General features: G+C 64.5%; 52 protein-coding genes (1 of these 52 running past the window's edge). 22 read left to right on the top strand and 30 right to left on the bottom strand.

Annotated elements, in window-relative coordinates:
• Nucleotides 1-104: 104 nt before the first annotated feature.
• The 3 genes from ACFFUC_RS16520 to ACFFUC_RS16510 form a co-directional block, all read right to left on the bottom strand.
• Entirely contained in the window at nt 105-1,274 is a 1,170-nt protein-coding gene (locus tag ACFFUC_RS16520; RefSeq protein ID WP_377687965.1) for an AI-2E family transporter, read from the bottom strand.
• Between the two features lie 276 nt (nt 1,275-1,550).
• Complete coding sequence (locus ACFFUC_RS16515; protein WP_377687964.1) at nt 1,551-3,464, bottom strand: FUSC family protein; 1,914 nt, start codon at nt 3,462-3,464, stop codon at nt 1,551-1,553.
• Between the two features lie 264 nt (nt 3,465-3,728).
• A complete protein-coding gene (locus ACFFUC_RS16510) occupies nt 3,729-4,775 on the bottom strand; it encodes a bile acid:sodium symporter family protein (RefSeq protein WP_377687963.1) in 1,047 nt (348 codons plus the stop codon).
• Nucleotides 4,776-4,835: 60 nt separating this feature from the next.
• Between ACFFUC_RS16510 and ACFFUC_RS16505 the strand changes: the two genes are divergently transcribed.
• The gene (locus ACFFUC_RS16505; RefSeq protein WP_377687962.1) at nt 4,836-5,612 is read left to right on the top strand and encodes a FadR/GntR family transcriptional regulator; all 777 of its coding nucleotides are present in this window, start codon (nt 4,836-4,838) and stop codon (nt 5,610-5,612) included.
• Nucleotides 5,613-6,032: 420 nt separating this feature from the next.
• Here the strand turns inward: ACFFUC_RS16505 and ACFFUC_RS16500 are convergent, their stop codons facing one another.
• The 5 genes from ACFFUC_RS16500 to ACFFUC_RS16480 form a co-directional block, all read right to left on the bottom strand.
• Complete coding sequence (locus ACFFUC_RS16500) at nt 6,033-6,593, bottom strand: GNAT family N-acetyltransferase (RefSeq protein WP_377687961.1); 561 nt, start codon at nt 6,591-6,593, stop codon at nt 6,033-6,035.
• Between the two features lie 171 nt (nt 6,594-6,764).
• Nucleotides 6,765-7,937, bottom strand: a complete 1,173-nt coding sequence (locus ACFFUC_RS16495) for a pyridoxal phosphate-dependent aminotransferase (RefSeq protein ID WP_377687960.1) — start codon at nt 7,935-7,937, stop codon at nt 6,765-6,767.
• A 48-nt stretch (nt 7,938-7,985) separates the two neighbouring features.
• A complete protein-coding gene (locus tag ACFFUC_RS16490) occupies nt 7,986-8,765 on the bottom strand; it encodes an amino acid ABC transporter ATP-binding protein (protein WP_377687959.1) in 780 nt (259 codons plus the stop codon).
• 29 nt (nt 8,766-8,794) lie between these two features.
• Complete coding sequence (locus tag ACFFUC_RS16485; protein ID WP_377687958.1) at nt 8,795-9,463, bottom strand: amino acid ABC transporter permease; 669 nt, start codon at nt 9,461-9,463, stop codon at nt 8,795-8,797.
• Between the two features lie 70 nt (nt 9,464-9,533).
• Entirely contained in the window at nt 9,534-10,313 is a 780-nt protein-coding gene (locus ACFFUC_RS16480; protein WP_377687957.1) for a transporter substrate-binding domain-containing protein, read from the bottom strand.
• A 254-nt stretch (nt 10,314-10,567) separates the two neighbouring features.
• On the opposite strand from ACFFUC_RS16480, the gene ACFFUC_RS16475 reads away from it, so the two are divergent.
• Together ACFFUC_RS16475 and ACFFUC_RS16470 are read left to right on the top strand one after the other, a co-directional pair.
• Entirely contained in the window at nt 10,568-11,665 is a 1,098-nt protein-coding gene (locus ACFFUC_RS16475) for a helix-turn-helix transcriptional regulator (protein ID WP_377687956.1), read from the top strand.
• Between the two features lie 454 nt (nt 11,666-12,119).
• The gene (locus ACFFUC_RS16470; RefSeq protein WP_377687954.1) at nt 12,120-12,821 is read left to right on the top strand and encodes a hypothetical protein; all 702 of its coding nucleotides are present in this window, start codon (nt 12,120-12,122) and stop codon (nt 12,819-12,821) included.
• Nucleotides 12,822-13,077: 256 nt separating this feature from the next.
• Here ACFFUC_RS16470 and ACFFUC_RS16465 read toward each other — a convergent pair whose 3' ends face one another.
• Nucleotides 13,078-14,250, bottom strand: coding sequence for an aminotransferase class V-fold PLP-dependent enzyme (locus ACFFUC_RS16465; RefSeq protein WP_377687953.1), 1,173 nt, complete (start codon nt 14,248-14,250; stop codon nt 13,078-13,080).
• Between the two features lie 47 nt (nt 14,251-14,297).
• Between ACFFUC_RS16465 and ACFFUC_RS16460 the strand changes: the two genes are divergently transcribed.
• On the top strand, nt 14,298-15,062 hold the full coding sequence (locus ACFFUC_RS16460) for an IclR family transcriptional regulator (RefSeq protein WP_377687952.1): 765 nt from the start codon (nt 14,298-14,300) through the stop codon (nt 15,060-15,062).
• A 5-nt stretch (nt 15,063-15,067) separates the two neighbouring features.
• Here the strand turns inward: ACFFUC_RS16460 and ACFFUC_RS16455 are convergent, their stop codons facing one another.
• The 9 genes from ACFFUC_RS16455 to ACFFUC_RS16415 form a co-directional block, all read right to left on the bottom strand.
• On the bottom strand, nt 15,068-15,589 hold the full coding sequence (locus tag ACFFUC_RS16455; protein ID WP_377687951.1) for a RidA family protein: 522 nt from the start codon (nt 15,587-15,589) through the stop codon (nt 15,068-15,070).
• Nucleotides 15,586-16,557 carry an ABC transporter ATP-binding protein gene (locus tag ACFFUC_RS16450; RefSeq protein WP_377687949.1) on the bottom strand — a complete coding sequence of 324 codons (972 nt, stop codon included), beginning with the start codon at nt 16,555-16,557 and terminating at the stop codon, nt 15,586-15,588. The genes ACFFUC_RS16455 and ACFFUC_RS16450 overlap by 4 nt, the downstream gene beginning before the upstream one ends.
• On the bottom strand, nt 16,550-17,569 hold the full coding sequence (locus ACFFUC_RS16445) for an ABC transporter ATP-binding protein (RefSeq protein ID WP_377687948.1): 1,020 nt from the start codon (nt 17,567-17,569) through the stop codon (nt 16,550-16,552). The genes ACFFUC_RS16450 and ACFFUC_RS16445 overlap by 8 nt, the downstream gene beginning before the upstream one ends.
• Entirely contained in the window at nt 17,566-18,690 is a 1,125-nt protein-coding gene (locus tag ACFFUC_RS16440; protein WP_377687947.1) for an amidohydrolase family protein, read from the bottom strand. Before ACFFUC_RS16440 ends, ACFFUC_RS16445 begins: the two co-directional genes overlap by 4 nt.
• 1 nt (nt 18,691) lies before the next feature.
• Entirely contained in the window at nt 18,692-19,555 is an 864-nt protein-coding gene (locus ACFFUC_RS16435) for an ABC transporter permease (RefSeq protein ID WP_377687945.1), read from the bottom strand.
• Between the two features lie 3 nt (nt 19,556-19,558).
• Nucleotides 19,559-20,500, bottom strand: coding sequence for an ABC transporter permease (locus ACFFUC_RS16430; protein ID WP_377687944.1), 942 nt, complete (start codon nt 20,498-20,500; stop codon nt 19,559-19,561).
• A 25-nt stretch (nt 20,501-20,525) separates the two neighbouring features.
• Nucleotides 20,526-21,998 carry an ABC transporter substrate-binding protein gene (locus ACFFUC_RS16425; RefSeq protein ID WP_377687943.1) on the bottom strand — a complete coding sequence of 491 codons (1,473 nt, stop codon included), beginning with the start codon at nt 21,996-21,998 and terminating at the stop codon, nt 20,526-20,528.
• Between the two features lie 578 nt (nt 21,999-22,576).
• On the bottom strand, nt 22,577-23,878 hold the full coding sequence (locus ACFFUC_RS16420; RefSeq protein ID WP_377687942.1) for a replication-associated recombination protein A: 1,302 nt from the start codon (nt 23,876-23,878) through the stop codon (nt 22,577-22,579).
• 174 nt (nt 23,879-24,052) lie between these two features.
• A complete protein-coding gene (locus ACFFUC_RS16415) occupies nt 24,053-25,720 on the bottom strand; it encodes a Na/Pi cotransporter family protein (RefSeq protein WP_377687940.1) in 1,668 nt (555 codons plus the stop codon).
• Nucleotides 25,721-25,969: 249 nt separating this feature from the next.
• Here ACFFUC_RS16415 and ACFFUC_RS16410 point away from each other — a divergent pair, with 249 nt between their 5' ends.
• Nucleotides 25,970-26,986: a LacI family DNA-binding transcriptional regulator gene (locus ACFFUC_RS16410; RefSeq protein ID WP_377687939.1), complete on the top strand. Its 1,017-nt coding sequence runs from the start codon at nt 25,970-25,972 to the stop codon at nt 26,984-26,986.
• On the opposite strand, the gene ACFFUC_RS16405 is transcribed toward ACFFUC_RS16410, so the two are convergent.
• From ACFFUC_RS16405 to ACFFUC_RS16370, 8 genes are all read right to left on the bottom strand, one after another.
• Nucleotides 26,983-28,569 carry a metallophosphoesterase family protein gene (locus ACFFUC_RS16405; RefSeq protein ID WP_377687938.1) on the bottom strand — a complete coding sequence of 529 codons (1,587 nt, stop codon included), beginning with the start codon at nt 28,567-28,569 and terminating at the stop codon, nt 26,983-26,985. The two genes, ACFFUC_RS16410 and ACFFUC_RS16405, sit on opposite strands and share 4 nt — an antisense overlap.
• Nucleotides 28,566-29,186: a dual specificity protein phosphatase family protein gene (locus ACFFUC_RS16400; RefSeq protein WP_377687937.1), complete on the bottom strand. Its 621-nt coding sequence runs from the start codon at nt 29,184-29,186 to the stop codon at nt 28,566-28,568. The genes ACFFUC_RS16405 and ACFFUC_RS16400 overlap by 4 nt, the downstream gene beginning before the upstream one ends.
• The gene (locus ACFFUC_RS16395) at nt 29,183-30,034 is read right to left on the bottom strand and encodes an inositol monophosphatase family protein (RefSeq protein WP_377687936.1); all 852 of its coding nucleotides are present in this window, start codon (nt 30,032-30,034) and stop codon (nt 29,183-29,185) included. Before ACFFUC_RS16395 ends, ACFFUC_RS16400 begins: the two co-directional genes overlap by 4 nt.
• A 113-nt stretch (nt 30,035-30,147) precedes the next feature.
• Nucleotides 30,148-31,254: an ABC transporter substrate-binding protein gene (locus ACFFUC_RS16390; protein ID WP_377687935.1), complete on the bottom strand. Its 1,107-nt coding sequence runs from the start codon at nt 31,252-31,254 to the stop codon at nt 30,148-30,150.
• A 42-nt stretch (nt 31,255-31,296) separates the two neighbouring features.
• Nucleotides 31,297-32,391 carry an ABC transporter substrate-binding protein gene (locus ACFFUC_RS16385; RefSeq protein ID WP_377687934.1) on the bottom strand — a complete coding sequence of 365 codons (1,095 nt, stop codon included), beginning with the start codon at nt 32,389-32,391 and terminating at the stop codon, nt 31,297-31,299.
• A gap of 16 nt (nt 32,392-32,407) precedes the next feature.
• Nucleotides 32,408-33,556 carry an ABC transporter ATP-binding protein gene (locus tag ACFFUC_RS16380; RefSeq protein ID WP_377687933.1) on the bottom strand — a complete coding sequence of 383 codons (1,149 nt, stop codon included), beginning with the start codon at nt 33,554-33,556 and terminating at the stop codon, nt 32,408-32,410.
• Complete coding sequence (locus tag ACFFUC_RS16375) at nt 33,556-35,391, bottom strand: ABC transporter permease (RefSeq protein WP_377687931.1); 1,836 nt, start codon at nt 35,389-35,391, stop codon at nt 33,556-33,558. The genes ACFFUC_RS16380 and ACFFUC_RS16375 overlap by 1 nt, the downstream gene beginning before the upstream one ends.
• Nucleotides 35,392-35,781: 390 nt before the next feature.
• Nucleotides 35,782-36,159 carry a hypothetical protein gene (locus tag ACFFUC_RS16370; RefSeq protein ID WP_377687930.1) on the bottom strand — a complete coding sequence of 126 codons (378 nt, stop codon included), beginning with the start codon at nt 36,157-36,159 and terminating at the stop codon, nt 35,782-35,784.
• Between the two features lie 491 nt (nt 36,160-36,650).
• On the opposite strand from ACFFUC_RS16370, the gene ACFFUC_RS16365 reads away from it, so the two are divergent.
• From ACFFUC_RS16365 to ACFFUC_RS16340, 6 genes are all read left to right on the top strand, one after another.
• Nucleotides 36,651-37,751 (top strand): acyltransferase family protein, encoded by a 1,101-nt coding sequence (locus tag ACFFUC_RS16365; protein ID WP_377687929.1) that lies wholly within the window; start codon nt 36,651-36,653, stop codon nt 37,749-37,751.
• 361 nt (nt 37,752-38,112) lie between these two features.
• Nucleotides 38,113-38,853, top strand: coding sequence for a glutamine ABC transporter substrate-binding protein GlnH (gene glnH, locus ACFFUC_RS16360; RefSeq protein ID WP_377687928.1), 741 nt, complete (start codon nt 38,113-38,115; stop codon nt 38,851-38,853).
• A gap of 69 nt (nt 38,854-38,922) precedes the next feature.
• On the top strand, nt 38,923-39,618 hold the full coding sequence (gene glnP / locus ACFFUC_RS16355; RefSeq protein ID WP_377687927.1) for a glutamine ABC transporter permease GlnP: 696 nt from the start codon (nt 38,923-38,925) through the stop codon (nt 39,616-39,618).
• Complete coding sequence (glnQ, locus tag ACFFUC_RS16350) at nt 39,615-40,340, top strand: glutamine ABC transporter ATP-binding protein GlnQ (protein ID WP_446686708.1); 726 nt, start codon at nt 39,615-39,617, stop codon at nt 40,338-40,340. Before glnP ends, glnQ begins: the two co-directional genes overlap by 4 nt.
• On the top strand, nt 40,333-41,379 hold the full coding sequence (locus tag ACFFUC_RS16345) for a C45 family autoproteolytic acyltransferase/hydrolase (protein ID WP_377687926.1): 1,047 nt from the start codon (nt 40,333-40,335) through the stop codon (nt 41,377-41,379). The genes glnQ and ACFFUC_RS16345 overlap by 8 nt, the downstream gene beginning before the upstream one ends.
• Complete coding sequence (locus ACFFUC_RS16340) at nt 41,327-42,340, top strand: MurR/RpiR family transcriptional regulator (RefSeq protein ID WP_377687925.1); 1,014 nt, start codon at nt 41,327-41,329, stop codon at nt 42,338-42,340. Before ACFFUC_RS16345 ends, ACFFUC_RS16340 begins: the two co-directional genes overlap by 53 nt.
• Nucleotides 42,341-42,415: 75 nt before the next feature.
• Here ACFFUC_RS16340 and ACFFUC_RS16335 read toward each other — a convergent pair whose 3' ends face one another.
• Entirely contained in the window at nt 42,416-43,171 is a 756-nt protein-coding gene (locus ACFFUC_RS16335; protein ID WP_377687924.1) for a beta-keto acid cleavage family enzyme, read from the bottom strand.
• Complete coding sequence (locus ACFFUC_RS16330; protein ID WP_377687923.1) at nt 43,171-44,493, bottom strand: aspartate aminotransferase family protein; 1,323 nt, start codon at nt 44,491-44,493, stop codon at nt 43,171-43,173. The genes ACFFUC_RS16335 and ACFFUC_RS16330 overlap by 1 nt, the downstream gene beginning before the upstream one ends.
• Nucleotides 44,494-44,700: 207 nt before the next feature.
• Between ACFFUC_RS16330 and ACFFUC_RS16325 the strand changes: the two genes are divergently transcribed.
• From ACFFUC_RS16325 to ACFFUC_RS16310, 4 genes are all read left to right on the top strand, one after another.
• Nucleotides 44,701-45,594: a MurR/RpiR family transcriptional regulator gene (locus tag ACFFUC_RS16325; protein ID WP_377687922.1), complete on the top strand. Its 894-nt coding sequence runs from the start codon at nt 44,701-44,703 to the stop codon at nt 45,592-45,594.
• Nucleotides 45,595-45,663: 69 nt separating this feature from the next.
• On the top strand, nt 45,664-47,196 hold the full coding sequence (locus tag ACFFUC_RS16320; protein WP_377687921.1) for a sensor histidine kinase: 1,533 nt from the start codon (nt 45,664-45,666) through the stop codon (nt 47,194-47,196).
• On the top strand, nt 47,193-47,774 hold the full coding sequence (locus ACFFUC_RS16315) for a response regulator transcription factor (RefSeq protein WP_377687920.1): 582 nt from the start codon (nt 47,193-47,195) through the stop codon (nt 47,772-47,774). The genes ACFFUC_RS16320 and ACFFUC_RS16315 overlap by 4 nt, the downstream gene beginning before the upstream one ends.
• Nucleotides 47,775-47,919: 145 nt before the next feature.
• Nucleotides 47,920-48,405 carry a GlcG/HbpS family heme-binding protein gene (locus ACFFUC_RS16310; RefSeq protein ID WP_377687919.1) on the top strand — a complete coding sequence of 162 codons (486 nt, stop codon included), beginning with the start codon at nt 47,920-47,922 and terminating at the stop codon, nt 48,403-48,405.
• Between the two features lie 101 nt (nt 48,406-48,506).
• On the opposite strand, the gene ACFFUC_RS16305 is transcribed toward ACFFUC_RS16310, so the two are convergent.
• Complete coding sequence (locus ACFFUC_RS16305; protein WP_377687918.1) at nt 48,507-49,364, bottom strand: LysR family transcriptional regulator; 858 nt, start codon at nt 49,362-49,364, stop codon at nt 48,507-48,509.
• A gap of 181 nt (nt 49,365-49,545) precedes the next feature.
• Here ACFFUC_RS16305 and ACFFUC_RS16300 point away from each other — a divergent pair, with 181 nt between their 5' ends.
• Genes ACFFUC_RS16300 through ACFFUC_RS16290 form a run of 3 tightly spaced genes read left to right on the top strand, consistent with a single transcriptional unit; the run spans nt 49,546 to nt 52,232 of the window.
• On the top strand, nt 49,546-50,346 hold the full coding sequence (locus tag ACFFUC_RS16300; protein ID WP_377687917.1) for an ankyrin repeat domain-containing protein: 801 nt from the start codon (nt 49,546-49,548) through the stop codon (nt 50,344-50,346).
• Nucleotides 50,343-50,885 (top strand): nucleoside deaminase, encoded by a 543-nt coding sequence (locus ACFFUC_RS16295; RefSeq protein WP_377687916.1) that lies wholly within the window; start codon nt 50,343-50,345, stop codon nt 50,883-50,885. The genes ACFFUC_RS16300 and ACFFUC_RS16295 overlap by 4 nt, the downstream gene beginning before the upstream one ends.
• A 39-nt stretch (nt 50,886-50,924) precedes the next feature.
• The gene (locus ACFFUC_RS16290) at nt 50,925-52,232 is read left to right on the top strand and encodes a cyanate transporter (RefSeq protein WP_377687915.1); all 1,308 of its coding nucleotides are present in this window, start codon (nt 50,925-50,927) and stop codon (nt 52,230-52,232) included.
• 3 nt (nt 52,233-52,235) lie between these two features.
• Here ACFFUC_RS16290 and ACFFUC_RS16285 read toward each other — a convergent pair whose 3' ends face one another.
• Nucleotides 52,236-52,823 carry a peroxidase-related enzyme gene (locus ACFFUC_RS16285; protein ID WP_377687914.1) on the bottom strand — a complete coding sequence of 196 codons (588 nt, stop codon included), beginning with the start codon at nt 52,821-52,823 and terminating at the stop codon, nt 52,236-52,238.
• Nucleotides 52,824-53,500: 677 nt separating this feature from the next.
• Between ACFFUC_RS16285 and ACFFUC_RS16280 the strand changes: the two genes are divergently transcribed.
• The 4 genes from ACFFUC_RS16280 to ACFFUC_RS16265 all read left to right on the top strand — a co-directional run.
• Nucleotides 53,501-54,310 (top strand): ABC transporter substrate-binding protein, encoded by an 810-nt coding sequence (locus tag ACFFUC_RS16280; protein WP_377687913.1) that lies wholly within the window; start codon nt 53,501-53,503, stop codon nt 54,308-54,310.
• A 74-nt stretch (nt 54,311-54,384) separates the two neighbouring features.
• Nucleotides 54,385-55,050, top strand: coding sequence for an amino acid ABC transporter permease (locus tag ACFFUC_RS16275; protein ID WP_377687912.1), 666 nt, complete (start codon nt 54,385-54,387; stop codon nt 55,048-55,050).
• A gap of 12 nt (nt 55,051-55,062) precedes the next feature.
• A complete protein-coding gene (locus ACFFUC_RS16270; protein ID WP_377687911.1) occupies nt 55,063-55,716 on the top strand; it encodes an amino acid ABC transporter permease in 654 nt (217 codons plus the stop codon).
• A protein-coding gene (locus ACFFUC_RS16265; protein WP_377687910.1) for an amino acid ABC transporter ATP-binding protein crosses the window boundary here: on the top strand, nt 55,709-56,331 show its 5' portion. It continues 103 nt past the right edge of the window; 623 of the gene's 726 nt are visible here — the first part of the coding sequence; its start codon is at nt 55,709-55,711; its stop codon lies off the right edge, out of view. Before ACFFUC_RS16270 ends, ACFFUC_RS16265 begins: the two co-directional genes overlap by 8 nt.

Raw genomic sequence — 56,331 nt, 5'->3', positions numbered from 1 at the left:
GAAAACGGCCATAAGCGGCAGCTGTCTCGGTGTGCCTTGTTGCGCCGGTGCGGCCGGTCCGCGAAACGGGGCCAGACCGCACGGGTTCTGGCGCGGAAGCGGGGTTAAAGCCCCGGCGGCCGGACCGCGACGTCCGCAGGAGGCGGCAGCGGTGGTTCAAGCTCTGTGGGGTCGGGCGGGATTTCGGTGTCGCGGGGATGGGTTTCGATCTCGCGCTGCCATTCGCGCCAGATCGAGACCAGAAGCGCCATCAGCACGGGGCCGACAAAAAGCCCCAGAATGCCCATGGTTTTCACGCCGCCGATCAGTCCGAAGAAGGTCGGCAGGAACGGCAGCTTCACCGGCCCGCCAACCAGCATCGGGCGGATGGTTTTGTCGACGACGAAAAGCTCGATCGCGCCCCAGAGGAACAGCCCGATCCCCGCAACCGTCGAGCCGCTCGCCACGAGATAGATCGAGATCAGCGTGAAGGACAAAGGCGCGCCGCCCGGCACCAGCGCCATGAAGCCGGTGATGACCCCGAAGGCGACCGGCGAGGGCACGCCCGCGATCCAATAGGCCATGCCCAGAATGACGCCTTCGCCAAGCGCGATCAGCGTCATCCCGGTCAGGGTCGAGCTGATGGTCGCGGGCACGACGCGCGAAAGCCGGTTCCAGCGCTCGGGCAGGATGCGCTGGCCGACGCGGTCGATCTGCTCGACGATTTTTTCGCCGTCGCGGTAGAGCACGAAAAGCGTGATCAGCGTGAACAGGGTCGTCAGCGCCATATGGGCGGTCATGGCGCCCGCCGTGACCACGCCGCGGTAGAAACTGGCGATGTTCGAGCCGCTGACGGCCTGTGTCAGATGTCCGATCGCGCCGGGCTGGCCGATGAAGGTCTGCCATTGCTCGTCGAGCCAATCGCCGATCTGGGGGATGCGCAGCATCCAGCCTGGGGTCGGCGCGCCGGTGACATTGACCTCGAGCGCCCAGTAAAGCCAGGCCCGCACCTCTTCGACGGCATAGAAAAGCGCGATGCTCATGGGCACGACGATCACGCAAAGGATCGTCAGGATCATTGCCGCCGCGCTGAGGGTTTTGCCGAGGCCCAGCCCGTGGACCAGACGCTGGCGGATCGACCAGCTGGCCACCGCCATCACGGTCGCGGCAAGCACGGGTACAAGGAAACTGTGGAAGAAATAGACCGAGGCGATCAGGATCAGCAGCAACAGCCAACGGGCTGCCGAAACATCGGTAATCAGCGGACTACGGTATCGCGTTTTTGTCGAGCTCATCAATTTCCGTCCAAGTGCTGACCCCACCCTAGTCCTGCGCGCGCGAAAGCCCAAGCACTGATCGGCAGGCCGCGGCGCTTATCTTTCGTCGCAAAGATGAAGATGGCGTGAATCTTCGGGTTTCCGGCGCGATTTCCGGCGATGATGATGAAAACGTGAACGGATTTTGCCGCATTCAGGACCCGATCCGGCGGGATCGGGTCCTGTGCGTCGCGATGCGCGCGCGGGTCAGGCGCAGGTCGGTGGTGGGGCAGGCGCGGGGCTTGCGTTGCTGCCTCAGGCTTTGCGGATGCGCCGCAGCTCGGTCAGTTCGGCGGCCATTGCGTCGATCAGCGCGGCCTCGGCGGTCAGACCGGCCTCGGCCAGACGATGCGCGAGCATGGTGAAGGTGCGCAGGAAACGGTCGGAATCCTTGCTGGTCGCGGCGATGCGGTTCAGGCAGGCATGGACCGCGCGCCGGATCGAGGGCGCGAGATCGGCGCGCTGGTCGAGCCGCTTGAGCAGGAAAACCACCTCGGCCAGATGCATCGTCACGAAGCCCTTGTGCATGGTCACGGCCGCTTTCTCATAGCGCCCGCCTTCGAGCGAGGCCCAATAGGCGATCTTGAGGAAACGCGCGCAGAAACTGAGCCGCCATTCTTCCTGCGCGAGGGTGAGACGGCGCATGCGGGCGATTTCCTGCAGGTCGCGCTTGATCATCGACCACAGGGATTTGCGCCGCGCGCGGGCGTCGGTCGGGAAGACGAAGACGAATGCGAGATAGCCCAAAGCGCCGCCCGAGGCGGCCATCAGGCCCTTCCAGACCGGGAAAATCCCCTCCTGATAGGTCGTGTAGCTGGGGCTGAGCAGCAAGAACAGCGTGATCGCATAATCGGGTGCAGAGAGCGACATGCGGCGGTGCGAGCGGATGAAGGCAAAGCTCGCCAGTGCCGGAAGCAGCGACAAAAGCTGGCCCTCGGGGCTGGAGAAGACGGGCCAGAGCAGCATCTCGGTCGCAATGGCGACGGCGGCGGCGGCAAACTGGCCTTTGACGACATCCAGCATCTTGCGCGTGGGCGTGACGCCGGTGGTCGCCAGCGCCATGCCGATCGCGGCGCTGACCAGCGGATATTGGAACACCGGATTGCCGGTCACGATCCAGCCGATCGACAAAAGGCCGAGAACGAGGAAGATCCGCAGACCGCCCTCGGTCGCGCCGCGCCAGTCGAGCGCATAGCGGCGGCGCTCCTTGCGGGTGATGCGCAGGCTGCCCTGCTCCTGCCCGAGATTGGTGATCGCCGCCTGAAGCGAGACCAGCGCCTCTTCGAGGACGGGATCTTCGGTCTGGGCGATCAGCTTGCGCAGCCCCGAGGCCATGCCCGCGAAGTCGTTCTGCCCGTGCAGACGCGCGGCCAGATCGCTCAGACCTTGGGCCAGGGCGGGCGAGGGCGGATGCTGCTCGGCGGCGAAAAGCAGGTTCACCAGCGCGGGCAGGAGCGGCTCGACATGGCCCGCGCGGATGCGGCGCCCATTGGCCGAGAGGGTTTCGAGCTCGTTTTGCAGGAGCGAGGCGGCGGTCACGAGGCGCGCGAAAGCGGCTTGGTCGCGCCGGTTGGTCCCGCCCTGCGCCATGCCTGCCTGTTGCAGGATATCGGCGCTCAGACGGCGCATCTTGAGCTGGATCTCGTTGTCGCCGCGGTTCATGCGCGACAGATAGGCCCAGATCACGCCGGTCATCGCCCCGATCAGCACGGTGAGGATGCGGTCCATTGCGACCGCGCGCACGGTGTCGGGGTTGAAGGGGCTGAGCACGATCACGATGATCGCCGAATAGCCCGCAAGCACCGTCCCGTAAGAGCGGTAGGAGCGTTGCAGCGAGCCGATGAAAACCATGAGGCTGGCCCAAAGCGCGAGGGCAAACAGCTCGAAGCCGATATGGCCGCCGCCGAACCAGGCGACCAGCGCGCCGAAGGTCGAGCCGATGATCGTGCCGATAAAGCGGTAGGAGGATTTCTCGATGATCTGGCCGCGCGTCGGTTGCAGCGTCACGAAAACCGTGATCGCGGCCCATTGCGGATGCTCGAAGCGCAGGGCCCAGGCGAGCAAAAGGGCGACAAAGGCTGCGCCCGAGACTTGCAGCCCCTGGATCAGTTTGGGGCGGTCGAAACCAAGCCGTTCAAGCAGTTTCGGAAATGAAGTGAGGGCGGGCATGATGGCCGGGGCAATCTCGCGGAAGGGGGTGGCGGATCGCAGGATGCGCCGGAACTGCCCGAAGGCGGGCGGCTTTGCGCATAGACCCCGACCAAAGCCGCAACAAGAGCGGCCTTGGTGGCGCTCTGCGGCAATTCGCCACGCTACGGGGCAGGGTCCGCCGCGGCTGCCGTTATGCCTGAATTTTGGGCAGGTTGTGCATAAAGCGGGCAGTGCGGGCGCGGGGATTCCGGCCCGCCGCGCCCGCGCTGTTGCCCTGTCGGATTAGGCCGCGCCCTCGGGTGCTTGCGCCGATTCCGTGCCGCTTTGCGGTCCGGTTTCGCGGTTCGGATCGCGACCCGCATCCCGAGCGGCATAGCGGCGCGCCAGAACCGCGCCGACCATGATCTGGATCTGGTTGTAAAGCATGATCGGCAGCACGATCATCCCGAAACCCGTGGCCCCCGCGAAAAGCACCTGCGCGAGCGGCAGCCCCGAAGCGAGGCTCTTCTTCGAGCCGCAAAAGACCGCCGCGATCTCATCCTCGCGCGAGAGGCCCAAGGCGCGCGAGCCGCGGGTGGTGAAGGCGATGACGACCAGCAGGATGACCAGACACAGCGCGCCCGCGAGGATCAGCCCGCTCAACGGCAGGACCTGCCACAGACCGGCCTCGACCGATTGCGAGAAGGCGGCATAGATGATCAGGACGATGACCCATTGGTCATAGTTCGACAGCCATTTGCCATGCGCCTGCAACCAGGGCCCGATCAGGCGATGCGCCAACTGGCCGAGGCCGAAGGGCAGCAGCAATTGCAGGCAGACATCGCGCAGCGTCTGGCCCAGATCCATCGCGCCGCTGACCGCGCCGCCGAACAAAAGGCTCATCAGAAGCGGGGTGAGCAGCAGGCCGAAGACGTTCGAGCCCGCCGAATTGCAGACCGCAGCCGGGACATTGCCCCGCGCCATCGCGGTAAAGGCGATGGAGGAGGAGACCGCCGAGGGCAGCACGCCGAGGTAGAGAAACCCCGTCGCGAGATCGGCGGGCAGGATGCTCTCGGGCACCAGCCGCAGTGGCATGACGATCAGCGGAAAGATCACGAAAGTCGTGCCGAGAATGAAAAGATGGAGCTGCCATTGCTTGAGCCCGTCCAGAATGGTGCGCGGCGAAAGCGCCGCCCCATGCAGGAAGAACAGCATGGCGACCGCCGCCGTCCCCAGACCCTGCGCGGCGTCGCCCGCCTTGCCGGTGGCCGGCATCAGCGTCGCCAGCACCACGGCACCGATCATCAGCGCCAGAAACGGGTCAATCCGGTTGGTCAGGGCCTTGATCATCGGCCGTCTCCTTTGCTCGAACATTGCTTGTGTTTTCGTTGCGATCCCTTACGAGATAGCATGATTGGTCTGCAAATTGGTCTGGAAATGTCGGTCCTTCCCCCAAGAGGCGCAGCGCCGGTGGTCACGGCGCGTCTGCGCGATCTGATCGCCGCCGGCCGCTGGTCGCCGCAAGAGGCGCTCCCGCCCGAGCGCCGGCTTGCCGCCGAGCTGGGCTGTAGCCGCGAGACGCTGCGCCGCGCTTTGTCGGCGCTGGCCTCCGAGGGGCTGATCTGGCGTCATCAGGGCAAGGGCACCTTTCTGGGATCCGCGCCCTCGGGCGGGACTTTGGCGGCGCCTGTGCCGCTGCAACAACTGCTCGAAATCGCCTCGCCCCATGATCTGATCGAGGCGCGTCTGATCTTCGAGCCCGCGCTTGCCGCCGCGGCCGCGTTGGCCGCCGACGGGGCCGCGATCAAGGCGATGCGCCAGCTTGCCCGCGCGACCGGTACCGCCGCCGATTGGCGCGACTACGAAAAGCACGACGACGCGTTCCACAAGGCAATCGCGCGCGCGAGCGGCAATGCGCTTTTGTCAGGCATTTACGCGCATCTGGTGACGATGCGCGGTCGCGCGCGCTGGCAAAGGCATCACGACGCGGTCTTCCGCAAGGCGCGGCGTCTGGAATATGCGACCGAGCAAAGCGCGCTGCATCTGGCCATCGTCGAGGCCATCGCCGCAGGCGATCCGCAAGCCGCCCGTCAGGCGATGCACGACCATCTCGCCGCGATCCGCGCACTTTTGCGCGCTGCCGACAATCCGGAGCGCGGGACACGGAATGAGTTTTTTATTACATAATTCGCATTATATTATGTTTCTGGGCCCGTCCGATGGCGATTGCCCGATTGGTGGGTGACTGCTCGATTTTCCGGACGGTATTTGCCGCAAAAGATTGATTTTGATCACCATAGATCCGTTCGGTCCCGGCAATTGCCGATGTCGTCGGGCTGATGGCGGCGATAGGGTTCGGCTTGATCCGTTCGGCGGAACGGCTTTCTTCGGGCGTGCAGATCACCCAGCTTTGCCCGAAGTCACTCCACCGCGTTGGGCAGCCGTCCCTTCTCGGCGAGCGCCATCATCTCGGCGGCGCAGATATCCCTGCATTGCCGGAAGGCCGCCGGCAATTCGCCTCAAAGCGCTGTGCTTTCGCCGCGTGTCGGGATGCTCCCGCAGAGCGGGCCGCTCGTGCTGCTGCCGCCTGAGAAGATGCGGCGGTGCTCAGCCCTGCCCGCCATCCGTCTCCTCAAGCGTCAACTGCAGGAAGGCCAGATCGAGCCAGCGGCCGAATTTCGTGCCGACTTCGGGCAGATATCCGACCTGCCGGAATCCCAGCTTTTCGTGAAGTCGGATCGAAGGTGCATTGCCCGCTTCGATCCCCGCTATCATGACATGTTTGCCGAGGTGGCGCGCCCGCGCGATCAGGGCCTCCATCAAGGCGCGGCCGATGCCGCCGCCGCGTTGATCGGCGCGGATATAGACCGAATGCTCGACGGTGTGGCGATAGCCGTCAAAGGCGCGCCAATCGCCGAAAGAGGCATAGCCGAGCACCGCGCCATCGCCGATCCCTGCCCCGTCCGGTCCTGTTCCGTCGCCCGCCGCCTCTCCCGCCACCGCAACCAGAACCGGATAGCCCGCGCGCAGACGCTCCGCCCGCCATGCCAGACGATTGGCCAGACTGGCTTCGGTCTCGTTCCAGATCGCGGTCGTATGGGCGACGGCATCGTTGTAGATCGCCGTGATCGCCGCCATATCGGCTTCTGTCGCTTCGCGGATCCGCATGCTCGCGCCCTTTGTCCCGAGTTCTGCCGCCTTGCTCTGCCCAAACCCGTGCCGCGTCAAAGAATCCGCGCGAAATTTGCCCCGCTTTTGCGCTGTGCCCGAAAAACAGGCAGTGCCGCGCCGAAGATTGGGGCAAAGAAACAGGGCCGGAGTTTCCTCCGGCCCTTGGCGTCATTTGCGCAGGAAATCCTGAAGTCGGGTCAGGCCGTCCGCGATCTTTTCTTCGGAGGTGGCATGGCACCAGCGCAGCCAGCCTTCGCCCTCGGGACCGAAAGCACGGCCCGGCGCCAGCCCGAGGCCGGTTTCGCGCACGAGGCGCTGCGCCAGATCGAGCGAGTCGTCATAGCCCTCGACCTTGAGGAAGGCATACATCGCCCCGCCCGCATCGGGGACGCTGACGCGGTTCATGGCCGAGAGCCCCTCGACCAGCAGTTTGCGGGTGCGGCCCAGTTTGGCGCGCATGGCGGCGACCTCGGCCTCGCCCTCGCGGATCGCTTTGGTTGCGGCGCGTTGGGTCGGCTCGAAAATGCAGGAAAAGTTGTATTCGACCAGCTTGGTCGCATCCTGCGCCAGCGCCTCGGGGATCACCATCCAGCCGATGCGCCAGCCGGTCATCGACCATGCTTTCGAGAAGCTGTTGACCGAAATCACGCGGTCGCCATCCTGATAATGGCGCATGAACGAGGGCGCCGAGGCCACCGCGGGATCATAGGCCAGACGCTCGTAAACCTCGTCGGCCAGCACCCAGATGCCGTATTTGCGGCAATGGGCGAGGATTTCCTTGATGCTTTCGTCGTCGATCATCCAGCCCGTCGGATTGTTGGGCGAATTGATGATGACCATGCGCGTATCGGGCGTGAGCGCCTCGAGCAGGCGCGCGACATCCAGCGTCCAGCGTCCGTCGACGATGGACAAGGATACGCGGTCGACTTTGGCGCCGAGGATCAGCGGAACCTCGGAGATGTTGGGCCAAAGCGGCGTCACCGCAACCACGCGGTCGCCCGGCGACAGGACCAGCTGGTTCGCGATCTGTAGCCCGCTCATGCCCGATCCGGTGGCGGCGATGCGTTCGGGGGCGATGGTGCGGCCGTGCAGCGCGCTCAGATAATCCGAGATCGCCTGACGCAGATAGGGGCGGCCGAGGTTTTGCGAATAGAAGGTCTCGCCCGCCATCATCGCATCGGAGGCGGCCTGACGGATGAATTCGGGGGTGGGCTGGTCGGATTCGCCGAACCAGAAGGGCAGCACATCGGCCTTGCCCATCGCGGCATTGGCGACCTCGCGGATCAGCGAGCTGGACAGCGCGCGCACCGCGGGGCGGGCTTGGACATCGGTATCAATCATCGGAAGACTTTCTGAAGGCGGAGCGGAGTTTGGCCTGACGCGCCGGCGTCAGGCGCCGTGTTGGATCGCGCTGAGGAAGGCTTGCGCGCGTTCGGTTTGCGGCGTGTCGAACAGGGCCTCGGGGGCGTTTTGTTCGATGATCCGGCCGGCCTCCATAAAGACGACGCGGTCGGCGACGCGGCGGGCAAAGCCCATCTCGTGGGTCACGACGAGCATGGTCACGCCACTGGCGGCCAGACTTTGCATGACGTCGAGCACCTCGCCCACCATTTCGGGATCAAGCGCCGAGGTCGGCTCGTCGAAAAGCAGGACCAGCGGCTCCATCGCCAGCGCGCGGGCAATCGCGACGCGCTGCTGCTGGCCGCCCGAAAGCTGGTCGGGATATTTGTCGACATGGGCCGACAGGCCGACGCGGTCGAGAAGCTGGCGGGCGCGGGTCTCGGCCTCGGCTTTGGAGATCCCGCGCACCCGCATCGGCGCGATCGCGACATTGCGCAGCACGCTCATATGCGGGAAGAGGTTGAACTGCTGGAAAACCATGCCGACTTCGGCCCGCACGAGGGCAAGGTTCTTGCCTTCTTTGACGGTGACGCCGTCGACGGTGATCGTGCCGGAGGAGATGGTTTCGAGGTGGTTGATGCAGCGGATCAGCGTCGATTTCCCCGAGCCGGAGGGCCCGATGATCGCGATGACCTCGCCCCGCGCTACATCGAGGTTGATGTCGCGAAGCGCGTGGAAATTGCCGTAATGTTTTTCGACATTGCGCATGGTGATGATCGGGTCCTGACCCGATGCGGCGGATGCGTCTTTGGCGGAAATCTGGCTCATGGGAACTCCGGTCTGGTCTGTCGCGGACATCAGCGTTTGCGCTTCTGGCGGGCTTCGAGAATGCTCACGAGGCGCACCATCGGCAGCAAAAGCGCCAGATACAGCAGGGCCGCGCCGACCAGCGGCGAGGGATTGGCGTAGAAGGCCTGCGTCTGGGTCGCCTGTTTCAGAAGATCGGGCATCGCGACGACCGAGGCGAGCGCGGTATCCTTGATCAGCCCGATCGAGACGCCGGTGGTCGGCGGCACCACAAGGCGCATCGCCTGCGGCAAAATGATGTCGGCCATCATGCGCGGCCAGCTGAAGCCGAGGGTTTGGGCGGCCTCGAACTGGCCCTTCGGCACGGCCTCGATACCGGCGCGGAAGGTCTCGGCCATATAGGCGGAGGCCACCAGCGAGAGCGCTGCGGTCGCGGCCCAGAAGGAGGACAGGCGGATGCCCACGAAAGGCAGCGCGTAATAGACGAGGATCAGCAGCACCAGCAAAGGCAGCGCGCGGAAAATGTCGATATAGGCCACAGCGAGCAGGCGCAGGGGCTTGGGCGCATAAAGCCGCATGAGGACGAGCAACAGCCCCAAAGCCAGCGAGATGACCAGAGAGGTCGCCCCGAGAAGGATGGTCAGCCAGAAGCCCTGCAGCAAAAGCGGCGCGGCCTGCCTCAGAACGTCGATGTTGAAGAATGTCGTGATCAGGTCCATGCAGCCCTCGGTAATCGGAGTCCGGCCCGGTCAAGCGGCGGGCCGGACGAAGTGGTTCAGGCGAAAAGGATCAGAGCGCCGGAACCGGCAGAACCTTGACGGTGCTCGAATCCGCGGCCGGCGCCATGCCGAACCATTTTTCGTGCAGCGCGGCCATCTCGCCGCTTTCCTTCAGCTTGGTGACGACGCCGTTGACCTCTTCGACCAGCGCGCTGTCCTTGGGCAGCATCAGGCCGAATTGCTCGTTCGTCGGAATGGTAGCGACGATTTTGAACTGCGGCTTGTCCTTGATGTAATAGGCGTCGATCGGGCAATCATGGACGAAACCGTCGATGCGGCCGGTCGCGATATCCATCATCGGATCCTGATTGCCGTCATAGCGGCTGATCGAGGCGAATTTCAGCGTGCTTTCCTGCTCGCTCGCCCAGATCTCGCCGGTGGTGCCGGTGATGACGGCCAGCGTCTTGCCTTCCAGCCCCTCGAGACCTTCGATCCCGCCGTTTGCGGCGACGGTCAGGCACTGGTCGGCGTCGAAGATCGGCTGGCTGAAGCTGACCGATTCCAGACGCGCGGGCGTGATGGTGATCGAGCCGATGGCGACATTCGAGCGCGTCGACTGCACGGCGGCAAAGAGGCTCTGGAAGGGCATTTCCTGAAACTCGACCGGACGGCCCAGCTCTTCGCCGATGCGGCGCATGATGTCGACCTCGAAGCCCATCAGCGTGCCGCTGCCGTCCTGGAATTCGAAGGGGACGTTGGCGATATTGGTGGCGACGTTGAGCGCCTCTTGGGCCTGTGCCGCAGTGCCCGCAACGAGCAGCGCCGAGGCGAGAAGGGTTTTGACTTGCATATCTTCCTCCCGGGGGAAAATCAGAGATCAAGCCGCTTACCAGATTCGTTTTGCGGCAAATATCCTCCCGCAGGGGGACGTGGCCTCATTTTCTTGCGGGTGCCGCGGGGAAATCGCGCGGATATGACCGCCGACACGCCCGAATTGAGCCCCTAAGCGCAAGGTCACGCCGCGATTGATATTGACGGACTGGCGCCAATTTGGTGTTTGTCCCGATGTTTCATCGTGACCATCGGGCGGCAAGGTAGCGCGCAATGTCCTCCTTTGACGAGACCGGCCGGCCCCATCGCCGCCCCCATCATCTCACCCCCGCCACCAAGGCGCCGCATATGGGGCCGAACAACGGGCCGGAGCTTGGAGCGAACCCGGGACCGGCGGGCCTGCCCCGATCCGCAGCCGCGCAGATCCTCGTGACTTCCGCGCCCGCCCCTGCCCTGCCTGCCACTTCTCCATCCGGCCCCACCGCATACGGCCCCGCCAGCCTGCTGCCGCGTGTGCCGCGCCGTCCGGACGAGGCGCTCTCGCGGTTGATCCTTGCCGCCGACCAGCCCGATTTCGACCGCCAGCTCACCGCGATCCTGCAGGAGCTGATCTCGTTCGATCTCGCGATGATCTCGCTTTATCACGACAATGCGCTGATCGAGGTCGCCTCGACCTCCCAGCCCGAGCAGCTCGCCTCCGAAGTGCTGGCCTCTTATGCCAAACACACCTACCGCCACAGCCCCTTCTTCCAGATGCACCGCCACAAGATCCAGAGCGGCTTCTATCTGATGGAGAACATGGCCCGCCATCCGGCGCTGGCGCGGCCCTCGGGCGGGGCCGAGATGCTCGAACTCGATCAGGGCGAAGAGGTGGGTTATGTGACCGCGGGCTGGCCGAAGCGCCTCAAGGAGCTCGACATCGCCTTGCGCGTATCGGATCGCGATACGGTTCAGGTCGCGCTTTACCGCACCGGCAACCGCGGCTTCAGCGCGGCGGATCTGGCGGCTGTGGCCCCGATCCAGAGCTCGCTTTTCGCGATCTGCGGCCGCTATTGGCAAAAACGCGCCCGCGCGCTCGAGACGCCGCAAACCCCGCTGCAACGCGCCCTCGGCCGGATCGGCGGCGCGGATCTGTCGCCGCGCGAAAGCGATGTCGTCATGCAGCTCATTGCGGGCGAGAGCGAAAAGGATATCGCCGAGAGCCTCCATATCGGGCTCGAGACCATCAAGACCCACCGCAAACGCGCCTATCACAAACTGGGCGTGACGACGCGGGTCGAGCTGTTGGTAAAACTTCTGGATGTGGCGACGGCCGTCGAGGGCACGGCGGATGGTGGGGCTGTCGCGGGACATCTGCGCCTGATGATGTAGCGGCCTTTGGCCGAACCGGCGCAGCTGTGCATTCCTTTGCGCAATTTGTGCAAATCCGTGCTAAACTGGCCTCGGACTGCTTAAGGCGGCACCCGCCCGAGCCATCCCCGGTCCTCCAGCGGCAGCACCGCGTACGGAGGGCCGGTTATCCCTTTCCCGCCCGATGCAGAGCCTTTTCCGGCGCCGATGGCGTCGATCGCGGGTGACGGGCGTCGGGGCGAGGGATCGCTTGGCCGTGACGGCCCGACAGAGCGGGCACGGGGACGGGGTTAACCTAGGGTGCCGTTTCTTTTTCGCGCACAAAGAGCGGCGCCGGAAAGCGGAGCGCATTGCCCTGCCCCGATGCCGAGACTAATGATGCATATTGCGGCGCGTTTTGGTCATGACAGGCGATTGTTCCATGGAAATTTTCTGCTTCGGCGATTCCCATTCCCGATATTTCAAGAAAAGCAACATGATGGGTTGGTCGGGGGTGCTGACGCCAAGCTCGCCGAAAATCACGGCTTTCGATTATGTCGCGGCCTCGGCCAAGGGCTTCGCGGCGGGCGAGAAATCCCGTTTCGCCTACAAGAAATTCATGCGCGATGTCACTGAAAAGGCACCGGATTTCATCTGCCTCGCCTATGGGCAGGTCGATGCCGAGGTCGGCTATTACTACCGCAAATATGTCGCCGGTTCGACCGCCTCGCCCGAGGCCGACCTCTCGGCCGTCTACGAGGCCTATGTCGCGATGGCCGGACAGGTGTTGCCGGGCCGCAAGCTGGTTTTCAAGGGGCTCAACCCCTCGACCCTGCGCAACGAGACCCAGCTGGTGACCTATGCCTATCGCCGCCTCACCGCGCGGATGACCGACGAAGGCGAGCGTCAGGCGCTGGCCGATGTGCTCGCGAATGCCGGTCTGACGGTTGCGGCCCATGCCGGCATCAACCGGATGGCCAACGAGATTCTGGCGCAAAAGGCGCGCGCGGCGGGACACGGCTTTTTCGATATCCGCGATACGGCGGGCGATCCCGCGCATCAGGGCCTTGCCGCGTGGTGCTATGTCCCCGCCGAAAGCGACGTCCATCTCACCGATTGTTTCGAGATCCGCGCAGCCTACCAGACCAAGCTTTTCGCGGCTTTCGATGCGCTCTATGGCCGCTCGAAGGCCGATTGAGCGCGGGGAGCTGGGGCTTTCACCCCGCGCGGTTTCGGAGTGGAGCGAAACGCCCGTGAACCTGCCATCGAGGGAGCAAGGGGAATGGCCGCAAACGCGGCCTTTCCCGGCGCCGGAGGTGGTTGGCGGGCCGATGCCTTCCCTTTGACTGCACCGGAACGGAGCGGTTTCGGGAAAGCATCGGGCGCGGGAATCCGGCCTTGATCAGGGATGGTGCGGGCCGGTCCCTCTGGATGGGAAGGGCCGCCCCGAGCCGTCACCCAGCCTGTCCGCGCAGCACGGCATTGAGCGCATTGGCGACGATCTCGGCCTCACCGTCATGGAGGTTGCAGGGGTCGAGATAGAAATGCCCGCGGCTCGCCTCATGCCCGCGAACGATAATCGGCGGATCGTTTGCCGCCAGAATCTTCGCGAGCCCTTCCGCCGTATGGCCGCTGCCGGTGCCGACGCGGATTTCCAGCCGGTCAAGGGGATTGTCCGTAGGGTCGGGAACGATCTGTGCCTGAATGCCGGGCAGACCGGCAAGAGCATCCGACCACAATTGCAAAGCTGCCCGCTCTCTCGCGCGGACCGCGTCGCCGTCGCGCCGCTCCCATGCTTCGAGCGCTGCGATCACGCCGGCAATGGTCTCTTTGCCGACCTTCATGGCGCGCCCGATGCCGCGGTTTTGCAGATAGGCCGCGCGAACGAGGTCCCTGCGGCCGGCGACGATGCCGCTCGTCGGGCCGGACAGGAATTTGTGGCCCGAATAAACCACGATGTCTGCCCCCTCGCTCAGGAAGCGGCGGAGGTCGTATTCCGATGCGGCATCCACAATCACCGGAATGTCGTGCGCGTGGCAGATGCGCGCGAATTCGGTCAGGGGCAGCATGCCGTATTGCACGGTGTGGTGGCTGACGACGTAGAGCGCCGCTGCCGTCCGTTCGGTAATCGCGTTCTCGACATGATAGGGCTGGACCGAGCTCACGGTCCCCGCATGGACGACCTTGCCCCCCGCAAGCCGGACGGACTGGCCGATCGGCGCGCCATAGTTCACGTCATGCCCCATCTGGAGAATGACCTCGTTCGGGCGCCCTCCCGTGTCGTCGGGCAGGCGCTCCACCGCGAGCAGATCGTCGCCGGTGATCGTGGCCGCAACCGTCAGGCTGATGCCCGCCGCGCAGCATGCCGTGACGAAGCCGGATTCGCTTCCTGTCAGGCGCGCGATCGTCTCGGCGCTTCGCGCCTGAAGGGCATCCATCTCGATCCATTCGGGCGCGATCTCGGCCATGGCGGCGATCGCGTCTTTCTGCATGATCGACGCACCGAGCGCGGTCATCGTGCCGGATACGTTGATGATGGGCCTCAGACCTAGCCGCTGGCGGATATCCTCGTTATGTCCGGTCTGGGATCCGGTGATCGAGAACTGCGCCGGGTTTGACGTTGACATGGGGTCGTGTTCCTTTATTGTGGAATGACTGACATTAAGAGGTAGGCATGACCGAAGGGCAACTGCGCAAGAGAACCAGCGGAATCGACAGAACACTGCAGATGCTGGACATTCTGGCCGACAAGCAGGTGCCGATGACGGTGTATGAATTGGCGAAGTCCGCGGGAGCGCCTGCCTCGACGATCTATCGGCTGGTCGACGAACTGGTCGAGCGCGACATGCTGAGCCGGCGCGAGGGCAATGTCGTTTGGCTCGGCCCGCGCCTCATGCGTTACGGCATGGTCTACCGCGGCCATGTCGATGCGATTGCCCTTGCGGAACAGGTGATGGGGAAGCTTGCACGGCAAACCGGCGAGACGGTCCAGATCTGCACCAACGACGACGACATGATGCTGGTCGTGGCAATGGCCGGCGGCGAGGGGCATTTCCGCATCTCGTCCGAGGTGGGAACCCGCGTCCCGCTGAACTGGACCGCATCCGGCAGGCTGCTGTTGGGCCATCTTTCCGAGCCGGAGCGCATCGCGCGCTTTGCACGGCTTGCACAACCTTCCCGCACTGGGCTGGCCGAGACCGATCCCAAGGTTCTTTCGGATCAGGCAGCGGCGGATTTCGCCGCAAGGCTCGCGGTTCAATTGAACGCGTCGGAATTTTCGGTCGCCTGTATCGCGGCGCCGATCCGCGATGCGAAAGGGGTCTGCATCGCCACGATCTCGATCGTGACGGCGGATCGCCAGGTCGAGATGCGCGGCGACGAACTGGCCGCTGCCGTTCAGGCCGCCGCGCTCGAGGTCGAGAATGCCGTCGGGCACTAGCCGCATCAGCTTGGCCTGATCTCGAAAATCGCCTCGATCTCGACCGTGATGTTGTTCGGCAGCGAGGCAACCCCGAAGGCCGAACGCGCGTGTTGGCCTGCGCTCCCGAATACTTCCGCCATCAGATCCGACGCGCCGTCGATGACGAACGGGTGCCGGAGAAATTCCGGCGTCGCGTTCACGAGGCCCAACAGTTTGACCACCGACTTGACGCGATCGAGAGAGCCGAGTTCGGCGCGCAGAGCGGCAAGAATGTTCAAACCGACCAGCCGCGCGTGCTCGCGCGCGACTTCGGCGGTGACGTCATCTCCCACTTTCCCGCATTTGAGCGACCCGTCGAATTCGATTGGCCCCTGACCGGAGACATAGGCCAGCTCGCGGTGGAGCCGGACGTTGACGAAAGCGCCGATCGGCTTTGGCGGATGGTCGGGCAGCGCGATTGCCGCTGCTGCCAGCTTGTCTTCGGGCGAGGTGTTCGGGTTGACGGTGCTGTCGTGACCAGTCGGTTCAAGTTCCGGTCGCATCATCGGCCGTTTCCTTCGATATGGATGCAATGGGCGACATGGCCCGCGCCAAGCGCTACTGCCGGAGGAAGGGCAGCAGCGCATTCCTGGGTGGCTTTGGGGCAGCGCGTTCTGAACACGCAGCCCGACGGAGGGGAGAGCGGGCTGGGAATCTGCCCCGCGAGGATCTCGCGCTTGCGTGCAGCATGGGGATCGGGGACCGGCACGGCCGACAGCAGCGCCTTGGTATAGGGATGGGCGGGCGCGCGGTGCACGACCTGCGCAGGCCCGCTTTCGACGATCCGGCCAAGATACATGACCGCAACCTGATCGCACAGGTAGTCGACGACCGACAGATCATGCGCGATGAAGAGCATGGTCAGGCCGCGTCCCTCCCGCAGATCCAGCAGCAGGTTCAGGATCTGCGCCTGAACCGACACATCGAGCGCCGAAACGGATTCGTCGGCGACGATGAATTCGGGATCGAGTGCCAGCGCACGCGCGATGCCGATGCGCTGCCTTTGTCCGCCCGAAAACTCGTGCGGGAACCGGCTGATGCAATCGGCCGAGAGGCCGACCTCTTCCAGCAGCGCGGCGACGCGGTCGCGCCGCTCGGCCGCATTGCCGACCCGATGGGCGACCAGACCCTCCGCGATGATTTCCCCGACCTTCAGACGGGGGTTCAACGAGGACACGGGGTCCTGAAACACGATCTGCATGCGGCGCCGCATCGCGGTCAGTTCGCGCTGCGGGATCGCGGTGATATCCTTCCCGTCAAAGAGGATTTCCCCCGAGGTCGGCTCGATCAGGCGCAGGACGGTCCGTCCGAGCGTGGTCTTTCCCGAACCGCTTTCGCCGACCAGTCCCACGATCGAACCACGGGCGATGTCGAGATCGATCGACTCGACGGCGTGAACCGTGCCGCGCGGGCTGTCGAAGCGCTTGCTCAGCGAGCGGATGCGGACAAGGGGAGTTCCGTCTTGGTCAAACATGGACCGTCCCTTCCGTTGTGAAGGCGGGTTCTCCCGCGCGCAGGCATGCTACGAGTTGGCGCGGATGCATCGGCGCGAGCGGCACGGGGCCCGAGCACGGCCCTATCGCCAGCGGGCAGCGCGGCCGGAACGCGCATCCCGACGGGATCGCGTAAAGCGGCGGAACGCTGCCGGGAATGGCGCGGAGCCGCTCGCCTGCCGTCCGGTCCGGACGCGGGATCGATGCCAGCAAGCCCTGTGTATAGGGATGGCCGGTGTGGTCGAACATGCGGTCCACATCGGCCTGTTCGACGACCCCGCCCGCATACATGACGGCAACCTCGTCGGCCATCTCGGCAACCACGCCCATATCATGCGTGATGAACAGGATCGACATTCCGAGCTCGCGCTGAAGGCGGCGCATGAGGTCGAGGATCTGGGCCTGAACCGTCACGTCGAGCGCAGTCGTCGGCTCGTCCGCGATGAGGAGTTGCGGGGCGCAGACCAAAGCCATCGCGATCATCACGCGCTGGCGCATGCCGCCCGACAGCTCGTGGGGATAGGCGTCGACGCGGCTCGAGGCCCCCGGGATCTCGACCATTTCAAGCATCTCGATCACGCGGGCACGTCTGGCGCGGCTATCGAGATTGCTATGCAGCAACAGCATCTCGCCGATCTGGTCGCCGATCGTGAACAGCGGGTTCATCGACGACATCGGCTCCTGAAAGATCATCGAGATCTCGCTGCCGCGGATCCTGCGCATTCCCGACGCGCGAAGGTCCGCCAGATCGCTGACGGAGCCGTCGCGGTTGCGATAGTTGATCCGGCCGCCCAGTATCCGGCCTCCCTTGGGCAGAAGCCCCAAAATCGACAGGGAGGTGACCGATTTTCCCGATCCGCTTTCGCCCACCAGAGCAAGCGTCTTGCCGCGTTCGATGCTGAAGCTGACATCCCGCAGAGCAGTGATCGACCGCGCGCCGGATCCGAAACCGACGCGCAGGCTCTCGACGCTCAGGATGCGCGGCGCGCTCATCTGGGCGCCCCGATCCGCCGCGCGGCCGCCTGCACATCGGCGCCAATGATCGTCATGCGCGGTTCGAGCACCTTTTCGAGACGCAGCACGCCGCCGTCGCTGTCGGTCGCGATCATGTCGCAGTCGGCGAGATCGAAGACGGTAAAATCCGCCCGCCGCCCCGCCGCCATCCCGTCGGGGCCGCCGAGCCCGATAATGCTGCGGGGGTTGGTCGTGATCGCGGTCACCGCATCCTCGAGCCCCAGACCGACCGCCAGAAGCTTGGAGGCGGTGGTCGCCAGATCATGCACGGGGCCCGCGATATTGCGCAGGTGGAGGTCGGTCGAAATCGACCACGGCTTGAACCCTTCCGAGATCGCGCGACGGGCGACGTCGAAATCGAAGGAGGCGGCACCATGTCCGATATCCATCCTGACGCCGCTGTCCGACAGCTGCCGCGCCTGTGCCCACAAAGCCGGTGTGTCCCTGATCGAGCCCGCCCGCTTGCCGTTGAAGCAATGGGTCACGATATCGCCGGGCGTCAGGATATCGAAAACCTCGTCGATCAGCGGCGGCGGCTCTCCGACGTGGACCATCAGCGGCAGCTCACACATCTCGGCGATGCGTTTGGCGATCTTTGCGGGCGTGATGCCCCAGCTGCCGACGATGACACCGCTGGCGCGCACCTTGATCCCGCAGATCACGTCACGGTTGGCCTCGATCACCGCAAGGGTGCGGTCGATGTCGATCGAGCGCATGTCGATCAATTCCGGAACACGGTTGCAGGCAACCAGCCCGATCGAACCGATGTTGAGGAATGCGCGCACCGTCTCGGCGGCGGGGTCGATGACATATTCCCGCAGCCCGTGGAAATTGGCCTCGCCCGCCGAGCCGGCATCGGCCATCGATGTCACCCCCGTTGCCCGCCCCGCTTCGGAAGCGCGCACGGAAATGTCGGTGCCGCCGTGCCAGACGTGGACATGCAGGTCGCTCCAGCCCGCCGAAAGATAGGCTCCGCCGCAATCGACGGGCACGGCGCCTTCGGCAGCCTCGTCGCGGATCATGCCGTCCGGCCCGATATGGATCACGTCGACCGGATCGTTGAAGCCGACGGGGCGGAAGTTTTTAAGCGTCAGGGACATATCAGGCCTCTTTGGCAAGTCGGGGGTCCAGAGCATCGCGCAAACCGTCGCCGATCATCTGAAGACTGAGGACGGCGAGAGAGATCGCCAATCCGGGAAAAACAATGAGATAGAACGCCTGGTCGAGCGTCTGCCGGCCCTCGTTGATCATCGTGCCCCAGGTCGGGACGGAGGGGTTGACCCCGACGCCGAGGAACGAAAGTCCGGCCTCCGCCAGCATCGAATAGGCAAAGATGAAGGTCGCCTGCACGACAACGGGAGACACGATGTTGCGCAGGATGTGCTGGCGCATGATCGTCACGGTGGACGAGCCGAGGGCGCGTGCCGCTTCGACAAAGGGCAGCTCGCGGATTACCAGGGTCGCCGCCCGCACGATCCGCGCGATCCGCGGCGTATAGACGATCGAAAGCGCGATGATGACGTTGCTGACCGAGCCGCCGAAGATGGCGACCAGCGAGATCGCGAGCAGAATGTCGGGAAAGGCCATCATCGCGTCGATCAGCCGCGATATCGGCGCGTCCAATGCCCTGAAATAGCCGCCGAGCATGCCGAGAACGATGCCTGCCGCTGTGGCCAGAACCGCGACACCGACCCCGATGGTGAGCGAGACGCGTCCCGCAAACAGGATCCGCGACAGGACGTCTCGCCCGAAGGCATCGGTGCCCATCAGATGTTCGGAGCCGGGGGGGATAAGCCTTGCCCGCACCGACATGCGCGCCGGATCCGCCGGAGCCAGCTGGGATGCGAAAACCGCAGACAGCAGGATCAGCACAAAGACGGCGAGCGCGATCAGGACCGCCGGCCGACGGGCCATCGTCCGCCACAGGCCGGGGTTCTCGAAAACGCGGGTTCCGGAAGCTGCCATTTCTCAGTACCTCACGCGCTTGTCGATCAGCAGATAAAGCAGGTCCACTGCGAGGTTGATCAGGATATAAAGCGTGGCCACAACGACCAGAGTGCCCTGGATCACGGGATAATCGCGGCGCTCGACGGCGCTGACGACCAAATTCCCCATGCCGGGAATGTTGAAGACGCGCTCCGTCACCACCGCCCCCGAGACCAGCATCGCGAAGGTCAGGCCGATGACCGTCACGACAGGGATTGCCGCATTCTTCAGCGCGTGGCGGAGCAGAACGCGCCTCTCGCCCATGCCTTTCGAGCGCGCGGTGCGGATGTAATCCTCGCCGAGAACATCGAGCATCGAGGCCCGCGTGAACCGCAGGATCAGCGCCGAGTTCACAATCCCCAGCACGATCGAGGGCAGCAGCAGATGCCAGATGCGCTCGTCAAATGTGGCGCCGGGTCCGCCGTATCCGGCTGCCGGAAACCACCCCAGTTCGGTGGCGAAATAGCGCTGGAACATCAGTCCGGTCCAGAACGAGGGGATCGAGGCTGCCAACATCGCTGTCGATATGCTCGCCTGATCGAAGAACGAGCCGCGGCGATAGGCCGACCAAACGCCGATAGGCAGCGCGATCACCAGCGCGATGAGCAACGACATCAGCGCCAAAAGCACGGTCGGCTCGGCCCTTTCGGCAAGGACGCTGGTGACCGGACGGCTGAAGTAGAGCGACTGGCCGAGATCGCCGCGAAGGGCGCGCGACATATAGGCCAGATATTGTTCGGCGATCGAGCGGTCGAGGCCGAGGCGTTCGCGCAAGGCCGCCGCATCGGCAGGCGTCGCGTCCGGCCCCAGCATCAAGGCGGCAGGGTCACCGGGCGCGAGCCTGACGATCACGAAAGAGATCGTCAGGACGAGCAGGACAACGACGATCAGCCCGCCGAAACGCTTGAGGATATAACGGGACACGAACGCCTCCTACCCGATCACGCGGTCACTCTTTCGACGCATTCCAGAAATACGGCCAAGGCGACGGATCGACCCCGTTCAGAGCCTTCGACTTGCCCAGAACCGCATTGAAGTTGCCGATCTTGATGAAGCCGACATCCGCGAGATTGGCGCCCTGAAGCTGCCCGAACAGCTCGACGCGTTTCGCCTGATCGGTTTCGGCCAGAAAGGCCTCGGCGATCTTGTCCTTTTCGGGCTCGCTCCAGCCGAGGCGGGATGTCGTGAAATACATGTCCGTCAGGGCGGGCTCGGGCAGGAAAGGCGAATGCGAAATGTAGATGTCCCACAGGGCGGGATTGTTGCGCTGCTCTCCCAGTGTCGCCCAATCGACAACGTCCAGCTGAACCTTGAGGCCGGCCGCCTCCAGCGCCATTTTCGCGACTTCGGCCATCTTGTAGTGGAACTCGTACTGGCGCGACGTGAGAATGCGCAGCGGCGTGCCGTCATAGCCTGCCGCGGACAGCGCCTCGGCCGCTTTGGCGGGATCGTTCACGTTGTAGAGCTCGATCCCGTTCTCGACCCGCCACGGCCAGCCTTCGGGATACATCGCACCATCGGTCTTGAAGAACTTGTCGTCCCCGAAGGCCGCGAACATCATGTCGTCCATCGGCAGAGCCATCTGCACGGCCTGCCGGATGCCCGGATTGGTCATCAATCCCTCTTTGTGGTTCACGGCAAAGACGGGCCAGCCAAAGCCTTCGAGCATCATCGGCTCCGCCGTGCTGCTTGCCGACACGCGGTCGAAAGACTCGGCGGGCAGGCTGTCGGCAAAGTCGAACTGGCCCGAAAGCAAGCCCTCGACCCGCGTGTTGGGATCCGGAGTGGGAATGAAGCGGATCTCGTCGGGCACCTGCCCGCGCTTTCCGGCACCGCCGTTTGTCGGCTCTTCGCGCGGTTTGAAACCGTCGAACCGGACGAGTTGGAGATATTGATCCGGAACCCGCTCGCCGACCTGATAGGGGCCTGTTCCGACGACTTTCTCCAGCTGGTCCGCCTGGTTCTCGGACGGATAGATCGCCGCTGCGGAGTTCGAGAAGGCCAGCAGCGACAAGAGCGGCGCATAGGGCGTGGAAAGCGTGATCTGGACGGTATCCGGACCGACGGCCTTGATTTCCGCGATCTTGTCCGCCGCGCCTTTGCCGCGCGTGGCGAGCTTGAGCCAACGGTTCAACGAGGAAACCACGTCCTCGGGATCGAGCGCCGAACCGTCGTGGAATGTCACATCCGTCCGAAGCGGAATATCATAGACCAGACCATCCGGCGATATGCTAGGCATGTCCTTGGCCAGAAGAGGCGCGACATTCCATTGCGAATCAAAGGTATAGAGCGTCTCGACAACGTGTTGGGTAACAATGCTGACGACATCCTTGGTCGAGACAACCGGATCAAGGGTATCAGGCTCGCCCACAATGGCGACATTCACGACGCCGGCAGCCAAAGCCGGCGGCACCATAAGCATAGATGCGGCCGTAGCCAGGAAGAAGGATCGGGGAAAGGACAACGCAACCTCCACTATTATGGCATATCTCCCATTATTACGTCATTCGGAAGATCGTCTGTCAAGCGTTTCGTCTGTGAGGGGATTTCGCTTTCGTCACGGGGAGTCGGGTCACGGGTGGGGAAGCGGGAGTTTCTGCCGGAGTCGCGGCCGAGAGGCGCGGGCGCTTCGCGCCACGAGCCGAGAGCCCGAAGAGGCGGGAAATCGCGTCCCTGTCCGAGCGTTTCATGGCATTGTCGTCCAAGCGGAGAATGCGCCGCTCGGGCGCGCGAAGCGCTCGGGGCGTCGCGGCAAGGGGTCTCGGACGATGGCCGGAGCGTTTTGGCCGGAAAGCGCGGCGATCAGCCTCTTTCTGCCACGGCCTGCGCTTGCGTGTCGCGCGACGACATGACGACAAAAGCCATGCGGGGGTGAATCGCGCGGCACCGCCTGCGCATTCAGACATGCGGGCTCCATCGGAGCAGACTTAGGGATTTCGACGCGTCAGAGCGTGGCGCGCCTGCTCCGCGCCGCGGCCACGGCCCGCGGAATGGATCACGTCACCATTTCGTCTTGGCTTGCGGCCGCATCTGCAGCCGCTCCCAGAAATCATCCGAGCGGCTTTCGAAGGTTGCGCCGCCGCGGCCGTCGCTTTGGTAAAAGCTGCCGCGCGGGATGCCCGGCGTGTAATCCTGCTCGACCCAGCCGCGCGCATCGTCATGGGGGAAAAGATAGCCCTCGTGACCCAGCTTTGCCGCGCCTTTGTAATGGGTGTCGCGCAGATAAAGCGGCACATTCAGCGGCGCCTCGGAGGTGACATAGCCCATCGCCAATGCGATCCCGCGATGGGCCGCGTTCGATTTGGGCGCGCGCGCCACATGCAAAGCCGCATGGGCAAGGATGATCTGGGCCTCGGGATAGCCGATTTTCTCGACCGCATGCAGCGCGGCAACGGCGGTTTGCAGCGCGCTATTATCGGCAAGGCCCACATCTTCCGAGGCATGGATCATGATCCGGCGCGCGATATAGCGCGGATCCTCGCCCGCATGGATCATGCGCGCCAGCCAGTAAAGCGTGCCGTCGGGGTCAGATCCGCGCATGGATTTCACGAAGGCCGAGGTGATGTCGTAATGGGCGTCGCCCGATCTGTCATGATTGACCGGGGCGGCGGCAAAGGCCTCGTCCATCATCGCGTCGGTGATCTCGACCTCATTCGGACCGCGCCCGACGGCCAGCCCTTCAAGCGTGGTCAGCGCACGGCGCACATCCCCGCCCGAGCGGCCCGCCAGCGTCTTGATCTGCGCATCCGACATGCTGACGGGCGCGCCTTCGCGGACAAGCTGCGCGATGCCGCGCCGGACCAGCTGCTCCATATCCGCGATGGCCACGGGTTCCAGCTTCAGGATGGTCGAGCGCGAGACCAGCGCCGGCGGCAGCGTATGATAGGGGTTGCCGGTCGTCGCCCCCATGAAATCGGCGACCCCGTTTTCGCAGATCGACAGCAGGTCGTCGGCTTGCGTGGCGGAAAAGCGGTGAACCTCGTCGACGAAGATGAGCAAGGGCTTCATGCGGGCCTCGTCGGCCAGTTTGCGCAGATCCGCGACACCGGCCCGCGTGGCATGAAGCTGGCGGAACTCCTTGCCGATCATCGCGCCGACCGCCTGCGCAATCGAGGTCTTGCCGACACCCGGCGGGCCGTAGAGAATGATGCTGCCCAAGGCTTTTGCCTTGATCCGGCGCCGCAGCGTCGAGCCTTCGGCGGTAATGGCGTGCTGGCCGACAATCTCGTCCAGCGTGCGCGGGCGCATCCGTGCCGCAAGCGGCTGCTCGGAAAGCGGCTCGGCTTTGTCAAAAAGATCCATGCGGGCGCACCTCGGGGTCAGGACAATGCAAGGCGCCGGATCGCGACGCCGCCTTGCGGCAGGTTGGGAAAAGGTCGGGATGGGGTGTCCCTACCGGCCGAATGCCGACTTAGGATGAGGGCCCGCCGAATGTCAAAGCCGCTCGGTGAATTGGCGGCGCGCGCGGCGCCAGGTTCAGGCGGGACGCGCGACGCCTCTGGGCTCGGAGAGGCGGGTTTCGCGCAATTCGCCCAATTCCTCCATGATCGGATAGGCCACCGAAGCGAGATGCGCGTTGATCCGTTTGAGATCGCGCAGCAGGTCCAGATGAATCGCGCTGGTTTCGATGGCCTGCGCCCGCCCCTCGCGCACCCGCTCCAGATGGCGCGCGGCGGATTGCGCTTCGAGTTTGCGGCTCCCGAGCTTCCGGTCGATCAGACGCCGTGCGAGCAGCGGATCGCGCGACAGGAAAATCGCCTGCGCCAGCTCGAGGTTCTCGCGCGTATGGTCAAAAAACTCCGTCAGCTCGGCCAGCCCTTCATCCGAAAAGCTGAGGTTTTTGCGCGCCCTTTTGGCCGCAATCCCCGCAAGGCCGCGATTGACGGTATCGCCGACATGCTCGAGGTTGATCGCATAGGACATGATGTCTTGTGCCCGCCGTTCCTCCTGCGCGGTAAGCGCACCTCGATTCAATCGGGCGACATAAAGCTTGATCGCCTCGTGAAGCCCGTCCACCTCCTGCTCCAGCCCCGCAATCGCCGCAATCGCGGCCTCCTCGCCGGTGGTCAGGACATCGCGCGCCCGACCGAGCATCGCGCCGGTGACATCGCCGAGCCGCAACGCCTCGCGCGCGGCAACCGCCAGCGCCATTTCCGGCATGCCGAGCAGGCTGTCGTCGAGATAGCTCTGTGCGGTGCGGTCCTCGGTCCGCGGGGTCGGCAGCAGACGCGCGGCCAGCTGGCCGACCCCGTCCAGAACCGGAAGAAAGACCAGCAACAGCGTCAGATTGAACGACAGATGCGCGAGGACCACGAAATTCGCCGGATCCTGCGCGACCTGCGAAACTGCGCGCGCCAGCGGGTCCGCGGCGATCACGACGACCAGCGCGCCGCTGGCCCGCACCACGAGATTGGCGAGCGTGAGCCGCCTTGCGGCGATCCCCTCGCCCTGAACCGCCAGAAAAGGCGGCACCGCGCCGCCAAGATTGGCACCGGCGACCAGCGTCAATGCGAGCTCCGGCCCGACGACGCCTGCCGCGGCGAGCATCATCACCAACACCACGACCGCGAGGCTCGACGAGCCGAGCATCGCCAGCAGAGCCGCCACGATCGCCGCGATCACCGGCGCATCGGCCAGCGCCGAAAGCACCATCGCGACCGTGGGCGCGGCCCGCAGCGGCGCCGTCACCGCGCCGAGAAGTTGAAGCGCCAGCAGCATCAACCCCAGCCCCAACACGGCGCGCCCGATCGCGCGGGACCTCTCGGCCCCGCCGCCCTTGGAGAGCCAAACACCCAGAAAGATCAGCGCGCTCCCGAGCCAATGCAGGTCGCTCGACAAGACCACCGTCACCACCGCCGTGCCGAGGTTCGCGCCAAGCATCATCGCTTGCGCCATGCGCGGCCGCACGAGATCGCGCGCGGTGAAAGAGGCGATCAGCACGGCGGTCGCTGTGCTCGACTGCAGTCCAAGCGTCGCCACGAAGCCCCAGAATGCGGCGCTGACGCGGTTGCGCGTGCCCCGCGCCAGCCATTGCCGCAGCTGCGTGCCAAAGGCCGCGAGCACGCCGGTCTTGATGAGATCAAGCCCCCAGAGCAGCAGCGCCACCGCGCCGAGCAGGTCGATAAGCTGAATTGTCGAGGCCACGCCACACCCCCTGCCCGCCGGCAACTTCGTCCGGTTGGGATCCATCGTGGCAGCTGTTGCACAGCAGTGCAAGAATTTCGTATGACTGCGGCAATCTCCCTGCGGAGCTATTGCGGTCTCTTGTCACGGAACTGTCGAAAATCTAAGCGATAGCAGGGAATAATCGCTCCGGACCACATCCGAAAGGATGTTTTTCTTGTCGCGGTTTTTGTGCAAGATAGGGGTGAAACCTTGGGGACGGATGGGCCGGTGTCGAAAAACAAAAGCAAGCCGAGAAAAGCCTCGGTCAGTGCGAACAAGGTGGCCGAACTCGCGGGGGTGTCGCGCTCGGCGGTGTCGCGCACCTTTACCGACGGTGCCAGCGTCTCGCCCGAGACCCGCGCCAAGGTGCTCGCGGCCGCGGAAAAGCTTGGCTATCACGTCAACCATTTGGCGCGCGGACTGATCCAGCACCGCTCGGGCATCGTCTGCCTGATCGTCTCGGAAATGCAGACCCCTTATCAGGCCGCGCTGGTCGAGACCGCGATCCGCCGCCTGCAGGCCATCGGCAAGGTGGTGATGGTGCTCAATACCGCGGGCCAGCCCGAGAATGTCGCGGCGGCCTTGCGCCAGACGCTGAATTACCGCGCCGATGCGACGGTGGTGATTTCCGGCGGACCGCCCGCCTCGCTGATCGAGACCTGTATCGAGAACGGCCAGCGCGTCATCCTGATCAACCGCAACGAGCCGATCGAGGGCGCGCAATTCGTGATCATGGACAATGAAGGTGCCGCGCGCGAAGCCTGCCTGATGCTGCGCCGCGCCGGATGTTCGCGGCTGGCGCTGGTCAGCTCGACCGCCGGAACGCCCAGCATCGTCGCACGTGAACGTGCCTTTCTCGCGGCCGCCGCAGAGTTCGGCCTGAGCGTGACCGTCAGTCGGAGCGGGCCGACCGGCTACGACACGGGCGCCGAGGCCGCGCGCCATCTGCTCGCGGCTTCGGACCGGCCGGACGGGGTGTTTTGCGCCACCGATCTGCTGGCCTTCGGTTTCATGGATGCGGCGCGGATAGAGTTCCGGATGGCGATCCCCGACGATCTTTGCGTGGTGGGGTTCGACGATATCCCGCAGGCGGGCTGGATCGGCTACAACCTCACGACTTTTCGCCAGCCCTTGACCGAGATCATCGATTACATCGCGGGGATCATAGACGCCGACGAGGCCGATGTCCCGCGCGAAAAATCGCTGCCCGTGCAGATCGTCTGGCGCAAGACGGTGCGGCCCTAGATCCGCGTCACCGTCATCGCGTCCAGATCGATCGCGATATCGCGGTTGGGCAGGCGGTCGAGATAGGCGCGCATGATCCGCAAAAAGCGGGTCACGGGGGCGGCCAAGCCCGCGCATGTTTCGGGGTGCGGCAGATCGCGGGTGATGCGGTCATAAAGCGCCAACCGTTCGGCCGGAATATAGCCCGCCGCCAGATCGGCAGCCTTGCGCAAGCGGTACCAGTCCTCGGCCAACTGGGTCAGCGACAGATCCGGCAGCGCCTCGGGGCGGCCCAGCAGCGCGCCCAGATCGCGCAGATCCCCGCCCGCAAAAAACGCAGCCATCTCTGGCGGCCATTCGCGCGGAATGTAGCGGTCCTGCACCACCGCGCTTAAATGGTGATCCATGAAAGCGCCGTGATTTTCCGCATGGCTGGCGGCAGGAGGCACGCGCCCCGCCCGCGCCGCCTCGGCCTGATAGGCGGCATAGGCCAGATCATGGTCCGGCACTTCGGCCAGATCGAGCGTGCGCAGGGTCAGGCGCGGCCCCTCGCTTTCGATCAGCTTCATCGCGGGCGGAAAGCCCACCGGCGAAGGCGTCGCAAGGTTGAAAAAGGGCTGCGGCCCGTCATGGCGCGAGCAATCATTCACATGAAGATGCCCCGAGAAATGCAGCGGCACGCCGGTCGCGGCGAAGGCCTTTGCCGCGGCTGCGGGTGGGGCGCGGCGCGCAAGGCCGGTGGCGCCAAAGATCGCGACTTCCTCGGCCGAAGCGCCTCCAAGCGGGTCGAGCACCGGATAATGCGAAAAGGAAATCAGCTGCTTGCCCTGCGCCTTGGCGCGCGCGGCAACATCGGCCATCCAGCCGAGCAGATGGGCGCGATGCGCCATGACCGCGCCCCAACCGCCATCGGTCGGGTCGTGATAGGCCTTGGGATCGGCGGGATCGACCAGCCCATTGCGCGGCGCGCAGACATTGGCGTCCAGCGCGAGAATCCAGATTCCCGCCACGGGTTCGACCAGATAGGAGCTGTCGATCATCTGCACGCGGCTTTGCCCGTCGGGGCTCGCGACAAGATAGGAGCGAGCCGCGAAATCCGGATCTGTTCCGAAGGGCGTTTCCCAATGCAGATCAGAGGGTTCTGGGCGATAACCAAGGTGGGCCATCAGCTTCAGCGCGGGGGCGGTGCCGATAGTCGCGGCATCGGGCGAATGGGCGGAATCCACGACCACCGGCGCGCCATCCGCGGTCAGGAAGGTCTTGATCTGCGGGCGACCGGCCAGCGCGTAGAAATCGTGATTGCCCGGCGTCGCCAGCACGCGCAGGCCGTGGCGCTGTCGGTAATCCGCCAGAATTTTCAGCGCGGCGCGGATATTGGGCTCTTGCCCGTCATCGGTCAGATCGCCGACCAGCAGCACCAGCTTGGCGCCCTCGGCCACCGCGCGCTCAAGCGCGGCGCGAAAGGCCGGAATGCTTTCGTTGAAAACGCGGGTCGAGGCGGCGGTCTCGGCAAAGCTGCGGATCGCTCCGGTCAGGCCCGAATTTTCGGGCTGCCAGCTGCAATCATGGACATGCGGGTCGGCAATGACGGCGATCTTGGTCACGCGAGTGCCGCCTCTGCGCAGTCATGCTCGGGCTCGATCAGCCGCGCCCAAGCCGCGCTGCGCTCGGCGGCGGCAATCAGCATCGGCTTTGGGGTCGAGTCCCATTCATCGGGCCGCAGCTCGCGCTTGACGCGGACATGGGCAATGGCATCGGCCAAAGTCGGGAATTCCTGCGGCAGGTGCAGGTGCAAAAACAACGAGACCAGCGCCACCGAACGCGAGCGTCCGGCGCGGCAGTTCACCAGCACATTGCCGCGTTCGCGCAGCGGATAGCTGGGCTTGTCGGGCAAGATCTGCTCGAGCGCGCCCTTGAGCTGGAAATAACCCGCCAGCATCATCGTATCGGGATTGCCCGGCCCGTCGACGATGCCCAGCTTGTAGTAGCGGATCTGTGCCGGCCCGTATCCCACGCCTGAATCGTGCGATATTTCATCATCTTGCGAGACATAGTTGAAATCAAGATTGACCGCGCAGTTCAAAACCGTGCTGATCCCGTTGGCGCGCAGCAGACCGACATCCGAAGCCCCCTCGCGGCCCCCGACATAAAGATCGACGCCGAAATCGGGCAGGTTTTCGTAGACACGGCTGATCCAGGGGCGGTCATAATGCGGGCTCATGCGATCCTCAGGGATTGGGCTCGGGATTGGCTTTCGGGCAGAAGGTCGCGGCCTGCGAGCAGCGGAATGGTGGTTGCCCGCGACAGGATGTCGGCCACGGCGGGGGTCGCGGCAAGGACGGAGCCGCCCTGCGCCAGCCCGTCGGCGGAGAGGAAGGGGCCGGTCACGCCGCCCGCCTCGCGTACCAGAAGCAGTCCGGCAAGGCAGTCCCAAGGGTTCATGTGCAATTCGGCATAGCCGTCGCTGCGCCCGTCCGCGACATAGGCCAGACCCAGCGCCCCCGAGGCGCCGCGCCGCACATTGCTGCCCGCTTCGAACAATTCGCTTTGCGCCGCGACATAGCTCGCCAGCGGGCGACGGTTCGACCAGCCCATCTCGAAGGAGGTCGCGGTGATGTCGGTGGTTTCCGAGACATGGATCGGCCGACCGTTGCGGGTCGCGCCCTCGCCCAGCCGCGCCAGATAGGTCTCGTCGAGGGCGGGGTTCACGATGCCGCCCAGCTGGACCTCGCCCCCGGCCACGAAAGCGATCGAGATGCAGAAATGGGGAATGGCGCGGGCGAAATTCGCGGTGCCATCGATCGGATCGACCACCCAGACCTGATCGCGCGGCGCGCCGCCGGTTTCCTCGCCCAGAAAGCCGTCCTCGGGGAAGGCCTCGGACAGGCGGGCGCGGATATGCGCTTCGACCGCGCCATCGGTCTCGGTCAGGTAATCTTGCGGCCCCTTCATGCCGACGGGCCGGCCCTCCTGCTGGCGGAATCCGTCGAGGGCGAGGACCCCTGCACTCGCGAGCAGATCCCGCAGGAAGGTCTCGCGTCGGGCCATGTCATCATTCGTGAGCGTCATCAGCAATTCCTCTTCGCCCGCTTCTTCGGCCAAATTGCACAGCCGTGCAAGGGTGGGCGGTGAAATCTTGAAAAAGGCCGGGACATCCCCTGCGGAATGCCCCGGCAGGAGGATCACTTCGAGTAGGACAGCCGCCAGATGTCCTGCCAGTCCTGCCGGCTGTCCCAATCGTCCATGCCGGTCGAGGGGTCATAGGCCAGCACCTCGCCGAGATGCTTGGAGATCCCAGAGGGCTCGTCTGCGGGCAGCTGCACCGTGCGGTTCGACGAGATCTTGCCATCCTCGCCCTGCGGCGCGATGCCTTCGCCGGTCATGGCGTAATGGATGAACAATTTGGCGGCATTGGGGCTGTTGGTCCCTTTGACGATCAGCCCGACGGTCGAGTTCAAAAAGCCGATGAACGGGTCGACGCCGTTACACAGGCCAAGGGTCAGCTTGCCGTCTTCGTTGTCGCGAAACTTGGCGGCGCTGACCAGCCCGACGAAGGGCTCGGTCTGGCCATTGGCGGCAACGGCATCGGCGGCGGCCGAATCCGAATCCGTCAGCAGCGGGCCGTTTGCCGCAAGCGCGGTGACGAAGGCCTCGGTCGCGCTTGGCGCATCGGTTTCCAGCTTTTTGCCGTATTTCGCCTCATAGGCGGCCGCGACCTTGTCGTCGGCATGGCTGCGCATCTGGTTGAACCAATCGGTATAGGAGGGCTTGCCAAGCGGGTCCTGCATCGCCAGCTTGCCCTTCCATTCGGGATCGGTCAGATCCCAAAGGTTCTTGATCGGACATTCCTTGTAAAGCGTGGTGTTATAGGTCAGCACATTGGGGCTGCTGACCACCAAAAGCGGGTTTTGCGCCTTGGGATCGATATCCCCCGCCAGATCCGGTGGCACCCAGCTAGAGGCGAAACCCTCGGGCAGAAGCTGGCCCATCGCGGCGGGCACATCCGAAATCATCACGACATCGCCCTGCACATTGCCCGATTGGGCCTCGCGCACGACGCTTTCCAGCTGCGCGGTCGCCTTGCTTTTCGTGCCGACGGCCTTGACGCCGTATTTCTTGGAAAAGCTTTCGGCCATGTCGACGATCTTGCCGGTGCTGTCGACGACATTGATGCCTTCCTCGGCCTGAGCGGCCTTGATCAGCGCATCAAGGTCGAATTCCTCGGCGAGGACCGGCCCCGAAAAGACGGCCGTCAGAACCGCCAGCGGGATGAGTTTGGTGATGGTCATTGTCGTGTCGTCTCCCTGTTTTGCCCAAGTGATCCGGGCTTGTTAACGTGTGAGGCTGGTGCGCCAGATGTCTTGCCAATCCTGCCTTGCATCCAGATCGTCGCTGGCTTCGGCATTGTTCCAGGCCATCAGCTCGTCCAGATGCGCGCCGATCCCCGAGGCCTCATCGGCAGGCAGGCCGATGCGCGGGTCCGAGGGGACTTTGCCGTCAACGCTTTGCGCGCCGATGCCTTCCTCGGTCAGCAGGTAATGGATGAAAAGCTTCGCGGTATTGGGCGCGGGCGTGCCTTTGGCGATCACGCCGAGACCCGGATAAAGCCAGCCCGCAAAGGGTTTCATCCCCGTGCAAACCGCAAGCTGATAGCCCTTGTCTTCGTTGTCGCGAAACTTCGCGGTCGAGAGCATGCCGAAAAAGGGCCGCTCCTGCCCCGGCGCGCCGATCGCATCCGAGACATGCGCACTATCCGAGACCAGCGGCCCGTTTGCGGCAAAAGCCTTGACCCAGGCCTCGGTCGCGCTGCCCTGCGCAGCGTCAAAGGGCTTGCCGAAATGGTCCTGATAGGCGGCGGCCATTTCCGCGTCATGATCGCGGGCGAGCTGGTTGAACCAATCGGCATAGGCGGGCTTGTCGAGCGGATCCATCAGCGTCACCCGCCCCTTCCAATCAGGATCGGCCAGCTGCCAGACATTGGTGATCGGGCAGCTCTGATGGGCGCCCGAATTATAGGCCCAGACATGGGGGTCGCTGACCACGATCAGCGGATCGCGCGTGCCTTCGCTTAAATGCGGGGCAATATCGTCGGGCACCCAGCTTTCGACGATGCCCTGCCCGATCAGATCGGATGCCACCATCGCCGCATCCGCCGCCAGCGAGACCGAGCCGCTGACATTGCCAGCCTGATGCTCGCGGATCAGCAGATCGAGCTGTCCCGCCTCGTTGACCTTCTTGCCCGAGACTTTCAGCCCGTATTTCTGGCTGAAGGCATCGGCGGTATCGACGATCTTGCCGGTGACGGCATAGACCGTGGTCGGGGGCTCGGATTTCGCGGCCTCGATCAGCGCGTCAAGGTTGAAGCCCTCGGCATGGGTCAGGCCCGCCAGCAGGCTCAGCGGCAGGGCAAGAAGCGTGCTTTTCATCTTTGCATCCATCGGTTCAGGCCTCACGCACGGCGGCGACGCCGGCATCGGCACGCGCCAGCGCCTCGTCGGCGGCGCTCAGGCGGTTGCGGTTGGTGTCGAAAACATGCAGCGCGCTGGGGCGGGCATGCAGCCAGACCTGCTCGCCGCCGCGCCAGCGCGGACATTCGGTGGTGGTCATGAAGATCATGCGGCCCGCGCAATTGATCTCGATGATCCAGCTGCCGCCGGTCGGCAAAACCCCCGTCACCGTGGCCGCGTGATGAAAGCTGCCCGCCGGAACCGCCGCCTCGGTCGAGGCCAGTTTCAGCGCCTCGGGGCGGATCCCGACCGAGCCGAGATCGCCGCGCTCGCCCAGCCTGATCCGCAGCCAATCCTTGGCGCCGCGGTCCAAAGCATGATCCGAGGCCAGCTCGAGAATGTTGATCGGCGGGCTGCCGACGAATTCGGCGACAAAGCGGTTGGCGGGGCGGTCATAAATGTCGTTGGGCGTGCCAAGCTGCTGCAAGGTGCCCTCGTTCATCACCGCGATCGAGGTCGCAAGCGTCATCGCCTCCCATTGGTCATGGGTCACGAAAAGGATGGTGGTGCGGAATTCCTCGTGGATGCGCTTCAGCTCGGCGCGCATTTCCAGCCGCAGCCGCGCATCGAGGTTCGACAGCGGCTCGTCCAGCAAAAGCACGCCCGGATTGACCGCAAGCATCCGCGCCAATGCCACCCGCTGCTGCTGCCCGCCCGACAGCTGCGAGGGGTAACGGTGGCGGTATTTCTCGATATCCAGCGCCTTCATGACGCGCTCGACCCGCTCGATACGCTCGGCTTTGGGGACTTTGCGCAGGCGCAGGCCGAAATCGGTGTTGCGCTCGATGGTCAGATGCGGCCACAGCGCATAGGACTGGAACACCAACCCCATGCCGCGCTTTTCCGGCCCGATAAAGACGCCCTTTTCGGCGCTGTCGACCACGCGCTCGCCGATGCGCAGCTCGCCCCCCGAGAGGTTTTCCAGCCCCGCGACCATGCGCAAAGTCGTGGTCTTGCCACAGCCCGAGGGGCCAAGCAGGCACATGAATTCGCCGTCGCCGATATGAAGATCAAGCGCAGAGACCGCATTGGGCGAGCCCGCGCCATAGGATTTCTGCACATTGCTAAGGATGATGTCCGGCATCAGTTTCCAAGTCCTTCGGCAAGATTGGTGCGGGTCAATTTCTGGGCAAGCAGCGTGCCCGCATAGGCCAGCCCCGCGATGATGAGGACCACCGCATTGGCGGCCTGGGTGTAGTTGTAATCGACGAGGCGCAGCGAAAACGTCGTCAGCACATCCGTCGCCGGAACCGCGAGGATGACGAAAAGGCTGAGCCCCTTGATCCCCGAGATGAAGGGCAGCAGGATGCCCGTCACCAGCGACCCCTTCTGGATCGGGATCACGACCGAGGTCATGCGCCTGAACCAGCCCGCGCCTATGATCTGCGCGGCCTCTTCGGGGTCTTTGCCCAGCTGCATCATCGCCGAGATTCCGGCCCGCGAGGCATAGGGCATCTGATCCGCCATCAGCGCCAGCACAAGGATGGCGGTGGTGCCGTAAAGCGCCGGAACCGGACCGCGCGGCACCGCGAAAAGCGAAAGATAGGCGGCGGCAAAGGCGATGCCCGGCACAAGATAGGGCATGAAGGTGACCTGACGCAGAAAGACCGCCAGCGGGCGAAAGCTGGTGCGGACCACGACATATCCGGTCAGGATGCCCAGAAGCCCCGAGCAGATCGACGCCATGCCGACGATCGAAATCGTATTCCACGCCGCCCGCCACAGATCGGGGCTGAGCAAGATCCCGGTCTTCATCGCGACGGTCGGCAGGTCGCGCCCGATCCAGTAATCCAGCGTGAAATTCGACCATTCAAAGATGCCCGGACGGCGCATGACCGTCGACAGCGCCAGCGTAAAGATCGGCAGGCCGACGCTCAGAATGAACATGGTTCCGGCAAAACCCGTCGCGGGCAGCCGCCATTTCTTCAGCCCCGAGGCGCGGTTCATCGAGCCTTTCGAGCCGACGGTGACAAAGCGGCGCGCCTCGCGGGCAAGCCAGGCATCGATCAGGATCGCAATCATCCCGATCAGCATGATCGCGCCCGCAAGCACACCCGCAACGCCGGTCTGGCGCGAGCCGATCGAGCGGTAAAGCGAGGTCGCCAGCACGTCGAATTTCACAGGCAGGCCGAGGACATAGGGCACGCCGAACTCGCCCAGACATTTGGCGAAGATTAAGACCACGGCCGACAGCAGCGCCGGACGCATCAGCGGCAGGATGACCTGGCGGGCAACCGTTGCCGACGAGGCGCCAAGAATGCGCGCGGAATCCTCGAGCTGGCTGTCGAAGCGGCGCAGCGCCGAGCCGAAAAGCAAGATCACGAAGGGCGTGTAATGCAGCGCCAGAATGACGGTGATCGGAAACTGGCCATAAGCGACCCAATCGGGCGGCGACAAACCGATGGCCTCCAGCCAGCCCTGCTGACCGCCGACGGTGCGGTTCTTGAAGAGCGTCGACCAGGCCAGCGCAAAGGTCCAGGCAGGCAGCATATAGGGCACGATCAACGCGGTGGCGAACCAGCGGCGGCCGAACATATCGGTCCGCGCGATCAGCCAGGCCAGAATCGTGCCGATCACCAGCGACAGCACGATGGCCCCGGCCGCGACTTTCAGCGTGTTCAGCAACGGCACCCAGAACAGATCCTGCGCGACGCGCGAGCTTAGCGCGCGCTCGAGGTAATACAGCGTGAAAGTGCCGCTTTCGGCTTTGATGCGGCGCTCGTCTCCGAATTGGACGGTGACGGAATCCCCCAAGATCGACAGGATCGGGACGATGATCAGGTAAAGAAACAGCACCGCCATCAGGATGGCGATGACCGTGGTCGGATCGCGCATTGCGAGTCTCAGCCGGTAGCGGAGGCGCCCGCCCGCGCCCGTCGCCCCGTCGATGTCGTGATCAAGCGAAGACACGAGCGGCACCCCTCGTCTTCTCTGCGCATGCAGCATCGTCAGCAGAGCTGTGCAATGTCGTCCTCCCCGTCAGGGCGCGGCGTTCCGCACCTCTTGTCTTTCATCCGGATGGACGCGGTCGCGTTCCATCCGCTCCTCAACCAAAAGCTTCCTATGGGGAATGTAGCACGTCAACATTTTTTTGCACAGCTGTGCAAGTGTGGTGCGACGCGCCCTTCGGTTGGCGGGTGTGTAACCGGTCGGGATGTCAAAAAAATGACAACGGGCCAAAAAGATCAAAGGAATGACAGCGGGATGCGCGCGCGTGCAGTTCCGGCTTTCAAGCGGCCGGACTGGGACATGCCCACGTCGGGCGGTCGGCGGGCGGTCGGCGGGCGGGACGGAGTCTGGCGCCAGAACTCAGCGGCGGGCTCTCCACAGTGCGAAGCTGTAGAGCGTGGCATAGATTGCAGTCACCGTCAGCGGCAATGCGATGGTTGCGCGGATTTCGGGCGTGCCCGCAAGGCTGTGAAGCGTCGTCAGGATCAGGACCGAGGTCGCGACCGCGATCACCGGCGGCACGACCAGCCCGGCCGGTCCGGCGACGCGCGCCGAGAGCGTCTCGATCATCCGCTTGAGAAACAGCGTGATGAGGCCCGAGACGAGGCCCTGCACCACCCCCGCAACAAGCGGTTGCGGCATCGGATGCGCGCGATTGGCGAAAGCCGCCCATGAGCCCATCGCCAGAAAGGCAACCGCGACATGGCCAAAGGAGCTGCGCGCAGGCCCGCCGTTCATCTCGGACCGATCGGGAAAAGTGCAGGCGTCGGGCGGTTTCCAGCCAGTTCCCCGCCGGTTCTCGCCAGCTGTTCCAGCGCCATTTCATGCCTCTTGATCCGCTTGCTCCGGAGCCAGTCCAGCACATCCGGCAAGCGCCTGACCAGTAAAAGAATGGCGAGCCGGAACGACTTGGCGCGGGCCGGACCGAGAAGCCGAACACGCGATCGCCGGATTTTGGGGTGAACTGGAAGGCGGGGCTGCAACAAGATGCGCCCCGCAGAGGTCAGAACGCCTCGACAGCCCAGCTTGCGCCCGAGCGCATCGAGGCCGGAATGCCCTGCCCTTCGGGGCTGAGGCTGCCGCAACTTAACCTATGTTTGCCAAAACTTGTCTTTCTGGGCAGCATATCGATTATATGCGTGTAGTAATTAGGCATAATATGGGATGTCTGAATTGCGCGTCCGGTCGGGCGGGCGGATCTGCCTTCCTGAAATGCCTGATTGTTCACGATGTCCCTTCTGTCCCCAAGTCCAGCCAGCTTCGCGCTTTCCGCCTCTGACCGCCCGAGATCCGGTGTCAGGTCGCAGCGAAGTTATCCGCATTTCGATTGGCTGCGCATCGTTCTGGCCTCTTTGGTGGCGCTGAGCCATCAGGGCATGCCGACGATCGGGCCGATCGACGCCAGCCTGCCGGTCATCGTCTTTCTGGCACTTTCGGGATGGCTGATCGGGGGCATCCTTTTCGAGACACCCGTCAGCGGCCTGCCGCGCTTTTTCTTCAATCGGGCAACGCGGATCTGGATCCCCTATCTGGTTGCGGTCGTCCTGCTTTACGGGGTTGCGGCATGGCGCGAAGGGGTGACAGGCTATTGGCTGAAATACCTGTTCTACGACCTGACATTTACCCATACGATTTTCACCGAATTCCCGCGGGCCCTTTCGGAAATGCCGCTGAAAGGGACCGGCAACCATTTCTGGAGCATCTCGGTCGAGGAGCTTTTCTATCTCGCCGCGCCGCTGGCCATCCTCTTTCTGCCTTTCGGCAAAAAGCTGTGGGGCTGGGCGGGGATCGTGCTGCTTTTGCTGGCATTGCATCCGAATTTCGCGGCGATCGCGCTTGGCGTGTTCGCGGCTCTCGCGGCGCGGCAGTTTCCCGGCTGGTATCTGCAGCCGCGGATGCAGATCGTGCTTTGGCTGGGATGCGCGACCGCTTTCGCGCTGTGCTGGCGCTATGACGGCGAGGCGCAACGGGCCCTTTTCGCGGTGCTTCTGGTGCAATGCCTTGCCCTTCCGGGCCAGCGCAACGGGATCGGGATGTTTCTGGGCGCGGTTTCCTATCCGTTTTATCTCAATCACTGGATGGGGGCGTTCGCGGTCAACTGGCTGGCCAAGGCACTGCCGCCCATGCCCGCAGGGATGTGGATTTTCGCCTCCTATCTGGTCGCTTTGATGGCGGGAATCGCGACCTGGGCGCTTGTCGATCGCGTGGTGATGCGCGCGCGCGATGGCTGGTATCAGCCCCGTGTGGGAATTCTGCTGACCGTAACCGCCTATGGCCTGCTCGTGACGGGCCTTGTCGGCGGCACGATCATCCGCAGCATGGGCGGATAGCGGGAGTTTTGTCGGCTCCGGCATCATCGACATCCGGCTGGCAACGCAAGCGACAAAGACGGATCGCGAGGGCCTCACGGTTTTGGCCTGACCGGTGATGTGCCAGATGGCGAGCAGCCGGAAATCTACCGGCAATCTATATAATTGATTTCAAATAATATTGTGGAGATCTTCAGATCCACCCGCAAGCCTGTGCGCACCACGGCGGCAATCGCCCCGCCGTAGCGGATGTTTTATGCGCATTCCTAAAATCTCGCCGATGCCCGCGCAAAATTATTGCAATTCCCTCACCTCTCTGCAAAACTTTTTGCACGGCTGGGGGAAGAGACATCCGGCCATCACAAGTCCAGCAGGAAACGTCATGAACAAATTTGTCAAACTCGTCGCTGCCGCGACCCTCGCTTTCGGGATCGGCTCTGCCGCTCAGGCCGCCGATCTGGTGGTTGCAACCGATACCGCTTTCGTGCCCTTCGAATTCAAAGAGGGCGACAAATATGTCGGATTCGACATCGACATGTGGGATGCGATCTCCAAGGATCTCGGCGCGGGCTACGAGCTGCGCCCGATGGATTTCGCGGGGATCATTCCGGCGCTGCAGACCGGTCAGGTCGATGTCGCACTCGCCGGCATCACCATCACCGACGAGCGCAAACAGGCGATCGATTTCTCTGACGGCTATTACGACAGCGGCTTTCTGGTGATGGTCGCTTCCGACAGCGATATTGCCGGTGCGGACGCGCTGGCGGGCAAGAAGCTCGCGGTCAAGACCGGCACGTCGGCGGCCGATTGGGCGGATGCGAACCTCAAGGATACCGAGATCCGCAAATTCCCCAATATCGACAACGCCTATCTCGAACTGCGCACCGGCAATGTCGATGCCGCCATGCACGACACCCCGAACGTGCTCTATTACATCAAAACCGCGGGTGACGGTCAGGTCAAAGCGGTGGGCGACCAGCTCATGGGCCATCAATACGGCATCGCCCTTCCCAAAGGCAGCGAGCTGACCACCAAGATCAACGAATCGCTCGCGAAGATGAAAGAAGACGGCCGCTACGACGCGATCTACGAAAAGTGGTTTGGCACCAAGCCGGCCAAGTAAGCGCCTCCCGCACCTCCAGAGGCGGGCGCGCCCGCCTCTGATCTTCCCCCCATCCGGAGGCATTTTTCCGTGAATATCGACTGGTCCGTCATCCCGACCTTCCTGCCTGCCTTGCTTGCCGGCGCGAAGGTCACGCTTTTCATCACATTCTTCGGCCTGATCGGCGGCACGATCCTTGGCGTCCTGACGGGCCTCATGCGCGCTTACGGCAATAAACTCGTCAATGGTCTGGCGCTGGTCTATGTCGAGCTGATCCGCGGCACGCCCATCGTCGTGCAGGTGATGTTTTTGTATTTCGCGCTGCCGATCATCTTCAAGATCATCGGGCAAAGCTATGGAATCGAAGCACTTTCCAAGTTCCGCATCAATCCGATGACTGCCGCCGTCCTGACCATCATCATCAATGCCGGCGCCTATATCGCCGAGGTGGTGCGCGGCGCGCTGCAATCGATCCCCAAAGGTCTGAGCGAAGCGGGCCTCGCCATGGGGCTGCCGCGCTGGAAGGTGCTGGCCTATATCGTGGGCCCCCTGGCCTTCCGCCGCATGATCCCGCCGCTCGGCAACCAATATATCGTCTCGCTCAAGGACACCTCGCTCTTCATCGTCATCGGTGTCGCCGAGCTGACGCGGACGGGGCAGGAAATCATGGCCTCGAACTTCCGCGCGGTCGAAATCTGGACGGCGGTCGGCCTCGTCTATCTGGTCATGACCGGCATTTTGTCGATGACCCTCCGTCTCATTGAAAAGCGCATGAGGATCCTGTGAGCATCATCGAATTCCGCAAGACCTCGAAAAACTTCGGGGCGGTCCAGGTTCTCAACGAGGTCGATCTGAACATCGACACCGGCGAGGTCGTCGTGCTGATCGGGCCTTCGGGCTCGGGCAAATCGACGCTTTTGCGCTGCATCAACGGGCTCGAGCAGATCACCGGCGGCGATCTGGTCGTGGACGGGATGTCGGTGAAATCCGGCAATGCCAATCTGCGCACCATCCGTCAGGAAGCCGGCATGGTCTTCCAGCAGTTCAACCTTTTCCCCCAGATGACCGCGCTTGAAAACGTGGCTTTCGGTCCGCGCAAGGTCCGCGGCCTGTCGAAATCCGAGGCCGAGGCGCAGGCGCTGGACCTTCTCGACAAGGTCGGCCTCAAGGAGCGCGCGCATCATTACCCGTCCGAACTGTCGGGCGGCCAGCAGCAGCGCGTCGCGATCGCGCGGGCTTTGGCGATCCGGCCCAAGGTCATGCTCTTCGACGAGCCGACCTCGGCGCTCGACCCCGAACTCAAGCAAGAGGTGCTCAATGTCATGCGCCAGCTTGCGACCGAGGGCATGACCATGGTTGTCGTCACCCACGAGATGGGTTTCGCCAAACAGGTCGGCACGCGGCTGATCTTCATGGAACACGGAATAATCTCGGTGGATGGCGATCCGCGCGAGATGATTGATAACCCGCCAAGCGAGCGGTTGAAGGACTTTCTGCAACATGTCTAAGCAAGCAAACGGCGCCGCCCACGAACTCGGCTGGCGCAAGATCGCGGGCTCGACCCCGCGCGAGACCGGACGCGCCCTCGGCGCGGCGGGGCGCGACGCGGTGCACAAGCACCTGCCCTCCTCGGAGTATTTCCAGCTGATCACCGGCGAGGCCCATGCCGAAGCCGTGGCCCGCATGGCCGAACAGACCCGCCTCCGTTTCCCGAAGATCTGGGAAGAGATCGAAGGTCTGGCCGAGGGGCTCGAACTCTCGCTCGAGCAAACCTTCGCCTGGAACTGCCGCGGCGATTTGCTGGCGCGCACGCCGGACGGCTGCACCACGATCCTGAGCGCCGGCCAATCCGATGGTCCGATGATCGCCCATAACGAAGACGGCCTGCCCTTCTTTCGCGGATCGAGCTTCATCGGCGAATTCGCCCCCGAAGGCGCACCCGCCTTCCGCGCCTTCTGCTATCCGGGCTCGATCCCGGGTCATACGATGGCTTTCAACGCGGCCGGTCTGGTGCAGGCGGTCAACAACATCCGCCTGACGGGGACCGAGCCCGATGTCCCGCGCATGGTGCTCGGCCGTGCGGTTCTGTCGGCGGCGGGCCTTGACGAAGCCGTTGCGATCCTGCGCGCCAACGCCAATTCCGGCGGCTTCCATTTCGGTCTGGCCTGCGCGGGCGATCCGCGGCTTTTGTCGGTCGAATTCGGGCGCGGCGAGGTCTCGGTCGTGGCGCTTTCGGGCGTGAACGCCCATGCCAACCATGCGCTGCACCACGAGATCGGGCTGAAGCACCAGATCATCACGCAATCCTCGGGCGATCGCCAGATCCGCGCCGATGCGCTGGTCGCCGAAGGACTCGATGCACTGTCGATCCTGCGCGATACCGGCGGCGCGGGCCTGCCGATCCGCCGCGATGCCGAGGATGATCCCGATGACGAAAACACCCTCGGGACCGGCATTTTCCACATCAAGGCCGATGGCGTCCATTGGAGCATCTATGACCAAAGCACCGGACCTGCCGCCTATTCCGGCGTCGACCAGCGGGGCTGAGGCGGGGCAGTCGGGACGAAAAGCGGGCAAAACCGGCACGGGCGGAGGCATTCCGCCCGAGGCCGGCGCGCCCCCTCTCCCCCCCGCGAATTTCGAGGAATTGCGCGCTCTGGCCGTGGCGATCGCGCGCGGCGAGGCACGGGTCAGTCTGGGCAGCAAGGCGCGGGCGGCTTTGGGCCATCTGCTCGAATTGTCGGGCCATCCCGCGCTTTTGTCGATCACCAGCCTCGCCGAACATCTCGGCGTCAATCCCTCGACGCTGACGCGGCTGTCGCATGCGCTCGGCTATCCGGGGTTCCCCGCCTTCCAGCGCGTGCTTTTGTCGTCATCGATGAATGCGCCGGGGATTTTCTATGCGCGGCAGGCCGAAGGCGCGCTGGTTGCGGGCAATAGCCTGCGCGGTGCGGTCACGCGGCTTTGTCGCGAAAATCAGGCCAATATCGACCGTTTCGTCGATCACTTCGACGAGGCGGGTTTTGCCGAGGCGGTCACGATGATCATGGCTGCGCCCCGCGTCGCGGTCCACGGCATCCGGCAATTTCACGCATTGGCAAGCTTTCTGGCCTACGGGCTGCGCATGATCCGCGCCGATGTCGTCATGCTGGACGGCAACAATCTCGGGATTGCCGAAGGGCTGGCCACTCTTGGTCCGCAGGATGTGCTGATCTCGGCCAGCTGCACCCCCTATTCGGCGACGGTGATCGAGGTCGCGAATGCCGCGCGGGAAGCGGGGATCGCCACGGTCGCGATCACCGATCTGGCCAGCTCGCCGCTGGTGCCGAGCTCGCGCGCGGCGGTGCTCGTCGGGCATCAGTCGAGCTTCATCTCGAACAGCATCGGGGCCTTCATGGTCGCGGCGGAATGCCTGATCAACGCCTGCGCCGCCCATCGCCCCGAAGAGACCCGCGCCGCTTTGCAGGCACGGGCCAGGATGATCCGGCGGCTGGGAATCGAGGTCTAGGCGGGGCGGGGTCGTCTCCGCCCGAGCGGGCGGTCCGCGCCGCTCTGCCCTGTTCCGGTCTGGTGGCGCGGCGGTTCAGCCCAGCCGCGCCACCAGATCCGCCACCCGCGCGGCATTGCTGTCGGCAAGCCGCCCGTCGGGGTGGTGGAGGTTGTTCTCGAAACCGATCCGCGCCTTGCCGCCAAGCGCCAGCGCCGCGATCAGGCAATCGGTTTCCGATTGGCCAAAAGCGCAAAGCCCCCAATCAACCTTGCGGTCCGCGAAATGCGCCGCACGCCGCGCGACGTCCGTAGGGTCCGAGACCTGACCGACCGAATAGCGCCCCAGCACATGCAGGATCTGCGGCACTTCGTCCGGAATCACGAGTTTGTCATGCAAGGCAATGAATTCGCGGCATTCTTCCTCGCTGTAAAGAATGTGCTGAACCCCGATGCCTTCCACTTTGCAGAAGGCGAAAAGATCGGCGGTCGCGGCTTCGTCGCCGTCCGACAGGATCTCGCGCATCCCGATCGAGACCTGTTTGGGCCGCAGGTCGCGCACCAGATCGCGCTGGACCTGTGCGGAATACTGCCCGACCGCCTCGGTGGTGATCTGGACGAAAAAGCCTGGAAAGGCGCGGTCGGTCTCGGCCAGAAGCTCGCGGTAAAGGCCCGCGTCAAGGCTGTGTTTTCCCTCGGCGTCGCGGATATGGGCGTGAAGACCGTCCGCGCCGGCGGCAATCGCGGCGCGGGTTTCCTCGATGACTTCGGCCACCGTCACCGGCAGGCGGGGATGGTCGGCCTTGGTTTTGCGCGCCCCGTTCGGCGCGAGCATGATGCGGGGAAGCGCCATCAGCCCACCACCGCGCGGATCGCGCCCGAGATGCGCTCGACGATCAGATCGACCTCCTCCGCGGTGATGATATAGGGCGGCGCGAGCAGGATGTGGTCGCCCCTGATGCCGTCGATCGTCCCGCCCATCGGATAGGACATGAGGCCGCGCGCCATTGCCTCTTTCTTGATTTTGGCGTGGGTCTTGAGCTTGGGGTCAAGGGGTTCTTTGCTGGCGCGGTCGGCGACCAGCTCGATGCCGCGAAACAGCCCGCGACCGCGGATGTCGCCGACATTGGGGTGATCGCCAAGCGCGGCCGTCAGCCCGTCCTGCAGGCGTTGACCCATCGCGTTCACATTCTCCATCAGGCCGGGGCGGGTCATGATCTCGACCACTTTATCGGCCGCAGCCGCCGCAACCGGATGGCCGAGATAGGTATGGCCATGCTGGAACAACCCCGAGCCGTTGCGGAAGGCGTCGTAGATTTTCGTCGACAGAAGCAGCGCGCCCACCGGCTGGTAGCCACCGCCCAGACCCTTGGCGATTGTCACGATATCCGGGACAATCCCCTCTTGCTCGAACGCGAAGATCGAGCCGGTCCGGCCCATGCCGCACATCACCTCGTCAAGGATCAGCAGCACGCCGTATTTGTCGCAAACCGCTCGGATCTGCTTGAAGTAACCGGCCACGGCAGGCACCGCGCCAAGCGTTGCGCCCACCACCGGCTCGGCCACGAAAGCGATGACCTCGTCGGCACCCAAGGCAAGGATCTGGTCCTCCAGCTCGCGGGCGAGACGGGCGGCATAGGCCTCGGGGCCTTCCTGCGCGCCCATGTCGCGATAGGCGTAGCAGGGCGAGACGTGGTGCGTCTCTGGCAGGATCGGCTGGAATTGCGCGCGCCGCCAGGCATTGCCGCCCGTCGCAAGCGCGCCGATCGTATTGCCGTGATAGCTTTGCCGGCGCGCGATGATATGGCGGCGCTGCGGCTGGCCGATCTCGACGAAATATTGCCGCGCCATTTTCAGCGCCGCCTCGACCGCCTCTGAGCCGCCGGACACGAGATAGACGTAATCGAGCCCCTCGGGCGTCAGCCCGACCAGACGTTCGGCGAGGGATTCCGCCGCATCGGTGGTGAAAAACGATGTATGCGCATAGGCGATCTTGTCCATCTGCGCGCGCATCGCATCCAGCACCTCGGCATTGCCGTGGCCAAGGCTGGTGACCGCCGCCCCGCCCGAGCCGTCGAGATAACGCCGCCCCTCGGAGTCGGTGATCCAGACACCCTGCCCCGCGACGGCGCGCGGGAGATCGGGTCCGATGCTGCGATGGAGGATTTTCGTCATGATGCTGGTCCCGATGGCGCGAATCACGCGCAATTGCTGAAACGTTTCTTCGACTGTGCACCGCGCCGGAAGAATTGCAACATCCGTTTCATTATGACAGATTGGATTCATTCAGATCGCTCCATGTCGCGCCGCCATTCCTATTATGCTTGGAATCCGCGCAAGGATGCGGAAACATGATCCGGCCTGCCCCGAAAGATGAAACAGATGTCGCAAAACGGTCCCCTTCACCAACAGCTGATCGACCGTTTCGACGAAATGTCGCCGCAGCTTCAGCAGGCTGCGCGCTATCTGATTGAAAATCCGCAGGAAATTGCTCTCCGCTCGATGCGAGAGCTGGCGCGTAATGCCGGCGTCCAGCCTGCGACCATGACCCGGCTCGCAAAATTTATCGAGCTGTCGGGCTATGAGGATCTGCGTCGCGAACAGGCGCGGCTGATCCGTCAGGGCGGCGAGGGCTTTGTCCATCGCGCGCTCGAAAGCGACCGCAATCTGGTCGCGGGCAGTCCGGAGGGGCTCGCGCAGGAGGTGCTTGGGGGCCTTGCCGCGCAGATCGAGCAGCTGCGCCAGCCCCAGACCATCGCGCGCCTGACCGGTGCCGCCGATTGTCTGGCGGGCGCGCGGCGCATCTATGTGCAGGGCGCCCGCTCGTGTCATTCGGTCGCGTGGCAGTTCCATTACGTCCTCTCGCTCATGGGCGAAAAGACGGTGCTTCTGGAGGCACCGGGGGGCACGGGGGCCGATGCCTTGATGCGCGCCGAGGCGGGCGATGTCCTTTTGGTGATCGCGGTCAGCCCCTATTCGCGCCAGAGCCTCGATGTCGCCAATCTCGCGCGCGAGCGCGGGCTAAAGCTGGTGGCGATCACCGATAGCGCGGTCTCGCCGCTGCTGTCTTTGGCCGATCATGCCGTGCTCTGCCCGACCGCCAGCCCGACCTTTTTCCACAGTCTGACCCCCGCGATGGCGGTTTGCGAGGTGCTTTGCGGGCTTTTGGCCAAGGCCGACCGCGGCGCGGCGCTCGAAGCTTTGGCGAAAACCGACGCCCAGCTCCGCGCGCTCGAGGCCTATGCGGCGGCGATCCCCAAGCGCAAGATCGGCTAGGGCGATTGCGGCAGCCTCGGCCCGCCGGCGGCGCTTGAAACCGCGCGGCTTTTGCGCCGATATGGCGGGATGAACCACATCGCCCCTCTCCGGATATGGCCCCTTCTCGGCTGGTTTGTCGCCGCGGCCCTGTGCCTTGGCGCGGTGGCTTTGGCCAATTACCGCAACGGGCTCGCGACGCTGGTGACCGGCCTGTCGGAGGCCGAGACGGTGCTGGCCGAAAAGCTTGCCCAGCATGACGCCCATCTGACCGCGCTGGCGGCCTTGGCGCGGATGCCGGTCGAAAGCGGCCCTTCGGCGGGGGTCGCACCTTCGGCCAGCGTGCAGGTTCTGGCCGAGGCGATCGAGACCTTCTACCCCCGCATCACCGAAATCGCGACGATCGACGCCGGCACGGCGCGCGAGATCCGCTATGGCGGGGCCTCCGGTCCGCAGGCGGGCCCCTCGGATGTGGCGGCCTTGCCCGAGCTGGAAAAGGCGGGCAGCAGCGCGCTGCGCATTCAGGCGGGTCTGGCGGAATACGAAATCGTCAAACTCGCGGCACCGGGGCTGTTTTTGCGCATGCGGATCAATGCCCGCGCTTTGCTTGATCCGGTGCTCATGGCGCGGGGCGACGGGTTCCGCCTGTCTTTCGGCCCCGATCTTCTGGTCGGCAACGATCCCGCCCCCGCCCTGCTGACCGCGAGCCGCGCGGTTGCGGTCAATAGCGCGAGCCAGCCTCTCCGGCTCGAAATGACCCATGGTTTCACCCTTGGCGATCTGCTGCCTTTCGTAGTGGTTGTGCCGCTTTTGCTGGGCCTTGGCGCGATTGCCTTGCTGATCGGGGCCTATCGCCGCGCCGTCCTCGCCCGTCGTCAGGGCGAGATCCGCGCCGCGCTTTTGGAACAGGAGACGCGGCTCGCACATGCGGGACGGGTCAATGCGCTGGGAGAGATGGCCTCGGGGATCGCGCACGAGCTGGCACAGCCGGTCGCGGCGCTCCTGAGCCAAAGTCAGGCGGCGCGGCGCGCGATGGAGCAGGACCGCCGCGATATCCTGACCCTCGCCCTTGATGCCAATGTCGGCGAGGCCAAGCGCGCGGGCGATATTCTGGCGCGGATGCGGGCGAGCATCGCGGGCGAGGCCCCGATTCTGGCCGATGTCGCGGTGCGTGACGCTTTGGCCGATGCCTTGGCGCTGATCCGGCCGCAGCTTGCGCAACAGGGCATTGCCTTCGTGCTCGACGATACGGCCGAGGGGGCCTCGATCCGCATCGATTCCATCGCCTTCCAGCAGGTCCTGCACAATCTTTTGCGCAATGGCGCGGATGCTTTGATGGCCGATCCGCCCGAGGGCGGGCCGCGCCTTTCGCTTTCGGCGCGGCTCGAGGGACGCTGGGTCGAGATCACGGTCAAGGACAACGGCGCAGGCATTCCCGCCGCCGTACTGCCGCGCATTTTCGAGCCTTTCTTCACCACCAAGACCGAAGGCATGGGCCTTGGCCTGCCGCTTTCCGCCCGCCTGATCGAGCAGATGGAGGGCACGATTTCCGCCACCAGCGATCACGGCGCGCAATTCACCATCCGCCTGCCGCTGCGGGCCACTTCAGGGGAGGGGCGATGATTTATCTCGTCGATGACGACGAAGCCGTGCGCAATGCGCTGGCGCTTTTGCTCGCGACCTACGGCAAGGAGGTCGCGACCTTTCCCGATGCCGCGCATTTTCTCGCCCATGTCCGGCGCGACAAACCGGGGATCGTGATCCTCGATCTGCGCATGCCGACGGTCAGCGGGCTGCAGCTGATGGAACAGCTTGGCGCGCGCGGCACCGACTGGCCGCGCATCATGATCACCGGCCACGGCGATGTCGCGGCCTGCCGGCGTGCCTTTCGTGCGGGCGTCACCGATTTCCTGACCAAACCCGTGGACGAACATGTCCTGATGGATGCCGTCACCCTTGCCGAGGCGCAGCTTGCCGAGCATTTCGCCCGCGACGAGGCCCGCGCCCAGCTTGCGCTTTTGACCGCGCGCGAGGCCGAGGTGATCGCGCTGATCGCCAAGGGCCTCGGTACCAAGGAGATCGCCAATGCGCTGGAGGTCTCGGTGCGAACGGTCGACAGCCACCGCGCCAGCATCGCGACCAAACTCGGCACGGCCTCGATTGCCGAACAGACGCGGCTCTGGATGCAGATCAAGGGCTGAAGGCCGCGCCGCATTTCGTCCGTCTTTCGCTCCGAAAACGGCCCTCGGTAATCCTACCGAGGGCTTTCGGTTTTCCTGCGAATAGTGCGGCGGGCGCGGCGGGGTTAGCTTTTGGTCATCACGACACACCATTCAGGAGCTTCCGATGAAAACGACCACTCTCGCACTGGGCCTTGCACTTCTCGCGGCTCCGGCTTTCGCGCAGGACAAAGTTGCGCAAGAGAGCCTCGGCACCGCATTCGCGGTCGAGCTGGCCCAGTCGACCGTCGCGGCTTGCGCAGCCGACGGCTATCAGGTCACCGCAGCCGTGACCGACCGTGCGGGCAACCTGCTGGCACTGGTGCGTGCCGAGAATGCCGGCCCCCATACCGTCGATGCGGCGACCGCGAAGGCCTATACCTCGGCTTCCTCGCGCAACCCGACCAGCGGCATCGCGAAGGCCGTGCAGGAGAACGCCGGTGCGGCGGGCATGGTCGACATTCCGGGCTTCCTCGTGCTGGCAGGCGGTCTGCCGGTGAAATCGGGCGACGTGACCCTTGGCGCGATCGGCGTCGGCGGTGCACCGGGCGGCCATCTCGACGAAGCCTGCGCGCAAAAGGCGCTGGACGGTCTGGCTGCACGGCTGCAGTAAGCCCTCCGCAAGGACAGGACCCGCGGCGCGAAAGTGCTGCGGGCTTTTTCGTTTCTGGGCCCCGAACGCCCCGCGTTGCGACCCCGTTTTACGATCCCGTGTTACGATCCCGACCTGCCGCGGGCGCGCTGCGCCAGAAGGCCGATCATTTCGGCGGCGAGATCGGCAATCGCTCCGGCATTTTCCCAGGCATAAAGCGAGAGCGTCATCGACGGCTCGGGCGCGAAGGCCGGACTGGGGCGCAGACCGGCAAGGCCGACCGCATGCAGGGGCAAAAGGGACAGGCCGAGACCCGCGGCAACAGCAACCTCGACGCTTTTGAGGCTGCTGCCCGAAAAGGCCACATACCAGCGCCGGTTCTCGCGCTCGATGGCGGCAAACATCGCCTCGCGGTAAAGACCGCCCGGCGGAAAGGCGACCAGAGGCACCGGATCCGCATGGACGGGCGGGGCTTCGGCGCTTTCGAACCAACCGAGCGGTTCGGGAAAAGAGGCGCGGCTATCGGCCTCGGCCGCGCGTTCCTTGACGACGACGATATCGAATTCGCCGCTGCGGTAGCGCTGCATGAGATCGCGGCTGAGGCCTGCGGTCACATCCAGACGGAACTGGCGATGCGTGGCGGAAAAAGCCTTGAAGACCCGCGCCATCTCGGCGCCCGCGATGTCTTCGGGCACGCCGATGCGGATCGCGGCGCTGCCGACCGGATCGCGCAACAGCGTCTCGGCCTCGGTTTGCAGCGCGAGGATGCGGCGGGCATGACCCAAAAGCCGCTCGCCTGCGGTGGTGGGCCGGATCGGACGGGCGCTGCGGTCGATCAGGCTACGGCCCACCGCCTCTTCGAGCCGCCCGAGCTGCTGGCTGATCGTCGATTGCGTCATGTTCAGAAGCTCTGCCGCGCGGGTAAAGCCGCCCGCATCGCAGATCGTCACGAAAGCGCGCAGCAGACGGGGATCAAGCATGAGGGCGTTCCTTTCGACGGGGCGTCCTGCGGCAAACTTATGCACAAAATGGATGGTAGCCATGAAAACATTTAATTTCACCATGATTTCGCCTTGGGGTAAGAAAGCCCACCCATTCGCCTTTGACGGCATTGCGCCCCGCGCGCCCCGACAGCGCCCCGTTCCTTCAGGAATTTTGACCATGACCCGAAGCACACGACAGATCTCCTCCGCGACCGCAGCCGCGCTTGCGGCCCGTGCCGCCGCCAGACCCGCGCGCTCCGGTCTGGCGATGCGGCTGGCGCCCGCGCTTTTGCCCGCTTTCCTGTTCGCTCCGGCCTTCGCGCTGTCTTTTGCCCTCGCCCCCCATGCCCAAGGACAGACCATGACCGTCTCCGCCACGTCCGCCGAGGCTGCCGCCGCGCTGCACAAAGCCGCCTCCTCCGGCGATCTGGCGACGCTTTCGCGGCTTTTGCAGGGCGGCGTACCGGTCGACAGCCGCGATTCCGGCGGCGCGACCGCCCTTTTGGCCGCGACCCATGCCAACCGGATCGAGGCGGCCCGCATGCTGATCGCCGCCGGTGCCGATGTGAACGCCAAGGACAACATCAGCGACAGCGCCTATCTTTATGCCGGTGCGCGCGGCCATATCGAGATCTTGCGCATGACTTTGGAAAATGGCGCGGATCTCGAAAGCCTCAACCGCTTTGGCGGGACCGCCCTGATCCCCGCCGCCGAGCGCGGCCATGTCGAAACGGTCAAGACCCTGATCGAGGCCGGAGTCGCGGTCGATCACGTCAACCGCCTCGGCTGGACCGCCTTGATCGAGGCGGTCATTCTGGGCGACGGCGGCAGGCCCCATCAGGAGATCGCGAGCGCGCTGATCGCGGGCGGTGCCGATGTCGATCTGGCCGATGCCGACGGGGTGACGCCTTTGGCCCATGCCAAGGCGCGCGGCTTTTCCGGACTGGTCGCGATCCTGACCAATGCGGGGGCAAAATGACGCGGGATCAATCGCTTGATGACGGTTTCCTCGAACTTGCGATCTCGCTCGCCGGCGACAATACGGCAGGCGGCGGTCGTCCGTTCGGCGCTTTGGTCGTGCGCGACGGCTGGGTCATCGCGACCGGCGTCAACGAGATCCACGCGCGGCAGGATCCGACCGCCCATGCCGAGATGGTCGCGATCCGCGAGGCTGCCAAGCTGCTCGGCCCCGATCTGAGCCGCTGCACCATCTATGCCAGCGGCCATCCCTGCCCGATGTGTCTGGCCGCCATGCATCTGAGCGGCATCGAAGCGGTGCGCTATGCCTATTCCAACGAGGCTGCCGCGCCCTTCGGTCTCTCGACGGCGGCGGTTTACGCCGATCTCGCGCGCCCCTTTCACGAGCAGCGCCTCTCGATCGCGCAGCTTGCGCCCGCCGATGCCGCCGATCCCGCGATCTACCGCGCCTGGCGTGACGGAACGGTGCATCATGCGGCTGCGGCAGCCCGCTCGCCGGAGCGCGTCGCGGCACCCGCCCCCGTTCCGGCAGAGGGCTGAGCGGAGATGGCCGGTTCCGGCGGGGCGAAAAACGCGCCCATGAGCGCCGCCCCGACCTTTGCCGCGCCCACGACGCCCGCGCATTGCACGCAGCAGAGCGCGCCGCGATTGATGCCAATGCCCTCCGCGCCTGTGCAAAGGGACGTGCCGCGCGGCACAGCCCAAGCGCGCAGGCTGGTGCTTTTGGCGACAATCGCGGTCATCGGGCTGAACCTGCGCCCCTTCATGACGGCGGTCGGGCCGCTTTCGGGGCAGATCCACGCGGCGACCGGCCTTGATCTGGCGCGGATGTCCTTGCTGACGCTGGTGCCGATGCTGCTGATGGGGGTGGTCGCTTTCGCCGGTCCCGCCCTTCAGGGCCGCTTTGGCGCGAAACCTCTGGTCATCGCGGCGCTGGCGGCGCTTCTGGCTGGATCGGGCGCGCGACTTTTTGTTGAAAGCGGCAACCAGCTGATCGCGACGGCGGCGGTTCTGGGGCTGGGGGCCGCGATCATTCAGGCGGTTTTTCCCGGCATGATCAAAGGCCTCTTTCCGCATCAGACCGGCATGGTCATGGGGCTTTACTCGGGCATGCTGATGGGCGGAGGCGCGCTTGGCGCCCAGCTCGCCCCCCGCATCGCGGCCCGAAGCGGCGATTGGCATATCGGGCTGGGCTGGGTCGTGGTCCTGCCGGTGATCGGGCTGGCGCTGGCCTGCGCCTTTCTGCCGCGCCCCGCCCGCAAGGCCCAAAGTCCGCGCGGCAAAGCCGGTGCGGGGCTGATCCGCCAGCCGCGCCTGTGGCTTCTGATGGGCTGTTTCGGGCTGGTGAACGGCGGCTATTCCTCGGTCGTGGCGTGGCTCTCGCCCTCTTATCAGGCGCTTGGCTGGGATAGCGCCCCGAGCGGCAGCCTGCTTGCTGTCCTTGCGCTGTTTCAGGCGGCGAGCGCGCTTTTCCTGCCGATCCTTGCAAGGCGCGGGCACGACCGCAGGCCGTGGCTGGCGCTGACTTTGGCGGCGCAATTCGCGGGCTTTTCCGGTCTGGCCTTCTGGCCCGAAGCGGCCCCCTTACTATGGGCCGCGCTTTTGGGCGCAGGGCTTGGCGGCTGTTTCTCGATGTCGCTGATCGTGGCGCTCGAACATCTGCCCGACCCAGCCGAAGCCGGCGCGCTTTCGGCGATGATGCAGGGCGGAGGCTTTCTGCTCGCCTCGCTGCCGCCCTTCCTCCTTGCGCGGCTCCATGACTGGAGCGGCGGCTTCGCGACGGGCTGGCTTTTGCATCTCGCGGCCGTTCTGGTGGTGGCGGTATTGGTCACGCGGCTCTCGCCCGCAAGCTACGGCCCCGCGCTGCAAAGCCCGACCCGTGGCTAGAGCCTAGCGCCCCATCGCGAAGAATTCGTCATTGGGCCGCAGCGCCATCACATTGGCCATGCGGTTCGACATGCCGAAAAACGCGGCAATCGCGGCAATATCCCAGACGTCTTCGGTCGAAAATCCATGCGACTGCAGCGCCGCGACATCCTCGGGGCCGGTGGTGGCCGCCCCCGCCGAGACCTTCATCGCGAAGTCGAGCATCGCGCGTTGACGCGCGGTAATATCGGCCTTGCGGTAATTGCCCGCGATCTGGTCGGCGATCAGCGGGTTCTTCGCACGCACCCTCAAGATCGCGCCATGGGCAATCACGCAATACTGGCATTGGTTGGCGGCGCTGGTCGCGACCACGATCATCTCGCGCTCGGCCTTGTCGAGATTGCCGGGCTTGTCCATCAGCGCGTCGTGATAGGCGAAAAAGGCGCGGAACTCCTCGGGGCGGCGGGCGAAGGCCAGAAAGACATTGGGCACGAAACCCGCCTTTTCCTGAACCGCCATGATCCGCGCGGCGATATCGTCGGGGAGCGCGGAAAGATCGGCGGGATCGGCGGCGGGAAAAGCGCTGATCGCGCGGACGGGCGTGTTGGTCATGAGGCTTTTCCTGTGCTCTGGCGGCCGGGGCCGAAACGGCGCGGCGGGCGAAGGCATGCCGTGAACCGCATTCTGCCTGCGAGAACCAGAATGGCGGGCAGCCGCTGCCTGTCAAGGCCGATGCGGGGAGACGACTTTGCCTCTTGCGACACGCAAGAGCAGGCGGAAACCGCCGCGCGGGGCGCAATTGCGCGGGCGCATTGCGACAAAATGTCTACACTTATTCGCGCGTCGGCCGATGCGGCCTCCGGCCGTCTTCCGATTGCCGCAGACACCTGACGCCGCCCCTTTCCCACTGAAAGATAAGCCGTTTCCGGCACGAAACCCGCCTGAAAGCCGCGCGGATTCCGAAGAAGTTTCCTTCGATCCGGCAAGAGCCTGTCGCGACTTCTCATACTTTTTGAGCATCTTCGGCTTGCACCCTGCCGGAGCTGCGGCTTTACTCCGCCCCGCAAGGTCCGCGTCGTGGCCTCGCGCCGCAAAGACGCCCCGCAAGGCGCGCCCGACCCGCCTTTTTCCATCCTCGCCGGTGTTTGTCCGGCGTGGCCGGTCGGCAATTCCTCCGGTAAATCCGCATCCTGTATACAAGAAATATTTTTATTGATCGGGAGCAATTGCCGACACATAGTCGACACATAGACGAATCGGAATCAACGATCACAACGACAGGGATGACCATGAAACTGAGCCATTTTGCCGCAGGCCTGCTGACGGCCACCATCGCCTCGAGCGCGGCCTATGCCGACAAGCTCGACGACATCATCGCCTCGGGCACGCTGCGTTGCGCGGTCGTGCTGGATTTCCCGCCGATGGGATCGCGCGATGAAAACAACAATCCGATCGGCTTCGACGTCGATTACTGCAACGACCTCGCCGCCTCGCTCGGCGTGACGGCCGAGATCGTCGAAACCCCCTTCCCCGAGCGCATCCCCGCGCTGATGTCGGGCCGCGTCGATGTCGGCGTCGCCTCGACCTCGGACACGCTCGAGCGCGCCAAGACCATCGGCGTGACCATCCCCTATTACGCTTTCGAGAACTCGGTCGTCGTCAACGACAAGACCGACATCACCAGCTGGGAAGGCATGAAGGGCAAGACCGTCGGCGCGACCGCGGGCACTTATGAAGCCATCTGGCTGGAAGGCCAGATCAAGGAATGGGGCGAAGGCACCTTCCGTCCCTACCAGACCCAGGCGGATGTCTTCCTTGCGCTGAGCCAGGGCCAGCTGGACGCGACCGTCGGCACCACCGAAGTCGCCAATGCCAACGTCAAATCCGGCAAATTCGCCGGCATCAAGATCGTCGACAAGGCACCGATGGTTCCCGACTACGTCTCGCTCTTCACGATGCGTCAGGAATACGGCCTGATCAACTACATGAACCTGTTCATCAACCAGCAGGTCCGTACCGGCCGTTATGCCGAACTCTACGCCAAATGGGTCGGCGAGGGCGAGCCCGCCAACCTGACCGTTCAGGGCGTTTACCGCTGATCTAATGTTTCATCGCGGCGCGGGGCCAAAGCCCTGCGCCGTTTTCCCGAACAACAACAATCAGCGGGAAGAGAATGTTTAGTTACACGTTCCAGTGGAATCAGGCGCTCCAGCGTTTGCCACAGATGCTGGACGGCGCATTGGTGACGATGCAGATCGCGATTTTGTCGATGGTCCTCGGGATCGTCCTTGCGGTTGCCCTCACCATCTTCCGCCGCTCCGGCTCGCGCATTTTGCGCGCCATCGCCACAGGCTGGGTCGAGCTTGCCCGCAACACGCCGGCGCTGTTCCAGATCTATATGGCCCATTTCGGCATCGCGAGTTTCGGCGTCCACCTGAGCCCCTTCGTCTCGCTGCTGATCGGCATCACCTTCAACAATGCGGGCTATCTGGCGGAGAACTTCCGCGGCGCGCTGAAGGCCATTCCCGATACCCAGACCCGCGCCGGCCGCTCGCTCGGCATGAGCGAGGGACAGAGCTTCCGCTATATCGTCGCGCCCCAGATGCTGCGCATCGCCTTCCTGCCGATGACCAACCAAATGGTCTGGGCCGTGCTGATGACCTCGCTCGGCGTGACGGTGGGCATGAACACCGACCTTTACGGGGTGACGCAGGATCTCAATGCCCTGACCTTCCGCACCTTCGAGCTTTTCGCGATTGCCGCCGTGATCTTCTATGTGATCACGAAAGTCATCACCCTTGGCGCGCGCCTGATTGCGGCGCGGCTGTTCCGGTACTGAGGGAGACACGCGATGTTCGATACCGCCCTCACAACGGCCGATCTGGTCTTCCTCGCCAAAGGCGCGGGCATGACATTGCTCGTCACCGCCATCGCGGTGGTGGTGGGGACCATTCTCGGGATCATTTTCGGCGTGATCCGCTATCAGGTCGGTGCGATCTGGGCCGCGCCTTTGACCTTCATCCTCGACATCTGCCGCTCGATCCCGCTGCTGATCCAGCTGGTGCTGCTCAATGCCTTCTTCGGCATCGTGCTCGGGCTGCGCTGGCCGGGGTTGACGGTCGCCTGTCTGGTGCTGTCGCTTTACACGGCCGCCTATTGCTCGGAAATCGTGCGCGGCGCGATCGAGGCCGTGCCCGCCAATACCCGCCGCGCGGGGCGTTCGCTCGGGCTGAACTGGTGGCAGGACATGCGCTATATCGTGGCGCCGCTGGCGACGCGGGTCGCGCTGCCTTCGTGGATCGGGCTCGCGCTCGGCGTGATGAAGGATTCGGCGCTGGTCTATGTCGTGCAGGTCACCGAGCTGATGAAATCGACCCAGATCCTCATCACGCGCCTGCAGGAGCCCTTGTTCCTTCTGCTCATCTGCGGCGCCTTCTACTTCATCATCTCCTACCCTCTTGCCCGTTTCGGCGGCTATCTCGAAAAACGGTGGTCCAATGATTGAGATCGAAAACGTCCGCAAATCCTTTGGCCAGCTCGAGGTTCTCAAGGGCATCGACCTGACCGTCAAGAAAGGCGAGGTCGTCACCATCATCGGCGGTTCGGGTTCGGGGAAATCGACGCTTCTGACCTGTATCAACGGGCTGGAGCCGATCGCTTCGGGCAAGATCGTCATCGACGGGGTGGATGTCCACGCCAAGTCGACCGATCTGAACAAGCTGCGCCAGAAGGTCGGGATCGTTTTCCAGCAATGGAACGCCTTTCCGCACCTGACCGTGCTGGAAAACGTAACCCTCGCACCCCGCAAGGTGCTGGGCTATTCCAAGGAAAAGGCCGAGGAAATCGCCGTCAAACAGCTGACCCATGTCGGCCTTGGCGACAAGCTCAAGACCTATCCGACGCGGCTTTCGGGCGGCCAGCAGCAGCGTATGGCGATCGCCCGCGCGCTGGCGATGTCGCCCAGCTACATGCTGTTCGACGAGGTGACCTCGGCGCTCGATCCTCAGCTGGTGGGCGAGGTTCTCGATACGCTCAAGATGCTGGCGGACGAGGGGATGACGATGATCTGCGTCACCCACGAGATGGCCTTTGCGCGCGACGTCTCGGACCGCGTGGCCTT

This window comes from Paracoccus cavernae (assembly GCF_042430175.1).
Lineage (GTDB): Bacteria > Pseudomonadota > Alphaproteobacteria > Rhodobacterales > Rhodobacteraceae > Paracoccus > Paracoccus cavernae.
This window is presented reverse-complemented; position numbering and strand designations above follow the sequence as displayed.

Excerpts from the sequence above, each read along its gene's own strand:
- ACFFUC_RS16450 (WP_377687949.1), bottom strand. The coding sequence starts at position 16,557 with ATGTTTGACCAAGACGGAACTCCCCTTGTCCGCATCCGCTCGCTGAGC.
- ACFFUC_RS16475 (WP_377687956.1), top strand. The coding sequence starts at position 10,568 with ATGTCCTCCTTTGACGAGACCGGCCGGCCCCATCGCCGCCCCCATCAT.
- ACFFUC_RS16420 (WP_377687942.1), bottom strand. The coding sequence starts at position 23,878 with ATGGATCTTTTTGACAAAGCCGAGCCGCTTTCCGAGCAGCCGCTTGCG.
- ACFFUC_RS16395 (WP_377687936.1), bottom strand. The coding sequence starts at position 30,034 with ATGACGCTCACGAATGATGACATGGCCCGACGCGAGACCTTCCTGCGG.
- ACFFUC_RS16435 (WP_377687945.1), bottom strand. The coding sequence starts at position 19,555 with ATGGCAGCTTCCGGAACCCGCGTTTTCGAGAACCCCGGCCTGTGGCGG.
- ACFFUC_RS16335 (WP_377687924.1), bottom strand. The coding sequence starts at position 43,171 with ATGGCGCTTCCCCGCATCATGCTCGCGCCGAACGGGGCGCGCAAAACC.
- ACFFUC_RS16370 (WP_377687930.1), bottom strand. The coding sequence starts at position 36,159 with ATGAACGGCGGGCCTGCGCGCAGCTCCTTTGGCCATGTCGCGGTTGCC.
- ACFFUC_RS16470 (WP_377687954.1), top strand. The coding sequence starts at position 12,120 with ATGATGGGTTGGTCGGGGGTGCTGACGCCAAGCTCGCCGAAAATCACG.
- ACFFUC_RS16270 (WP_377687911.1), top strand. The coding sequence starts at position 55,063 with ATGTTCGATACCGCCCTCACAACGGCCGATCTGGTCTTCCTCGCCAAA.
- ACFFUC_RS16490 (WP_377687959.1), bottom strand. The coding sequence starts at position 8,765 with ATGAGCCAGATTTCCGCCAAAGACGCATCCGCCGCATCGGGTCAGGAC.
- ACFFUC_RS16275 (WP_377687912.1), top strand. The coding sequence starts at position 54,385 with ATGTTTAGTTACACGTTCCAGTGGAATCAGGCGCTCCAGCGTTTGCCA.
- ACFFUC_RS16455 (WP_377687951.1), bottom strand. The coding sequence starts at position 15,589 with ATGATGCGACCGGAACTTGAACCGACTGGTCACGACAGCACCGTCAAC.
- ACFFUC_RS16345 (WP_377687926.1), top strand. The coding sequence starts at position 40,333 with ATGTCTAAGCAAGCAAACGGCGCCGCCCACGAACTCGGCTGGCGCAAG.
- ACFFUC_RS16520 (WP_377687965.1), bottom strand. The coding sequence starts at position 1,274 with ATGAGCTCGACAAAAACGCGATACCGTAGTCCGCTGATTACCGATGTT.
- ACFFUC_RS16480 (WP_377687957.1), bottom strand. The coding sequence starts at position 10,313 with ATGCAAGTCAAAACCCTTCTCGCCTCGGCGCTGCTCGTTGCGGGCACT.
- ACFFUC_RS16340 (WP_377687925.1), top strand. The coding sequence starts at position 41,327 with ATGACCAAAGCACCGGACCTGCCGCCTATTCCGGCGTCGACCAGCGGG.
- glnH (WP_377687928.1), top strand. The coding sequence starts at position 38,113 with ATGAACAAATTTGTCAAACTCGTCGCTGCCGCGACCCTCGCTTTCGGG.
- ACFFUC_RS16330 (WP_377687923.1), bottom strand. The coding sequence starts at position 44,493 with ATGACGAAAATCCTCCATCGCAGCATCGGACCCGATCTCCCGCGCGCC.
- ACFFUC_RS16485 (WP_377687958.1), bottom strand. The coding sequence starts at position 9,463 with ATGGACCTGATCACGACATTCTTCAACATCGACGTTCTGAGGCAGGCC.
- ACFFUC_RS16505 (WP_377687962.1), top strand. The coding sequence starts at position 4,836 with ATGATTGGTCTGCAAATTGGTCTGGAAATGTCGGTCCTTCCCCCAAGA.
- ACFFUC_RS16300 (WP_377687917.1), top strand. The coding sequence starts at position 49,546 with ATGACCCGAAGCACACGACAGATCTCCTCCGCGACCGCAGCCGCGCTT.
- ACFFUC_RS16305 (WP_377687918.1), bottom strand. The coding sequence starts at position 49,364 with ATGCTTGATCCCCGTCTGCTGCGCGCTTTCGTGACGATCTGCGATGCG.
- ACFFUC_RS16445 (WP_377687948.1), bottom strand. The coding sequence starts at position 17,569 with ATGAGCGCGCCGCGCATCCTGAGCGTCGAGAGCCTGCGCGTCGGTTTC.
- ACFFUC_RS16500 (WP_377687961.1), bottom strand. The coding sequence starts at position 6,593 with ATGCGGATCCGCGAAGCGACAGAAGCCGATATGGCGGCGATCACGGCG.
- ACFFUC_RS16495 (WP_377687960.1), bottom strand. The coding sequence starts at position 7,937 with ATGATTGATACCGATGTCCAAGCCCGCCCCGCGGTGCGCGCGCTGTCC.
- ACFFUC_RS16465 (WP_377687953.1), bottom strand. The coding sequence starts at position 14,250 with ATGTCAACGTCAAACCCGGCGCAGTTCTCGATCACCGGATCCCAGACC.
- ACFFUC_RS16295 (WP_377687916.1), top strand. The coding sequence starts at position 50,343 with ATGACGCGGGATCAATCGCTTGATGACGGTTTCCTCGAACTTGCGATC.
- ACFFUC_RS16290 (WP_377687915.1), top strand. The coding sequence starts at position 50,925 with ATGAGCGCCGCCCCGACCTTTGCCGCGCCCACGACGCCCGCGCATTGC.
- ACFFUC_RS16510 (WP_377687963.1), bottom strand. The coding sequence starts at position 4,775 with ATGATCAAGGCCCTGACCAACCGGATTGACCCGTTTCTGGCGCTGATG.
- ACFFUC_RS16315 (WP_377687920.1), top strand. The coding sequence starts at position 47,193 with ATGATTTATCTCGTCGATGACGACGAAGCCGTGCGCAATGCGCTGGCG.
- ACFFUC_RS16390 (WP_377687935.1), bottom strand. The coding sequence starts at position 31,254 with ATGACCATCACCAAACTCATCCCGCTGGCGGTTCTGACGGCCGTCTTT.
- ACFFUC_RS16310 (WP_377687919.1), top strand. The coding sequence starts at position 47,920 with ATGAAAACGACCACTCTCGCACTGGGCCTTGCACTTCTCGCGGCTCCG.
- ACFFUC_RS16285 (WP_377687914.1), bottom strand. The coding sequence starts at position 52,823 with ATGACCAACACGCCCGTCCGCGCGATCAGCGCTTTTCCCGCCGCCGAT.
- ACFFUC_RS16380 (WP_377687933.1), bottom strand. The coding sequence starts at position 33,556 with ATGCCGGACATCATCCTTAGCAATGTGCAGAAATCCTATGGCGCGGGC.
- ACFFUC_RS16400 (WP_377687937.1), bottom strand. The coding sequence starts at position 29,186 with ATGAGCCCGCATTATGACCGCCCCTGGATCAGCCGTGTCTACGAAAAC.
- ACFFUC_RS16365 (WP_377687929.1), top strand. The coding sequence starts at position 36,651 with ATGTCCCTTCTGTCCCCAAGTCCAGCCAGCTTCGCGCTTTCCGCCTCT.
- ACFFUC_RS16325 (WP_377687922.1), top strand. The coding sequence starts at position 44,701 with ATGTCGCAAAACGGTCCCCTTCACCAACAGCTGATCGACCGTTTCGAC.
- ACFFUC_RS16280 (WP_377687913.1), top strand. The coding sequence starts at position 53,501 with ATGAAACTGAGCCATTTTGCCGCAGGCCTGCTGACGGCCACCATCGCC.
- ACFFUC_RS16460 (WP_377687952.1), top strand. The coding sequence starts at position 14,298 with ATGACCGAAGGGCAACTGCGCAAGAGAACCAGCGGAATCGACAGAACA.
- ACFFUC_RS16425 (WP_377687943.1), bottom strand. The coding sequence starts at position 21,998 with ATGCTTATGGTGCCGCCGGCTTTGGCTGCCGGCGTCGTGAATGTCGCC.
- ACFFUC_RS16515 (WP_377687964.1), bottom strand. The coding sequence starts at position 3,464 with ATGCCCGCCCTCACTTCATTTCCGAAACTGCTTGAACGGCTTGGTTTC.
- ACFFUC_RS16440 (WP_377687947.1), bottom strand. The coding sequence starts at position 18,690 with ATGTCCCTGACGCTTAAAAACTTCCGCCCCGTCGGCTTCAACGATCCG.
- ACFFUC_RS16385 (WP_377687934.1), bottom strand. The coding sequence starts at position 32,391 with ATGAAAAGCACGCTTCTTGCCCTGCCGCTGAGCCTGCTGGCGGGCCTG.
- ACFFUC_RS16320 (WP_377687921.1), top strand. The coding sequence starts at position 45,664 with ATGAACCACATCGCCCCTCTCCGGATATGGCCCCTTCTCGGCTGGTTT.